Below are 41,690 nucleotides of genomic sequence, written 5' to 3'. Positions count from 1 at the left end.
TCTTCGCGCACAACGTCGAGACCGTGCCCCGGATCTTCAAGCGGATCCGGCCCGCGTTCCGGTACGACCGGTCCCTGGATGTCATCACCCAGGGCCGCAAGCTCGGGATGGTGACCAAGTCCAACCTGATCCTGGGCATGGGCGAGACCCGCGAGGAGATCTCAGAAGCCCTGCGGGACCTGCACGAGGCCGGCTGTGACCTGATCACCATCACCCAATACCTGCGCCCCTCCGAACGGCACCTGCCGGTGGACCGCTGGGTCAAGCCGCAGGAGTTCGTGGACCTCCAGGACGAGGCCAATGAGATCGGCTTCCTCGGGGTCATGAGCGGGCCGCTGGTCCGTTCCTCCTACCGGGCCGGCCGGCTCTGGGCCACCGCGATGCGCAAGAAGGGCTGGGAAATCCCCGCCGAACTCGCGCACATCGAGTCCTCCGGCAGCACCCGCCAGGAAGCAAGCTCACTGCTGGCCGCCCATTCCTAAGCCGTAGTTTGGTATCCCTGAGGGCCGGCGCCGGACATTCTCCGGCGTCCGGCCCTCAGGCATAAATCACGTAGAATTGAGGAACTATGGCGAACTCCCCTGATTCCAGTAACAGCACTCCGGCGGCCTCTGACGCCCCGAAGCGTGGCCTCTTCTCGCGCAAGCCAAAAGAAGCAAAGGTCAAGAAGCCCAGCCGGCTCAAGCAGATCGGCGAAGTCTTTAACATGACCCGCCGCCATGACCCCATGGTCCCGTGGCTGATGCTGCTGGTGTTCCTGGGTGTTGTGGCTGTCAGCTTCCTGGTGGGTTTTTGGCTGGAAAACTGGATCACCGGCCTGCTCATCGGTATTCCGTTGGGCCTCCTCGGCGCCACCCTGATCCTTTCGCGTCGCGCCGAACGTGCCGCATTCGCCCAGATCGAGAACCAGCCCGGAGCCTCAGGCGCGGCACTGGGCACGCTTAAGCGCGGCTGGATCACCGAGGACCAGCCGGTCGCCGTAAACCCGCGCACGCAGGACGCCGTGTTCCGCGCCGTCGGCCGTCCCGGCGTCGTCCTCGTCAGCGAAGGCCCCACCATCCGCGTCAAGCCAATGCTCGACGCCGAGCGTAAGCGCCTTGCGCGCATCCTCCCGAACGTCACGGTCCACATGATCGAAAGCGGCCGCGGCGAGGGCCAGGTTCCCATCAGCCAGGTAGCCAAGAAAATGGGCAAGCTGAAGAATGAACTGACCAAGCTTGAGGTGAATGCGGTATCCAAGCGCATTTCCTCGCTGGGCAACCGCCTCCCGATTCCCAAGGGAATCGACCCCTACAAAGCGCGCCCCAACCGCGGACGCTAAGACCCTTGAACCGCCCTGGTTCCGGCTTGCCGGAACCAGGGCGGTTTTTGTCTGCCGGACGCCGCCGAACAGGCGGGCACATTGATTGGAAGTAGCAACATGACCATTCCCGTTAGAACCCTTGTTATCCGGGCCTTCCGCGTCCTGGCTGTTGCCGAAGCCTTCAGCTGGGCTGCCCTGCTGGCTGGCATGTACTTCAAGTGGGTCGCCAAGACCACCGAACTGGGTGTGGAGATCGCCGGCCCCATCCATGGTGCGCTGTTTGTGGGCTACGGCATCGCCGCCCTCGCCCTGTGGCGTCTCCAGCGGTGGCCCTTCGTTGTGGCCCTGTTCGCGGGACTGTCGGCGGTGTTCCCGTTCGCCACTGTCGCGTTCGAACGCTGGGCCGGAAAGCGCGGCTACCTGACGCCAGGCACGGCCGTTCCTGCCGGGACAAAAGAAACAGCGGGGGTCTGACGGCGCACTGCCCTCTATTCGGGGCTGTCAGGTGTTCGGGGCTGTCAGGTGTTCGGGGCCGTCAGGTGCCGGCGAACCGGCACGGCCGGGTTCCTGATTACTGCTAGCGCCGCACGAGGATGGTATTCATCGCCTTGTCGTGCAGTCCCCGCTGGTCCGGATCGAAAATTACGGCGGGAATCACCAGGCACAGCAGCACTGACCTCACCACGGCAGCCATTGGACCCGCGGGCCCGCCGCCCAGTCGCAGCACCTGGATCCCGGCCACTCGGTGGCCGATGCTGTAACCGAGCGTGCCCACAAGCAGCATCTGTTCCGCGGCGAAAATCGCCAATGTGGCCCAGGAGTCACCGCCGAAGGCAAAATTGCTGATCAGCAGGGCAATCCCCCAGTCAAGGACGATGGCGAGGATGCGCCTGCCCGCCCTGGCGATGGAGCCGGAACCGGATTCGGGCAATCCCAGGCGCTCCCCCGGGTACCTTGAGATGCCGGACGTGTCCGGTCCGCTGAGCCAGGAGCCAATGTCATTGCGATCTACCACCGTCCAAGCTTACCGACTCACCGCCGACCACAGAGTGGAAACCGTTGGACCACACTACGGACACCGGATAGCGTTACCTGATCAGGACAATTCTGTAACCTGAACCGGGCATTCTGTAACCTGCCCGAAACAATGTGGACACTGACGGGAAATGACGTGTCCATAGGCTGATAGCAGTTTCAAGCAATACCTCCCAAGCAGGGAAACTTGGTTTCCCTGCCCTTCGGATTGCGCTGGATCAGTTGGCTTGCCAGCCAGATAATACATATGCGTAAGGAGCATAGATGTTCAAGACTGCGGACGAAGTCCTCAAGTTCATCAAGGACGAAGATATTAAATTCGTCGATATCCGCTTCACCGATCTCCCGGGTGTGCAGCAGCACTTCAACGTACCGGCAAAGAGCGTCGACGCGGATTTCTTCGTCAACGGCCAGCTCTTCGATGGTTCCTCCATCCGCGGATTCCAGGGCATCGCCGAATCCGACATGCAGCTGATCCCGGACGTCACCACCGCATTCCTGGACACCTTCCGCATGGAGAAGACCCTTGCGCTGAACTTCTCCATCGTGAACCCCCGCACCGGAGACCCCTACCACCGCGACCCCCGCGGCGTGGCCGAAAAGGCTGAGGCCTACCTCGCCTCCACGGGCATCGCCGACACCGCGTTCTTCGCTCCGGAAGCCGAATTCTTCGTCTTCGACAACGTCCAGTACCAGTCCTCCCCCGAGGGCAGCTTCTACAAGATCGACTCCGAAGAAGCACACTGGAACACCGGCCGCGAAGAAGACGGCGGAAACCTCGGCTACAAGACCCCCATCAAGGGCGGCTACTTCCCGGTTTCCCCCACCGACAAGCAGGCTGACCTCCGCGACGCCATGTGCATCGCCCTGGATGAGGCCGGCCTCGAGGTCGAGCGCAGCCACCACGAGGTAGGCTCCGCCGGCCAGGCTGAAATCAATTACAAGTTCACCACCCTGACCCACGCCGCAGACGACCTGCAGAAGTTCAAGTACGTCGTCAAGAACACGGCCGACGCCTGGGGCAAGTCCGTGACCTTCATGCCGAAGCCGGTCTTTGGCGACAACGGTTCGGGCATGCACTGCCACCAGTCGCTGTGGACCAACGGCGAGCCGCTGTTCTACGACGAAAAGGGCTACGCCGGCCTGTCCGACATGGCCCGCTGGTACATCGGCGGCCTGCTGAAGCACTCCTCGTCCGTCCTCGCCTTCACCAACCCGACGGTGAACTCCTACCGCCGCCTGGTCAAGGGCTTCGAAGCTCCGGTCAACATGGTGTACTCGCAGGGCAACCGCTCCGCCGGTATCCGTATCCCCATCACGGGTTCCAACCCCAAGGCCAAGCGCATCGAGTTCCGCGCTCCGGACCCCTCGTCCAACCCGTACCTGGCCTTCGCTGCCCAGCTGATGGCCGGCATTGACGGCATCCGCAACCGCATCGAACCGCCGGCTCCGATCGACAAGGACCTCTACGAGCTGCCCGCCGAGGAAGCCAAGGACATCCCGAAGGCTCCGGGCTCGCTGGAAGAGGCACTGGAGGCCCTGCGCGAGGACAACGAGTTCCTCCAGGCCGGTGGCGTGTTCACCCAGGACCTGATCGACACCTGGATCGAGTACAAGTACGAGTACGAGATCCGCCCGCTGTCCCTGCGCCCGAACCCGTACGAGTTCGAGCTCTACTACGGCGTCTAGCCAGATCCGCGGCTGAACCCGTTCAGTCCGCCAAAAAGTCCGCCCGGGCTGCCAGCGTCAACGCTGGAGGCCGGGCGGACTTTTTTGTCCTTAAGGTGGGGGCTGACTCCAGACGTGCTGAGACCAGAAGCCAGCCCCCTGACATGTGCTCCCCGAGACGAAGACTTTTCAAGCCTTCCCCCCAACAAGGTTTGAAGAACACCGCCAATCCACATGATCGATCAATGTGGAGCCGGAGGCAATGCCCGGCCGCCGTGTCTGGACGAATTATCCCGTGAAGCTCCGGTACATGATCCGTTGCGGTCCGGAACTGCCGGCCAGGTACTGCCCCTGATCCACAAAGCCGGCGGTCCTGTACGCGGACAACCCGGCCGGATTGGCTTCGTTGACGGAAAGCACGACGCCGGCCTCGTGGGTTCCGCGCCTGGCGGTCAGTTTCGCGGCCGCCTCCACCGCGGACGTTGCCGCCAGCGGCCCGAGGCCTTGCCCCTGGTGGCGCCTGTCGATCAGGAAACCGCGCAACAGCCAGGCCGAATCCTCGTCCGGCCAGCCGGCCAGGCACGCGGCGCCGGACTGGAGGGTCAGCACGCCCACAGCGTAGCCCGCGGCCTCCACGACATAAGGGAACCGCGAATCCTCCTCCAGTCCCGCCAGGACCATGCGGAGCGGGTCACCAACGAAGCTGCTTTGTCCTGGACCCAGCTCAATGTTTGCCACCTCTCCCAGCTGGATGGCAAGCGCATCCGCACTGAGGTCATCCAGGGCAATGAGCCAGACGGAATCAACCCGGGTTTTCAGGTCGGCTGTCCGTCGGATCCGGCGGGAGCCCCGCCCTCGGCCGATGGGCCGGCAGGGTCCATCCACATAACTTCCCACAGGTGGCCGTCCGGGTCCTGGAAACTGTGGTTGTACATAAAGCCGTAGTCCTGGACTTCCTGGGACGGGGTGCCGCCGGCGGCCAGCGCCTTGCGTACCGTTTCGTCCACGGCTTCCTTGCTGTCCACCGAAAACGCCGTGATGGCCTCGGTGGAACTGGTGGCATCGGCCACGGCCCGGGAGGTGAACGTTTTGAAGAAACCCTCCACGAGGAGCATCACAAACGCGTTGTCGTTGATGATCATGCACGTCGCGTTTTCATCGGTGTAGTCCGGGTTAAAGGAGAAGCCAAGGGCGGTGAAGAAATCGACGGACCGCTTCAGATCCTTCACGGGCAGGTTCAGGTAGATTTGCGTAGCCATGGCCCCCAACCTAGCACCGCACCGCGGCAGCTGTCTGCTGCCTTCCGGGAGAACCCCAGGCAGCCGCTAATGGCCGTAGAAGGCCTTCTCGAACACCGCCCGGGCCCGCCGGCTCAGGCGGAGGTAGTCCTCTTCCAGGGCGGCCGCGTTGCCAGGTTCGTAGCCGCACCAGCGGGCCACCGCCTCAAGGTCCCCGCGGGCGGACGGCAGCGTGTCCGACGCCCTGCCGCTCCAGATGACGTTGGCGGACCGGATCCGGCTGGCGAGCCGCCACGCGTCGGCCAGCAGCTTCGCGTCAGGCCCGCTGAGCAGGTCCAGTGAAGCCGCCGCTTCCAGGGCCTCCACCGTGGACGTGGTCCGCAGTTCCGGGTGCTTGGCCGCGTGCTGGAGCTGAAGGAGCTGCACCAGCCACTCGACGTCGCTCAGTCCTCCGCGGCCAAGCTTCACGTGGCGTGCCGGATCCGCCCCGCGCGGCAACCGCTCCGCTTCCACCCGCGCTTTGACCCTGCGAACCTCCCGGACGTCCTGCTCCGAAATCGACTCCGGGTACCTGATGGGGTCGATGAGGGCCAGGAAGTCCTCGGCCAGGGCATCGTCGCCCGCCATGGGCCGGGCCCGCAGCAGCGCCTGCGCTTCCCAGATCAACGACCACCGGCGGTAATATTCGGCGAACGAATCGAGGGAGCGGACCATGGCCCCGTTTTTGCCCTCGGGCCGCAGATCCGCGTCCATCTGCAGCACCCGCTCGGCCATGATGGCCGGCTTGAGCGGCTGCGTGAGCAGGCTGGAGACTTTGGCGACAATCCGGGCCGCCTGATCCTGCGCTTCCTCGTCCGTATAGCCCGGCAACGCGCGGTGCATGTACATGACGTCGGCGTCGGAGCCGTAGCCGATCTCGCGGCCGCCCTGGCGGCCCATGGCCACCACCAATATCGCGGTCTTGAGCGGTCCCGCAGCAGAGACGATGCCTTCGGCCACGCGCAGCGCGCCCAGCACCGCTGCCCGGTCGGTGTCAGCCAGCGCCGCGCCCACCTGGTCCTGGTTGAGAAGCCCGGCAGAATCGGCGATCGCGATCCGGAGGATCTCCCGGCGCCTAATGAGCCGGATCAGCCTGATGGCGTTTTCCGGGTCCGAGTGGCGCGACATTTTGGACGTGATCTCCTGCCACTGGGCTTCGAAGCCCAGCGGGACGAGGTCTTTGTTGGTGCCCAGCCAGGCTACCGACTCCGGCGAAACCTCCAAAAGATCCGCAATCAGGCGTGAGTTCGAGAGCACGTTGCATAGCCGTTCAGCCGCCGCTGTGGAATCCCGGAGCATGCCCAGATACCAGTGGGTGGTGCCAAGGGCCTCACTGACGCGCCGGAACGCGAGCAGTCCGGCGTCGGGATCAACACCTTCGGCGAGCCAGTCCAGCAGGACGGGCAGCAGCTGGCGTTGCAGGGCTGCCCGCCGACTGACACCGGCGGTGAGTGCCTCGATATGCCGCATGGCGCCCCGCGGGTCACGATAGCCCAGCGCGGCGAGGCGGCCCTGGGCGGCCTCCGGCGTCAGTCTGGCGTCCTCGCTGCTGAGTTTGGCAGCGGTGTTAAGCAGCGGACGGTAGAAAATACGTTCGTGCAGTTCGCGGACAGAGCGTTTGGTCTTCTGCCAGGTGGCCAGCAGCGAAGCCGGCGGCGGCCTGTCATTGGAGAACGGGCTAAGCACTGCCTTTGCGAGGGCGCGCTGTGCCGCTTCGCTGACGGGCATCAGGTGTGTCCGCCGGAGCTGGAACAGCTGGATGCGGTGTTCCAGGAGGCGAAGGTACCGGTACGCGTGATCGAAGGCGGCGGCGTCGGACCTGCCGATGTAGCCTCCGGCTGAGAGTGCCGCTATTGCCGCGGTGGTATCCCTGCGCCGAATGGTTTCGTCGGATTTTCCGTGCACCAGCTGGAGCAGCTGCACGGTGAACTCCACGTCCCGGAGGCCGCCGCGGCCGAGTTTGATCTGCCGCTGTTCCTCCGCCGCCGGGATATGCTCGGTAACCCTTCGGCGCATCGCCTGCACGGACTCCACGAACCCTTCGCGGCCCGCGGAGCTCCAGATCAACGGGGCCACGGCTTTTTCGTAGCGTTCCCCCAGGTCCTTGTCACCGGCGATGGTCCGCGCCTTCAGGAGCGCCTGGAATTCCCAACTCTCTGCCCAGCGGGCGTAGTAGCTTTCGTGTGAGGCCAAGGTTCGGACCAGTGGGCCGGACTTGCCCTCCGGCCGCAGGTTGGCGTCCACTTCCCAGAGGCCGGGTTCACGCGCCACGGAGGAGATCGCCCGGGAAATACCGGTGGCCAAGGCTGTGCCGATAGTACTGGCGCGGGCGTCGTCCAGGTCGCCGGCGTCGATCACGTAGATGACGTCGACGTCGGAAATATAGTTCAGTTCCCGCGCTCCGCATTTGCCCATCCCGATGACGGCCAGTCCAACGGCGGCCACCTCCCCGGCGCTGAACTGCTCGGCAGCCTCGGCACGGGAAACTGCCAGCGCAGCTTCGATCGCGGCCCCTGCCAGGTCAGCGAGTTCAGCTCCGACGGCGGGCATAAAGTCCAGCGGGTCAGCAGCGCACATGTCCTTGACCGCCAGGTCCACCACCCCGCGGCGGTAGGCCGACCGCAGCGCGGCATAGGCGTCGGCTCCGGTCATTCCCGCCACGGGCCGTGCTGACCCGGGTTCCGCGAGGACGGATTTCAGGAGGACAGAGCGGAGGTGTTCCGGGTCTGCCTGAAGTGGCTCGGGACTGGCCGTGACGTCGAAGGCGTCCAGGTGCTCAGGGTGCCGGATGAGGAATTCCCCCAGCGCTTCGGAAGCCCCGAGCACCCGGTAGAGCGGCTCGCTGACCTCCGGATCGGCCGCGGCCAGCTCCCGGAGACCGGGGTGCTTTTCGATCAGCCGCACCAGTGACTGCAGTGCGGTGTCAGGATTGGCGGCCATTTGCAGGCCGGCGAAAATCCTGTCCGGGTCCAGGCCGTCCAGTTCCGGGGCAGCAAGGAAGCGCTCACCCTTCTCCAGGTCACTGAAGCCGGCTGAGATGAGGCGGCGTGCGAGGCTCACCGCCGCCTAGAGAATGCCGAGGTTGCGCTGCAGCTCGTAGGGCGTCACCTGGAGCCGGTAGTCCTGCCATTCGGCACGCTTGTTGCGCAGGAAGTGCTCGAAGACCTGCTCGCCGAGGATCTGGGGCATCAGTTCGGAGTCCTCCATGGACCGGATGGCATCGTGAAGGCTGGCGGGCAGGGGGTCGTGGCCCATGGCACGGCGCTCGGCGGAGCTCAGCGACCAGACGTCGTCCTCTGCTGCGGCGGGCAGGTCGTAGCCTTCTTCGATCCCCTTAAGCCCGGCCCCCAGCAGGACGGCATAGGCAAGGTAGGGGTTCGCTGCCGAATCGATGCCGCGGTATTCGATGCGGGCCGACTGGCCCTTGCCGGGCTTGTACAGCGGGACGCGGACCAGGGCCGAACGGTTGTTATGGCCCCAACTGAGGTAGCTTGGCGCTTCGCCGCCACCCCAGAGCCTCTTGTAGGAGTTTACGAACTGGTTGGTCACAGCCGTGAACTCGGGAGCGTGCTTCAGGATGCCTGCGATGAACTGGCGGGCCGTCTTGGAAAGCTGGAATTCGGCGCCCGCCTCGTAAAAAGCGTTGGTGTCGCCCTCGAACAGCGAGAAGTGCGTGTGCATCCCGGAGCCGGGGTGGTCGGTGAAAGGCTTGGGCATAAACGTGGCGTAGGTTCCCTGCTGGAGGGCCACTTCCTTGATCACCGTGCGGAACGTCATGATGTTGTCCGCGGTCTGCAGGGCGTCCGCGTAGCGCAGGTCGATCTCGTTCTGGCCGGGACCGGCTTCATGGTGGCTGAACTCAACCGAAATGCCCACGGATTCCAGCATGGTTACGGCCGTGCGGCGGAAATCCTGCGCCACGCCGCCGGGAACGTGATCGAAGTAGCCGCCCTCGTCAACGGGTACCGGAGCACCGTCGGGCCCGGGCTGCTGGGACTTGAGGAGGTAGAACTCGATCTCCGGGTGCGTGTAGCACGTAAACCCCATGTCCGCAGCCTTGGCCAGCGTGCGCTTGAGGACATTGCGCGGATCCGCGGCCGACGGTTCGCCGTCCGGAGTCAGGATGTCGCAGAACATACGCGAGGTCTGTTCGGTCTCGCCACGCCACGGCAGGATCTGGAACGTGGACGGATCCGGCTGCGCCAGCATGTCCGATTCGAACACGCGTGCCAGGCCTTCGATGGCTGAGCCGTCGAAACCGAGCCCTTCCTCAAACGCCCCTTCAACCTCTGCCGGGGCAAGTGCCACCGATTTGAGTGAACCTACGACGTCGGTGAACCACAAACGTACGAACCGTACGTCGCGCTCCTCGATTGTGCGCAGGACAAACTCTTGCTGGCGGTCCATGATGGCCTCTTCTCCGGTCAATCGTTCATGCCCCGGGTCCGCGGAAGCGGCAGCCGGCAGCAGTTCACCTTCACTTTACTAAGCAATCGGCTCCAATGCGGGCGACGGCGCCGCACGTAACACAGCGTTTACACAGCAACCATTGACGGCCGCGCCCACAGGTGGCAAAAATGCCCTTGGCGGGCACGTGAATATGACGCGGATCACGGTCCGCCGGCCCGTCTGCGGTGGCTAGGACTGCTGCTGCCGCATTACGCTCTTGCCATGGCCTCAACCAATAGCTCTGAGTCAAGCGCGTCCGCTGAAGTACACGCACCATACGGAAACGGACCTGCACGGGTGCAGCCGCCGTCGTCGGAAGTGAACGCGAAGCCCGCACCCAGGGTGCGTATCCACCACCTGCAGCAGGCCAAACGGGACGGCAAACGCTTCGCCATGCTGACCGCCTACGAGCAGTACAGCGCAGAGATCTTCGACCAGGCTGGCATCGAGGTCCTCCTGGTAGGCGATTCGGCGTCCAACAACGTATTCGGCAACGAGACCAGCCTGCCGGTCACGGTGGATGAACTCCTGCCCCTCTGCCGCGCCGTGGCGCGGTCCGCCAAGCGAGCCCTGGTGGTGGCAGACCTGCCGTTCGGCAGTTATGAAGTCTCGGCGCAGCAGGGTGTGGAAACAGGTGTCCGGTTCCTCAAGGAGGGGCTGGCCCATGCCGTCAAGATCGAGGGCGGAAAATACTATGCGGAAACCGTCCGGGCCATGGTCCAGGCCGGCGTCCCGGTGATGGCCCATATCGGCTTCACCCCCCAGAGTGAACACGCGCTGGGCGGATACCGGGTCCAGGGCCGCGGGGATGACGCACAGCGATTGATTGACGACGCCGTGGCGCTGGTGGAGGCGGGGGCGTTCGCCGTCCTGATGGAAATGGTTCCGGCGGACACTGCGGCCGCCGTTGACGCGGCGGTCAGCGTGCCGACGGTGGGGATCGGCGCCGGCAACGCCACCACGGGGCAGGTGCTGGTGTGGCAGGACATGGCCGGGTTCCGCGGCGGCAAGATGGCGAAGTTCGTCAAACAGTATGCCGACATGCGCACTACCCTCAGTGACGCGGCGAAGGCGTATGGCGACGAGGTCCGTTCAGGCCAGTTCCCCGGACCGGAGCACTCCTTCTAGGCAGGGCAGGCCACGGGCCGGGCCAGGCTACGGCTCAGTCCTCCTCGCCCTTTTCCCAGGCCTCGTTGCGGGCCCGGACTTTTTCGAGGGCGTGTTCGGCCTCTTCCCGCGTTTTGTAGGGGCCGATCAGCTGGCTCCAGTCTGAGAGTGCGTCCTCTTCCACCTCGTGGGTGTTCACGTTGTACCAGTACTCAGTCATCGGTCCTCCTCGTTCCAGCCGGCGGGGGCCCTGCCGTGATCCACGTAACTTAAACGTGGATGCGGACAGCTTGGGGCTTCCAGTTACTTGGCCTAATGCGGTGCCTTATATGATCAATCTATGCCTTCCCTAGCCTCGACTGCACCCACCGGCACCCTTACCCGCGGAACCGTCAGCCCGCAGCTCCCCGTTCCCGCGTCCATCCCGCGCCCGGAATACGTAGGCAAGCCCGGCCCGGCCAAGTTCACCGGCTCCGAGATCAAATCCGCCGAGACCGTTGAGAAAATCCGGATCGCCAGCCGGATCGCCGCACAGGCCATCGTTGAGGTGGGCAACCACATCAGGCCCGGCGTTACCACCGACCAGTTGGACAAGGTGGGTCACGAATTCCTGCTGGACCACAAGGCCTACCCGTCCACGCTTGGCTACCGAGGGTTCCCGAAGTCCCTGTGCTCGTCGCTGAATGAAGTGATCTGCCACGGCATCCCGGACAGCACCGTGGTTCAGGACGGCGACATCCTCAACATCGACATCACCGCTTTTATCAACGGAGTCCACGGCGACACGAACCACACCTTCCTGGTGGGCGACGTCGACGACGAGTCCCGCCTGCTGGTGGAGCGCACCCGGGAATCCCTCAACCGGGCCATCAAAGCCGTGGCTCCCGGCCGGGAGATCAACGTGATCGGCCGGGCCATCCAGTCCTACGCCAAGCGTTTCGGCTACGGCGTGGTGCGGGACTTCACCGGCCACGGCGTGGGCGAAGCGTTCCATACGGGCCTGATTATCCCCCACTACGATGCAGCGCCGGCCTACAACACAGTCATCGAGGCCGGCATGGTGTTCACCATCGAACCCATGCTGACCCTCGGCACCATCGAGTGGGACATGTGGGAGGACGACTGGACAGTTGTCACCCGCGACCACAAGCGGACCGCCCAGTTTGAGCACACACTGCTGGTGACAGAATCCGGCGCCGAAATCCTCACGCTCCCCTGAAATTTTTTCCGGTCAGCCGCCCGGCCGACCTGCCGCCCTGCCACGAACGGAACAACATTGGCCAAGAAGGACGAGAAGTCGCACAAGAACGCCCCGCTGATCGGCATTGACATCGGCGGTACGGGAATCAAGGGCGGCATTGTCGACCTGAAAAAAGGCAAGCTGCTGGGTGAACGGTTCCGCGTGCCTACGCCCCAGCCCGCCACCCCTGCCGCCGTAGCCGACGTCGTGGCGCAGGTGGTTGCCGAGCTTTCAAGCCGCCCCGAGGCTCCGGCCGCGGATTCGCCCGTGGGCGTCACCTTCCCCGGCATCATCCAGCATGGCGTGGTCCATTCGGCGGCCAATGTGGACAAGACCTGGCTCCACACCGACATTGATGCTTTGCTGACCGCACACCTTGGCCGCCCGGTGGAGGTCATTAACGACGCCGACGCCGCCGGGCTGGCGGAGGCCCGTTTTGGTGCGGGTCAGGGGGTGGATGGCACTGTCCTGGTGATCACCCTGGGCACTGGAATTGGCTCAGCATTCATCTTCGATGGCCGCCTCGTCCCCAACGCAGAACTGGGGCACCTGGAGATCGACGGATTTGACGCCGAAAGCAAAGCCTCAGCCGTGGCCCGCGAAAGGGACGGACTGAGCTGGGAGGAATACAGCGTGCTGCTGCAGCGCTACTTCTCGCACGTGGAATTCCTGTTCTCGCCCGAGCTGTTCATCGTGGGAGGTGGCATCTCCAAGCGCGCAGACGAATACCTGCCGCACCTCAAACTGCGCACCCGGATCGTGCCGGCCGAACTCAAGAATGAGGCCGGGATCGTCGGTGCCGCCGTCGAAATTGCCATTAAGCACAAGCTCACAAAATAGCCGGTAGCTGCCCGGCGCCTTGGGGCAGCCGGTGCCGGTGGTGGCGGCGGCTTCCCCTCCGCGGCCACCACCGGAGCTTACAGGGGGCTCTTTTCGGAGCTCTTCGCAGCCGCCGCCGCGGGTTGCGTGCCTTCTTCCACGGACTCGTGGCGGAGCAGGGCAATAGCGGTCTCGAAGTCCTCAAGGGATTCGAAGGCCTGGTACACGCTGGCAAAACGCAGGTAGGCCACCTGGTCAAGCTTCTGCAGCGGACCAAGGATGATCAGGCCGACTTCATGGGCGTCGATCTCGGCAGCGCCCGAGGCACGGATCTGCTCCTCCACCTCCTGGGCAAGGAGCGCCAGGTCGTCTTCGCTGACCGGCCGGCCCTGGCATGCCTTACGCACGCCGTTGATGACCTTGCTGCGGCTGAAGGGTTCGCCCACTCCGGAGCGTTTGATCACCGAAAGGCTCGTGGTTTCCACGGTGGTGAACCTGCGGCCGCATTCCGGGCACTGCCGGCGGCGGCGGATGGCCGAGCCGTCGTCGGCCATCCGGCTGTCCACAACGCGGGAGTCCGGATTGCGGCAAAATGGACAGTACATGGTGTCCCCTCCCTCGATGTCTTCCAGCGCCGATGTTTCCGGCCCCGGCGGACCTCTCCGTCTCTCAGTTTACGACTACATGTAGCGGAATAACAATCCTGTAATTACCACATGTAGTGGTGCCCGCAGCCGGCCCCGCGAGGCCTGCTGCGTCAGCGGGCCTCGCGGAAGCGCGCCGTGACCGCTTCACCGTGCGCCGGCAGGTCCTCGGCACCGGACAGGCTCACAATGTGGCCGCTGACTTCCTGCAGCGCGGCCCGGCTGTAGTTGATGACCTGGATGGCGCGCAGGAAAGTGGTGACGTTCAGTCCGGAGGAAAACGCCGCAGTCCCGCTGGTGGGCAGGACGTGGTTGGAGCCGGCGCAGTAGTCGCCCAGGCTGACAGGACTGTAGTCCCCCACAAAGATCGCCCCGGCGTTCCGGATCCGGGCAGCGACCGCCGGCGCGTCAACGGTCATGATTTCAAGGTGCTCAGCGGCGTAGGCGTCGCAGGCGGCGATGCCCTGCTCCAGGTCCTCCACCAGGACAACTCCCGACTGCGGGCCGGAGAGCGCCTCGCATACACGCGCGGAGTGCTTGGTGCCGGCCGCCTGCCGGTCCAGTTCGGTGCGGACCGCCGCGGCCAGGTCCGCCGAGTCCGTGATGAGCACGGAAGCCGCCTGGGGGTCGTGCTCCGCCTGGCTGATCAGGTCTGCCGCCACCAGGTCAGGTTGCGCCGTTGAATCAGCCAGGATCGCGATTTCGGTGGTCCCCGCCTCGGAATCGATGCCCACCACACCCTTGACCAGGCGCTTCGCCGTAGCCACAAAAATGTTTCCCGGACCCGTGACTACATCAACGGGCTCCAGCGCCGGCCCGGCGTCATGTGCCGGCACTCCGTAAGCGAACGCAGCGATGGCCTGGGCCCCGCCGATGGCGTAGACCTCGTCGATGCCGAGCAGGGCCGCTGCCGCGAGGATGGTGGGGTGCGGGAGGCCGCCGAAGTCCTTCTGCGGCGGCGATGCCAGGGCGATGGACTGCACTCCCGCAGCCAGCGCCGGGACAACATTCATGATGACCGACGACGGATAGACGGCGAGACCGCCGGGGACGTACAAGCCAACCCGCGATACCGGCACCCAGTTCTGGCTCACCAGCGCACCGTCGCCGAGTTCGACGTCGACATCCCGCGGCCGCTGCCCGTCCGCGAAGCGCCGGGCCCGGCTGATGGACTCTTCCAATGCGCTGCGTACCGCCGGATCCAGGTCCGCCAGCGCCCGGGCCAACGAGGCCGCCGGGACGCGGGGGTGGACCTGCTGGACTCCGTCGAAACGGAGTGCCAGGTCGCTGAGGGCCGCGAAGCCGTCCTCGCGGACGGCTTTGATGATATCCAGCACTTTTTGTTCCGCATCCGCCACGGTGTGCTGCCGGGCACGGGGAACAGCGGCGCGCAAACCGGCAAGCGTCAGGCCCCTGCCCCGAAGGTCGACCGTCCGGAAGCTGACAGCGGCGGCAGGCGGGGTGGCAGGAAGTTCAGGAGAAATGGTCACCGGTCCATTTTACGCGCCGTGTTATGTCGCCGGGCGCGTTGCCTTCGGCTACCGGCGTGCCCGCACTCCCGGGCCCGCTCTTGAGCAGGTTTATCAGGCTCAGGACAAACACGGACGTGGCAGTCGCGGCCGGCCACAGGATCAGCACGGACAGGGACCGGAGCGAGAACGCGACGCTGGCATTGACAGATGTATCTGCGGGGCCGCCCCACAGCTGGCCCGCAAGCACGCCGGTCAGCCACGCGATCAGGGCTCCGCCCAGTCCGCCGGCCAGGCCCAGGAGGAAGGCCGCCTGCGCATCGCGGCCGCCTTTATCGGTCAGGAAGACGGCCACCAGGCACCCTGCGAACACACAAAGCCCAGCAAGGGTGAGGTCCCTGAGCACCCATACCTCCGGATTGGTCCCGTCGGCCAGGGCGGGGTTGCGCGTGATCAGGTTCATCCCCCCTGGCGCGAGCAGCCACCACAGCAGGCCGACGGGAACGCCACCGGCAGCAGCAGCGGCAAACCATTTCCACGGCAGCCGGGAAGACCGGCGGCTGATGTGTTGTCTCATGAAATAAACCTTAACAAAGGTCGGGTATCGAAGATCAAATGACATGGGCAGTCTTAACAGATGACGTGCCGGGTCCAGCGATTGCTCCCACTCCGACGGGGACTAATACCCTTAAGGAAAAGTCCATTTCAGCCTGCTTTTCAGGGAGCAACTTTCAAGATGACAGACAAAACGCCGTTCGAGGGCACCTTCAAGGAAATGTTCCGGCGGCATGCGGCCGGGGTCGCGATCATCACCGTGAACTACCAGGGCGAGCCCTACGGCTTTACCGCCACGTCCGTGGCGTCACTTTCAGCGCAGCCGCCGCGGTTCACTTTTAACATGGCCCGCAGTTCAAGTTCATGGCCGGCCGTGGCCAATGCCACCTACCTCGGCGTCCACATGCTGGGCCTGGAAAACCAGGCGCTGGCGGACCGTTTCGCCCGCACCAAGGACAGGTTCGGCGGGGACCACTGGGAACTTGGCCCGCACGAGGTCCCGATCCTCAAAGACGTCGCGGGCTGGCTGATCGGCAAGATCCAGATGCGGCTCTCCTTCGAGAACAATGCCGTGGTGGTGGTTGAAGTTGTGGACGGCGAAGTGGGCGACGACGGTTCGCCGCTCCTGTACCACGCCGGCGGCTATGGCCAGCCGGTCCCGCTGGACTACGAGATCTAACTTTCGGGACCTAGTTGTCCAGGCAGGTTGGGCCCAGGAGCACCTTCAGGTCGCCGAACAATGACGGACTGGGGTTGACCCTGAGATGGACGGGGAGGCCCATGACTTCCGTCCGGGTGTCCCCCTGCAGGTGCAGCCGGACTTCAGAGTTCCCCCGGTGGTTCCGCAGGACATCGCCCAGTTCGGTGACAACAGCTTCGGTTGCCTTGTGGGTGGGCATCGAAATCAGCACGGGGCCGTTGGTTCCTTCACTGAGGTCCGGAACGGACAGTTCCATGCAGTTCAGCGTTACGGCACCGTCGTCCCGTCGCTGCAGGCGCCCCTTGACCACCACGATCAGGTCCTCGGCCAGGACCGACGCGATAGGGCCGTAGACCTGGCCGAAGAACATCACCTCCATCGAACCTCCGAGGTCTTCGATTTCGGCACGGGCATAGGCGTTGCCACTCGCCTTCGCGATCCTGCGGCTGAGCGAGGTGATCATGCCGGAGATGGTGATGATGGCGCCGTCGTGCGGCCCGTCTTCGCCGATGATCGAGGTGATGGACTGGTCCGCGTGCTGGCTGAGGAGTCCTTCCAGGCCCTGCAGCGGGTGGTCCGACACATACAGGCCGAGCATGTCCCGCTCAAAGGAGAGCTTGTCCTTCTTTTCCCATTCCGGCAGGTCGGGAATCTCGATGCTCAGCGACGCTTCGGATTCGGCCTCCTCGAAACCGGCGAAGAGATCGAACTGGCCGATCGCTTCGTTTCGTTTGAGGGTGATGACGGAGTCGATGGCCTCTTCATGGATCATCGCCAGCGCACGCCGGTGGTGGTTGAGGGAATCGAAGGCTCCGGCCTTGATCAGGGATTCAATGGTCCGCTTGTTGCAGACCACGGCGGGGACCTTCATGAGGTAGTCCTTGAAGGACGTGTAGGCGCCTTCCTTTTCGCGCGCGGCCACCATCGCTTCGACGGCGTTGACCCCTACGTTGCGGATGGCGCCCATGCCGAAGCGGATGTCGGTGCCTACCGGGGTGAAGTTCAGCGCGGATTCGTTCACATCCGGCGGCAGCACGGTGATTCCCATGCGCCGGCATTCGTTGAGGTAAATTGCCGATTTGTCCTTGTCGTCACCGACCGACGTCAGCAGCGCAGCCATGTATTCCGGCGCAAAGTGCGCCTTCAGGTAGGCGGTCCAGTAGGAGATCACGCCATAGGCGGCGGAGTGGGCCTTGTTGAAGGCGTAGTCGGAGAACGGCAGCAGGATATCCCACAGGGTCTTGACGGCGGCCATGGAATAGCCGTTGTCCTGCATGCCCTGGGAGAATCCGGCGAACTGCTTGTCCAGCTCGGATTTCTTCTTTTTACCCATGGCGCGCCGCAGGATATCTGCCTGCCCGAGGGAATAGCCCGCGAGCTTCTGGGCTACGGCCATCACCTGCTCCTGATAGACGATCAGGCCGTAGGTTCCGCCTAGGATTTCAGCAAGGGGTTCCTTGAGTTCGGGGTGGATCGGAATGACTTCCTGGATCCCGTTTTTGCGCAGCGCGTAGTCGGTGTGCGCGTTGGCGCCCATGGGACCTGGCCGGTAGAGCGCGAGCACCGCGGAGATGTCTTCGAAGTTGTCAGGCTTCATCAGTTTCAGCAGTGAGCGCATGGGGCCGCCATCAAGCTGGAACACGCCCAGGGTGTCGCCCCGGGCCAGCAGTTCATAGGAGGCCACGTCATCCAGGGCCAGGCTGTCCAGGTCCAGGTCCAGGCCGCGGTTGAGCTTGATGTTCTCCAGGGCGTCGGAAATGATGGTCAGGTTCCGCAGGCCGAGGAAGTCCATCTTGATCAGGCCCAGGCCCTCACAGGTGGGGTAGTCGAACTGCGTGATCACCTGGCCATCCTGGATGCGCCGCATGACCGGGATGACATCGATGATGGGGTCCGAGGACATAATGACGCCGGCGGCGTGCACGCCCCACTGGCGTTTCAGCCCCTCAATGCCGAGAGCCGTCTCGAAGACCTTGGCGGCCTCGGGATCAGTGGCGATCAGCTGGCGGAAGTCACCCGCCTCGCTGTAGCGCTTTGAGTCCTTGTTCTGGATGTCGGCGAGCGGGATGTCCTTGGCCATCACGGCCGGCGGGAGCGCCTTGGTCAGCTGCTCGCCCATGCTGAACGGGTAACCCAGCACACGGGAGGAGTCCTTCAGCGCCTGCTTGGTCTTGATGGTGCCGTACGTGACAATCATGGCCACGCGCTCGTCGCCGTATTTCCGGGTCACATAGTCGATGACCTCGGACCGCCGACGGTCATCGAAGTCAACGTCGAAGTCAGGCATGGACACACGGTCCGGGTTGAGGAACCGTTCAAAGATCAGCCCGTGCAGGAGCGGATCCAGGTCCGTGATGCGCATGGCGTACGCCACCATGGAGCCGGCTCCGGAGCCACGGCCCGGACCGACGCGGATGCCGTTTTTCTTCGCCCAGTTGATGAAGTCGGCCACCACCAGGAAGTAACCCGGGAACCCCATGGAGGTGATGACTTCGAGCTCGTAGTCAGCCTGGGTGCGGACTTTGTCCGGGACACCGCCCGGGTACCGGTATTCCAGTCCCGTGGCAACTTCCTTGACCAGCCAGGATGTCTCGTCCTCGCCCGGCGGGCACGGGAACCGCGGCATGTAGTTAGCACCGGTGTTGAACGAGACATCGCAGCGCTCGGCGATCAGCAGGGTGTTGTCGCACGCATCCGGGTGGTCCCTGAACAGCTCCCGCATCTCCTGCGGGGATTTGAGGTAGTAGCCGCTGCCGGAGAACGCGAAGCGGGAACCGCCGTTGTCATACGATGGCTCCAGCAGCGTGGAACCCGACTGGATGGCAAGCAGGGCCTCGTGCGCCTTGGCGTCGTGTTCGTGCGTGTAATGCAGGTCGTTGGTGGCCACCAGCGGCAGGTTCAGGTCCTTGGCCAGCCGCAGCAGGTCCCCCGTGACCCGGCGTTCAATGTCCAGGCCGTGGTCCATCAGTTCGCAGAAATAGTTCTCCGCACCGAAAATGTCCCGGAATTCCGAGGCGGCTTCCATGGCCTCGCGGTACTGGCCCAGCCGCAGCCGGGTCTGGACCTCGCCCGAAGGGCAGCCAGTAGTGGCGATCAGGCCTTCGGAGTATGTGTTCAGGAGCTCACGGTCCAAACGAGGCCACTTGCCGAAGACCGCGTCCAGCGAGCCAATGGACGAGGCCCGGAAGAGGTTGCGCATGCCGACGTTGTTATAGCTCAGCAGCGTCATGTGGGTGTAGGAGCCACCGCCGGAGATGTCGTCCTTGCGCTGGTGTTCCTCGCCCCAGCGGACACGGCTTTTGTCCGTCCGTGCGGTGCCGGGGGTGACGTAGGCTTCGACGCCGATAATCGGCTTGATCCCCTGGTCCGTGGCGCGCTTCCAGAAATCGAAAGCCCCGAAAAGGTAACCGTGGTCGGTGGTGGCCAGGGCCGGCATCCCGAGGCGTTCAGTCTCGTTGAAGAGCTCACCCAGGCGGGCTGCGCCATCCAACATGGAGTATTCGGTGTGGTTGTGGAGATGGACGAACGAGGCATTGCTGGAAGTCACCGCACCATTCTAAGCGCTGGCGGACCGCCAAGGACCCAGCGACCCAGCCGCTAGGCCTCCCCGGACTCCAGGACTTCGAGGGCAAAGGCCAGGTCCTGCGGGTATTCGCTGGTAACGGTCACGCGCTCCCCCGTTACCGGGTGGTCGAAGCCGAGCTGCCGGGCATGGAGCCATTGCCGGGTCAGGCCCAGGTTGGCGGCGAGCCGAGGATCCGCCCCGTAGGTAAGATCCCCGGCGCATGGGTGCCGCAACGCTGAAAAGTGGACCCGGATCTGGTGTGTACGCCCGGTCTCAAGGTGCACCTCCACCAGCGTGGCCTTACCAAAAGCCTCCAGCACCTCATAGTGCGTGATCGACGGCCGGCCGTCTTCGATCACGGCAAAGCGCCAGTCGTGTCCGGGGTGGCGACCGATTGGTGCGTCGATAGTGCCCTCCAGCGGATCCGGGAGCCCCTGGACCACCGCGTGGTACACCTTCTCCACGGTGCGCTCCTTGAAGGCCCGCTTCAGGGCCGTATAGGCGCGCTCCGTTTTGGCCACCACCATCACCCCGGACGTGCCGACGTCGAGCCGGTGCACGATTCCCACCCGCTCGGGGGAACCCGACGTCGAGATCCGGAAGCCGGCTCCGGCGAGACCGCCGACTACCGTGGGCCCTACCCAGCCGGGCGACGGATGCGCGGCAACGCCCACCGGCTTGTCCACAACGACAAATTCGTCGTCGTCCAGCAGGATTTTCAGGCCTTCCACAACTTCCTCCACTACTTCGAGCGGGTCCCGTCGTTCAGGCACCGTCACTTCCAGGACATCTCCGGCAACCAACCGCGCGGACTTTCCGAGTTTCTTGCCGCGGCTCACCACGTTGCCTTCAGCAATGAGGGTCGCGGCCATTGACCGGGAAATCCCCATCAGCTTGGCGAGCCCTGCGTCCGCCCGCGTTCCGCCGAATTCGTCGGCGACCACCACACGCTCAGACACCGTCCGTGTCCTTCGGCTGTGCCGCCTCTTTCCGTGGCACCGCGACATGCCGTGAACCGTCAAGGGCGATCCCCTTCAGCGTGAGGATACAGATGATGGCCACCGCTGAGACCACCGCGGAGTCGGCGATGTTAAAGATCGCAAAATTGGGCAGCTGGATGAAATCCACCACGTGCCCCATGCCGAACGAGGGCTCCCGGAAGAGCCTGTCCGTCAGGTTGCCCAGGGCCCCGCCCAGGAGCAGACCCAGTGCCAGCGACCACCAGGCCGAGCCCAGCTTACGCACCTGGAGCAGGATGGCGATGGAGACGCCGGCCATGATGATGGAGAACACCCACGTGACATTTTCCCCGATCGAAAATGCGGCGCCGGAATTGCGGATGAAGTACCAGTGCAGGAGCGGCGGAAGCACCGGAATGCGTTCACCCTCCACCATCGAGGACGTCACCCAGAGTTTTGTCAGCTGGTCCAGGACGTACGCAAAGACCGCAAAACCGGCGAAGAGCGAGAGCAGGAGTGCCCGCCGGGGGCGGGCCGATGAAGGAGAAGGGTTTGCGGCGTCAGCGGCGAGGTGGTCAGTCATAGTGCTTTCATTTTGTAAAACAAATGTTAAATCCCAAAAACCGGCGGTCGAGGAATCCTCAGCCACCGGTTCTCAGAATACGTGCTTGACGAACTAGTTCGCTTCAACCTCAGGTGCCGCCACGGAACCGCGGGCGTCAAGGTCGCGCAACTGGCCTTCAATGTAGGCCTTCAGGCGTGAGCGGTAGTCGCGTTCGAAGCCGCGGAGTTGCTCCACCTTGCGTTCCAGGACGGATCTCTGCTGCTCGAGGGCACCGAGGATCTTCCGGGACTTCTCCTGGGCATCGTTGACCAGGCTGCTGGCCTCGATCTGGGCCTCTGCGATGATCTTGTCCTTCTGGGACTGACCGTCGGCGACGTGACGGTCGTGCATCTGCTGCGCCATGGCGAGCAGGCCGGCAGCGGACTCGGCTGAAACCGTGCTTCCGTTGGCTGCGGTGGGCGCAGCAGCCGGGACGGCCGCAACAGGTGCTACCGGCTCGGCTTCCTTCTTCTTGGCGGCGTCGAGAGCTTTCGCCTCGACCTCGGCCTTAGCCGGGGACTCAACCTTGTCAGCCTTGACGGGTGCGGGAACCTTCTCCACCACCGGGGCGGACGCAGCGGAGCTGGCCGGCACACCGGAACCTGCTTCTGCAAGCTTCTTGCGGAGCTCATCGTTCTCCTGGTTCAGGCGCCTGAGTTCCACAACGATCTCGTCCAGGAAGTCATCAACTTCATCCTGGTCGTAGCCTTCGCGGAACTTGGTCGGCTGAAAGCGCTTGTTGACAACGTCTTCTGGCGTCAAAGCCATCTGGTCACCTCATTGGTCTAGTTAGTCAGTAGGCCTTCCGGCCGTCAAAACTACGGTACCTAAATATTGTCTGGTTCCTCTAATTCAACACTGGGTGTCAAACCGGAGATTTCTTCGCGGCTCAGAGGGAGTTCCAATTCCAGGAACTTCGCCTGCGCCGCTAGGTCTTGTCGAAGATTACGCGAAACCCCTGGTGACCGCCATCGCGATGCTGACGGCGATGAACAGGACCAGAAACCCGAGGTCCAAAGTCACCCCGCCGAGCCTCAACGGCGGGATCAGCCTCCGGAGCCCCTTGAGGGGCGGATCGGTGATCGAGTACACCGTGTGGGCCACCACGAGGGCAACACCACGCGGACGCCATTCCCTGGCAAACATCTGGACCCAGTCAAAGACCAGCCGGATGATCAGCGCCACGAAGAACAGCAAAAGGGCGATATAGACAAGTCCGAAAACAATTCCCATGACTTAACTCATATCTCCATGTCCATTCCGGATACCGCGGTGCCCTGCCAATGTTTCTTGTCTATTTCAGCACAGATGCCAGACAGGTGTACCTGTCTGGCATCCGGAATAAGCTCAGGGCTAACTTTGATTGAAGAAGCTGGCCTGGGTCTCGCTGACCTTCTTGTCATCGCCAATGACCTCAATGTACGACGGTGACAGCAGGAAAACCTTGTTCGTGACGCGTTCGATGCTGCCCCGGAGACCAAAAACCAGCCCTGCCGAGAAGTCAACGAGACGCTTGGCGTCCGCTTCGCCCATGTCGGTGACGTTCATGATGACGGGGATGCCGTCCCGGAAACTCTCACCGATGAGCTTGGCGTCATTGTAGGACCGCGGGTGGATCGTGGTGATCTGCCGAAGCCCGGACGGTTCTTCGCGGCTTGAGGCCGCACGCTTGATGGGGGTCACTGGTGCGCGGTATTCCTCTTCGGGGGCGTGTGATGACTCGCGGCTGACGTCGCGGACGGGTGCCGGTGCACGGCGTTCCTCGCGGTCAACTTCCATCGAATCGTCCTCGTCCTTACGTGTTGTGGTGTGCTCGGACTCGTAGTGTTCATCGCCATCGGCGAGCCCAAGATAGATCATTGTCTTGCGCAGAGCGCCGGCCATGGTCGACTCCTAATCGTGTCCGTAGGCGGGCCGCCCAATGACTTGACAGCCTTGAATCCCCCGCCATTCACTTCCTATGGGTTCGACGCTACCCCACGTCAGGACGCGATCCGAGAATATCGGAACCGATTCGCAGGTGTGTCGCACCGAAACGGATGGCCGCTTCCAGGTCCTGGCTCATGCCCGCCGAGATGGCGGTTGCGCCGGGATGCTCCGCTACCAAGGCCGCCGAGATGGCCGCCAGCTTTTCAAACGCCGCCTCAGGACTGGTGCCCAACGGGGCGACAGCCATAACGCCGGCCAGTTCCAGTCCTGCCGCAGCCGCCAGCCGCTCGGCCAGGAGTGGTACCTCCGCGGCGGCCACGCCGCCGCGATGCGCGCCGGCGTCGTCGTCGTCGAGGCTGACCTGAATGAAGCAGTCCAGGGCTCCCCGGCCCGTACGCTCCTGTTCCGCGGCGATGGCACGCTCAAGGCCATCAACCAGGGCCAGCCGGTCCACGGAATGGAGCGCATGGGCATACTTCACCACGGATTTCGATTTTTTGCTCTGCAGCTGCCCGACGAAGTGCCAGTTGAGTCCGAGGCCTGCCAGTTCGGCCGCCTTCGAGGAGGCTTCCTGGTCCCTGTTCTCGCCGACGTCGCGGACGCCGAGGGCAGCCAGGCGCCTGATGTCGGCGGCCGGATGGAACTTGGTGACCACAATCAGCGTGGGCAGGTCCCCCGCCCGGCCTGCATCCTGGACGGCCGCATCAATACGACGCTGCACGGCGGCGAGGCGCTCCGCCAGATCAGCCATCCGTTCGGCGTTGTCCTCCACAGTGCCCTCATTCATGCGACCACACCAGTCCCGCGAAGCGCCCGGTGGTGTTGGACCTGCGGTAAGAGAAAAGCTCTTCGTTTTCAAGCGTGCACGGACCCGCATATTCGATGACGACGCCGGCAGCTTCAAGTTGGCTCTTCGCCCCTGCTGGGAGATCCAGTGCGGGCGTGCCCCAGGACGTGGCAGCCCACGTCGCCGGCACCTGGGCAGCTACTTGGGCGCGCAGTTCGGCGGGCACCTCATAGCAACGCCCGCAGATTGACGGGCCCAGCCAGGCACGGATGGCGGTAGCCCCGGCTGAGCGCATCCGCTCCACTGTCGCCGGGAGAATGCCGTTTTCTATCCCCGGGCGGCCTGCGTGCACGGCGGCGAGGACCGGACCGTCAGGTCCTTCCCCTACGAGTACTGCCGCGATGCAGTCGGCCACCATCACCGCAAGCGGCAGCCCCCGCGACACCATGGCATCGGCGGTCGGCGCTGGCGTGGCCGGCTCCATCATTTCCACCGCAGTGCCGTGGACCTGCTCCATGAACCGGAGGGAACCACGGGTTAGGCCGGCAGCGTTCTCCAGCGCCTCCCGGCGCTGGAGAACATCAGCGGCGTTGTCCCCGACGTGCAGGGCAAGATTGCCGGCCTGGGTGTCTGAGAACGCCACACTCACACCAGCAGACACTTCGGCCCGCCAATAGAACAACCCGGGCCCTACTTCAGGAAGTCGGGGACATCCAGGTCATCGGCGCGGTTGCCCGAGAGGTCCGGCTCCACTACCGAGGGCAGGTCGACGTCGAAGCCTGAATCGGCGGGGACCGACGACGGGCGCTGTTGGCCCCAGTTGCTCAGGCCTGACGCGCCGACTCCGGCGTGGACCGGCTGGACGTTGTGCTGGTGGCTGCCACCCGAAGTGGGGGCCTGAGCCGGCGCGGGTGCCGCTGCGGGCCGCTGCGGCGCAACCTGCGGCTGCGACTGGTCCATGGAGGGAGAGGTGGCCTTGACGTCGTCGAAACCGGCGGCAATGACCGTGACACGGGCCTCGTCACCGAGTGCGTCGTCGATCACGGCACCGAAGATGATGTTGGCTTCGGGGTGGGCCACTTCCTGGACCAGGCGGGCAGCTTCATTGATTTCGAACAGGCCAAGATCGGAACCGCCCTGGATGGAGAGCAGGACACCATGGGCGCCGTCGATGGAGGCTTCCAGCAGCGGCGATGCAATGGCGAGCTCGGCAGCCTTCACCGCACGGTCTTCACCGCGGGCGGAGCCGATGCCCATCAGCGCGGAGCCTGCGCCCTGCATCACGGACTTGACGTCCGCGAAGTCGAGGTTGATCAGGCCGGGGGTGGTGATGAGGTCCGTGATGCCCTGGACACCGGACAGCAGGACCTGGTCAGCGGAACGGAAAGCGTCCAGGACGGAGACGTTGCGGTCGCTGATGGACAGAAGCCTGTCGTTCGGGATGACGATCAGCGTGTCCACTTCGTCGCGGAGGGCGTCGATGCCCGCCTCTGCAGAACCCGCACGACGGCGGCCCTCGAACGTGAACGGGCGGGTCACCACACCGATGGTCAGCGCTCCGAGAGACCGGGCGATGCGTGCCACCACAGGGGCGCCGCCGGTGCCCGTGCCGCCACCTTCGCCGGCGGTCACAAACACCATGTCCGCGCCGCGGATGACCTCTTCGATTTCGTCGGCGTGGTCCTCCGCAGCCTGCTTGCCCACCTCGGGGTTGGCGCCTGCACCGAGCCCGCGGGTCAGCTCACGTCCGATGTCGAGCTTGACGTCTGCATCGCTCATCAACAATGCCTGTGCATCGGTGTTGACCGCGATGAATTCGACGCCGCGAAGACCGACCTCGATCATGCGGTTGACTGCGTTCACGCCACCGCCGCCGATGCCGACGACCTTGATGACGGCCAAGTAATTCTGCGGAGCTGCCACGTTACGTGTCCCTTGTTCGTGTCCTATTGCGAAAACTGTGGAGTCGGGCTTGAAGCTTCGAACCTTAACCTTCGAGTTGAAGGTTATAGTTATGTCAAGTAACTCATGTCTGGAACGCTATTTCCTATGGTTCGGACATTCAATAACCGGAGCCGCGTGTCGCGGGAATACCGGGTAAATAAAGCGTTCAGCGCGTCACCGGATGCCGGGGCGCGCTCACATCGTACACACGGACGGGGTTCTTCGGGTCCGCGGGAACTTTGAGCAAGGCTTCAAGCACCTTGGCCTTGAGCTCCTTCTCCCCCGCATTCCCCCAAATGATGGTCTGACCGTCCACCAGTTTGAGCTCAACGGCGTCCACTGACTGGGCGGACGCGTTGGACAGCTTCGACAGCACGTCCAGCGGGAGTGCACCGAGGACCGCTGCGGTGGCCTGGAAGAGGTCCTTGCCGATGGTTCCGGCGCCGCCGTCGATCACGGGCAGGGCAACTGCGGCCGGGTCCGCAGGGCTGGCCAGGACCACGCCGTCCACATCCACCAACTGGTACTGCTCCCCCTGCTTGACCAGGGCCACCGGGACCCGCTCCAAAACCTGGACCATCAACCCGGACGGCGGGCGTGCCTGGGTTGAGACGGACTTGATCTGGACGAGCGGCGCCAGGAGGCGGCTGACCTCCTCATCGCTGATCTGGGGCAGGGGTTTGCCCTTCAGGGGCTCCAGTGCGGCCTGCACCTGTTCCGTGGTGACGAGCCGGGTCCCGGACACCGTGACGGTGCCTACGGCGAGTGCCGGCGAAAAGATTGCGGCGGCCAGCAGCGCGCAGACCAACGCCAGGACAGTGCCCAGGGTCACCAGGATGTTCCGCTTAAGGCGTTTTCCGGGCGGCTCCGGGAAGGCCAGCACATTGTCGGTGCCCGCCGGCGCCTTGCTTGCCGGCGCCTTGCCTGCTGGTGCCTTGTCTGACGGCGGGTTCCGGTCCGCGAACTTCGCATTCTTGCGGTCGGGCAAAGACGGGGTGTCCGCCTCGGGGGCGCGTTTGGAGGCCGAGATGACCTCCGGTTCCGCTGGCGCGGGTGGCTGCCGCCTGCCCGGTGAAGCGTAGGTGGGCCGGCGCGGTCTACCCACTGAGAGCCTGCACGATCTGCGGTCCGAAAGCCGTGACATCCCCTGCCCCGACGGTCAGGATGATGTCGCCGGGCCCGGCGGCGTCCGTAAGGGCAGCAACCGCCCCGCCCGGCTCCACCAGGCGTCCGCCGGGCGACAGGTGCTCGGCGATGAGCTGGCTGCTGACTCCGGGGATGGGATCTTCGCGCGCGGGGTATATGTCCAGGACCAGGGCCGTGTCTGCCAGGTTCAGCGCATCTGCGAACTCCCTGGCAAACTCCCTGGTGCGGGAGAACAGGTGCGGCTGGAACAAAACATGGACGCGGTGCCCGCCGGCCACTGACCGTGCAGCCGTCAGGGCGGCCCGGACTTCGGTGGGGTGGTGGGCGTAGTCGTCATAGACGCGCACGCCGCGCGCCTCCCCTTTCAGTTCAAAGCGCCGCGAAGCGCCCGCGAAGTGCGCCAGGGCACGCGCGGCAGCGTCGGCGTCGACCCCCAGCTCCAGCGCGACGGCGACGGCGGCGGCGGCGTTCAGCGCGTTGTGCCTACCCGGGACCTGCAGGTCCAGGGCGAACCGCCCGGCCGGTGAGGAAACCGCCACGTCCCCCGGGCCGCCGTCGTGCAGCACCAGGTCCGACCCGTCCGAGGTGCCGTACAGCACCACCCTGGTGTTGCCGCGGGCGAGCGTGCGCTCTGCCAGGGCTGCGGCGCCGGCGTCGTCAGCGCAGGTAATCAGGACGCCGTCGGCCGGAAGCAGCGCCGTAAAGCGGTCGAAGGACTCGTAGACGGCCTCTGCGGTGCCGTAGTGGTCCAGGTGATCGGGTTCGACGTTGGTGACCACGGCAATCTTTGGCCGGTAGTTCAGGAAGGAGCCGTCGGACTCGTCCGCTTCGGCCACAAAGACCCCTGACGTGCCGTGGGCGGCATTGACGCCGAGCGCAGGCACGTTGGCGCCGATCGCAAACGACGGATCCATCCCGGCGCCCTGGAGCAGGACGGTGATCATGGAGGTGGTGGTGGACTTGCCGTGAGTGCCTGCCACGGTCACTACGAGGTCGTCCCCCATGGTGGCCGCCAGCGCCTCCGAGCGGTGCAGCACGGGCAGGCCCGCCGCACGCGCGGCCACCAGTTCGGGGTTGTCCGCACGGATCGCCGAGCCGGCCACCACGGTCTGGGCATTGCCCAGGTTGGCTGCGGCGTATCCGGCGGCGATCCTCGCGCCGGCGGCAGCCAGCTCCGCCATCACCGGAAGGTCCTTGGCATCCGATCCGCTGACGGCGACGCCGCGGGCCACCATGATGCGGGCCACGGCGGACATTCCCACCCCGCCGATGCCGATGAAATGTACTCGGCCCAGGGACTCCTGGCTGCGGATGTTTGTGGGGATCATGCGGATACCGCTTCCAGGACAAGGTCAGCCATGCGCTGATCGGCGTTTCTGATGCCAAGGCGGCGCGAGCTGGCGGCCATGGTGGCCAGGCGGCCGGGGTCGGTGACCAGGGGGATAAGCATACCGGCCACCCACTGCGCGGTGAAGTCCTTATCCTGGACCAGGAGTGCGCCACCGGCGTTCACGAGCCCCGCCGCGTTGAGCGCCTGCTCGCCGTTGCCGATGGGCAGCGGGACAAACACTGCCGGCACTCCCACGGCGGCCACTTCGCAGACCGTGGCCGCTCCGGACCGCGCCAGCAGCACGTCCGCGGCTGCGTACACCCGTTCCATGCCGTCCACGTACTCCAGCTGCCGGTAGCCCGGCGCGGCGAGCGGGCCGCCGTCGGGCCCCAAAACCGTCTTGCCGCGGCCGGTGATGTGGAGTGTCTGGATCCCCGCCGCGCCAAGGTCCTGGACGGCGGCAGCGACCGCGCGGTTGATGCTCTGGGCGCCGGAGGAACCGCCGGTCACAATCAGCGTGGGCGAGGTGGGATCCAGGCCCAGTTCTTCGCGGGCGGCGGCGCGGGCAGTGTCCCGGTCCAGGCTGGAGATTTCGGTCCGCATGGGCATGCCCACATGGCGGGCGTGACGCAGGCGCGTGGTGTCGAAGGCGGTGGCGACGTGATGGGTCAGGAACGATCCCACCCGGTTGGCCAGGCCGGGCCTGGTATTGGCCTCATGGATCACGATGGGGATTCCCCGGCGCCGGGCGGCGAGGTACAGGGGTGTGCAGACATAGCCGCCGACGCCCACCAGGACGTCGGCCGAGGCGTCGTCGAGGATGCGTCCGGACTGCCTGACCGCCCCGGCCAGCCGTGCGGGCAGCTTGAGGAGGTCAATGGAAGGTTCCCGCGGAAACGGCACCCGGTCGATGGTGGCCAGTTCAAGGCCGGCGGCGGGCACCAGCCGGGTTTCCATGCCGGCGGGCGTGCCGACGGCGAGCAGCCTGGCGCCGGGCACGGCGGCACGCAGGGCGGCCGCGATGGCCAGAAGTGGGCTGATGTGGCCGGCGGTTCCGCCGCCCGCCAGGACAATGGACAGGTTCTGGGAAGTCATCTGGTGCTACGTACGCTTTCTTGCGGTTGTTGTGGGGCTGGCGGTTTTGCGGGCAGCGGTTGTCGTGCCGGCGGTTTTCCGGCCAGCAGGTTTGCGGCCAGCCGATCCCCCGGCCTTCTTGGCGCCGAATTTGAGCAGTTTCTTCGGCCTGAGGGCAGGCGCCATCTGTTCGCGGGCAAGCGAGAGCACCACCCCCACGGCGCAGAGCGACATCAGCAGTGCCGAACCGCCGTAGGAAATGAACGGCAGCGGTACGCCGATCACCGGCATCAGCCCCGTCACCACGGCCATGTTGACCGTGGCCTGCCCCAGCAGCCACACCATGATGGTGCCGGCCAGCACCCGGTGGAACATATCCTCCTGCGCCACCACTACGCGGTAGATGGCGGCGCCAAGGATGGCAAAAAGGACAAGCACGACGACGGTGCCCACCAGGCCGAGTTCCTCGCCGATGATGGCGAAGATGAAGTCGTTATGGGCTTCCGGGATCCAGCTGTACTTCTGCCGGCTTTGGCCGAGGCCGACGCCGAACCAGCCGCCGGACGCAAGCCCGTAGAGCCCATTCGTGGCCTGGTAGTTGGCGTCAATGCCGTCGGCACAGGACTGGCCCGTCCACCACGAGGTGATGCGGCACATGCGGTTTGAGCTGGTGATGGCCATGACGGCCGTGCCGGCGGCTGCGGCCAGTGCGGCGAACCCGAACAGGTACAGCGGTACTCCCGCGAAGAAGAGGGCGGCAGCAGTGATCATCATGATGATCATGGCGGTGCCCAGGTCATTGCCCAGCAGGACCAGGCCGATGACCCCGCCCGCCAGCGGCACGGCCGGGATCAGCACGTGGGGCCAGCGCCGCAGCAGCTTCCCTTTCCTGGCCAGGACAGTGGCCATCCACAGCGCCAGAGTCAGCTTGGACGCCTCGGACGGCTGGAAGGTGATGCCGCCCAGGTCGATCCAGTTCTTGTTGCCGTTGACTTCGTCTCCGATCAGCTGCACCAGGACCAGGAGGACAAGGGCCCCGCCCAGCCCCGGCCATGCCAGCCGCTTCAGCCAGACCACGTTGATGCGGGAGAGGACAAACATGGTGAAGATGCCGATGGCGGCGAACATCCCCTGCTTGAGGGCGTCGCCGTAGGGCGACTTTCCCGCAGCGATGGATTCGACGCTGGAGGCCGACAGCACCATCATGATGCCGATGGCGGTCAGGGCCAGCGTGGAACCAAGGATCAGGTAATACGTTGAGCCGTTCTTGGAGGTGCCGGTTCCTTCCAGCGTGGACCAGAAGGCCTGGTACCAGTCCCGGATCCGGTCCGGCAGGGTGATGGTGGACTTTACGGGCGAAGCGGGTTTCCCGGCGCGCGGCCGGGACGCCGGCGACCGGGTGGGCGTGCTGACCATTGTTACTCCTCGCCGGTCTGGGCCTGCCCTTCCACCAGCTCGCGGACAGCTTCAATAAAGGCGTCGCCGCGGTGAGCATAGGAAGAGAACTGATCCATGGAAGCAGCTGCCGGGGCCATCAGCACGGTGTCGCCTGATGCCGCCAGCTGCGCCGCTGACGCAACGGCCCGGGACATCACGGCCGCACCGGAATCCGGCGAGCTGCCCGTGGTGGCCCCGCCCGTTGCGGCAGTCTGCATATTTTCAGTGTCGCCCGGCGGCGTCGTGATCACGGGGACATCCGGCGCGTGTCGCTGCAAGGCGTCCGCCAGCGCGGCGGTGTCCGTACCGATGAGCACAACAGCCTTGAGCCGGGCGGCGTGGTCCCGGACCAGGTGGTCGTAGCTGACGCCCTTGGACAGGCCGCCCGCGATCCAGATGACGTTTTCAAAGGTGGCCAGTGACGCGGCTGCTGCGTGCGGGTTGGTGGCCTTGGAATCGTTAACCCAGAGCACGCCGTTCTGCTTGGCGACCGGCTGGATGCGGTGGTTCCCCGGCACGTAGTCCTGGATGCCCTGGCGCACGGCCTTCGCATCCACACCGTATGCCCGGACCAGGGCTGCAGCCGCAAGGGCGTTCGCCACCATGTGCCTGGGCGCAAACTGCCCCAGGTCGGTCATCGAAGCCAGCTCGGCGGCGCTGTCCCTGCGTTCCTCGATAAACGCGCGGTCCACGAGCAGGCCCTCCACCACGCCGAGCATGCTGATGGCCGGCGTTAGTGTGGTGAAGCCGACGGCCCGGCAGCCCTCCACAACGTCCGCGTCCTCAACCATCCGTTCGGTCTCGATCTGTTCCGCGTTGAAGATGCAGGCCTTCTGGGTCCGCGCATAGACCTTGGCCTTGTCCGCGAGGTAGGAATTGTAGGAACCATGCCAGTCAACGTGGTCCTCAGCCACGTTCAGGCAGACGCTGGCCACCGGCGACAGCGTTTCAGCCCAGTGCAGCTGGAAGCTGGATAGTTCAACCGCGAAGACGTCGTATTCCACGGGGTCGCGGAGGGCGTCCAGGATGGGGGTGCCCACGTTGCCGACCGCGATGGCCTTCAGGCCGGCGGCCTGCAGCATCGACGCTGTCAGGCCCACAGTGGTGGTCTTGCCGTTGGTGCCGGTGATGGTCAGCCAGTCAGCGGTCTTGTGCCCGGCCCGGACCCGCAGGCGCCAGGCAAGCTCGACGTCGCCCCAGACCGGAATGTGGGCGCGCGCAGCGGCCGCCAGGAGCGCCTGGTCAGGCCGCCAACCCGGCGAGGTCACGATGAGGTCGGGGAAGCTGCCTTCGATCTTGGGGATCCTGTTGACGGCTTCCTCGCCCAGGAGCACGTCGACGGCGCCGACGATCTTCAGGGTGTCGGCCTGTGCCTTAGCTGTCTCGGACATGGCGGCATCAACCACCACCACCCGGGCACCGAGTTCGATGAGAGTATCTGCCGCGGCGAACCCGGATACTCCGACGCCGGTGACTGCAACGCGCAGCCCTTCCCAGTCAGAATCCCAACTGACCAGGTCTTGCAGGCGGGGAGAAACAGTCACAGGAGCACAACCCATTCAGCGTAGAAGACACCCAGGCCCACGGCCACGAAGAGCCCGCCCAGGATCCAGAACCGGACCACCACCGTGACTTCTGCCCAGCCCTTGAGTTCGAAGTGGTGCTGCAGCGGTGCCATCTTGAAGACGCGTTTACCGCCGGTGGCCTTGAAGTAGCCCACCTGGATGATCACGGACAGGGTAATCAGGACGAACAGGCCGCCGATGATTCCCAGCAGCAGTTCCGTCCGCGACAGGATGGCGAAGCCGGCGACCGCGCCGCCGATGGCCAATGACCCGGTGTCACCCATAAAGATCTTGGCCGGGGAGGTATTCCACCAGAGGAATCCCACGAGGGCGGCGCTCAGGATGGCTGCCAGGAGCGCCAGGTCCAGGGGGTCGCGGACGGAATAGCAGCCGCTGCCGGCTTCCCTCGGTGACCCGCAGGCCTGGTTGTTCTGCCAGATGCCCATCAGCGTGTAGGCACCGAAGACCATGACCGAGGCACCGGCAGCGAGACCGTCCAGGCCGTCCGTCAGGTTCACGCCGTTGGTCGCCGCCGTGACGATCAGGTTGGACCAGAGGACAAAGAGGATTGCGCCGACCACCGTGCCCGCGAAGGCCAGGTCCAGCCAGGGAATGTCGCGGACCAGGGAGATTTTGGTCGAGGCCGGCGTAAGGCCGTCCGGGTCGGGAAAGTTCAGGGCCAGGATGGCGAAGGCTATGCCTACCGCGGCCTGGAGGATGAGCTTGGCCTTCGCGTCCAGGCCAAGGCTCCGCTGGCGGGAGATTTTGATGAAATCGTCCAGGAAGCCCACCAGCCCCATGCCGACCATCAGGAAGAGCAGGATCAGTGCCGAGGCGGAGGGGCCTGACGAGTCCGGGTTCATCATCCACATAATCAGGTGGGTCAGCCCGTAGCTGAGCAGGACCGCACCCACCACCACGGTGCCGCCCATGGTGGGCGTACCGCGTTTGGTGTGGTGGGACGTGGGTCCGTCATCACGGATGAATTGGCCGTAGCTCTTGCGGACAAGCAAGCGGATAAACAGCGGCGTTCCCACCAAGGCAAATAGCAGGGCAAGTCCTGCGCCGATCAGTAGTGCAATCACAGCAGCTCGCTCCCTTCATCGGTGGGTTCCGTGGATCGTGGGGGTAATGCTATCCGATCGCCCAGGTGCCGCAGTCCAACGCTGTTGGACGACTTGAAAAGCACCAGGTCGCCGGGCTCAAGCTCGGCGTTGAGGAGCACATAGGCGTCCTCGGCGGTTTCGGCAAAGACGCATTCGTCGCCCCAGGAACCCTCCTGGACGGCGGAAACGTAAAGTGCGCGGGCTTCGCGGCCGACGACGACCAGCCGGGAAATGTTCAGGCGGACCACCTGGGTGCCCACGACGGTGTGTTCACGGATTGAATCGGGTCCCAGTTCCAGCATCGCGCCCAGGACGGCCCAGGTGCGCCGTCCGCGGCCAAGGTCGGCCAGCGTGCGCAGGGCCGCCCGCATGGACTCCGGGTTGGCGTTGTAGGCGTCGTTGATGATGGTCACGCCGTCAGCACGTTCAGTGCGTTCCATCCGCCAACGGCTGGCTGCTGACTGTGTGCTCAGCGATACGGCGATGTCCTTGCCGGACACTCCGGCCGCGTGCGCGGCCGCTGCTGCGGCGAGGAGGTTGCCGGTGTGGTGGGCGCCGATGAGGCGGCTGCTGACGTGCAGGCCTGTTTCGGCGCCGGGCAGGACGAGCTCGAATTCCGGGTTGCCCTCAGCGTTTGTGTCCGGATTCTCGGCCCGAACGGTCGCGTCAGGGCGTCCTTCGGCCGAGAAGCCCAGCACGGTGGCGGCGGTGCGGCTGCGCATGGCAGCGACGCGGTCGTCGTCGAGGTTGATGACGGCGGTGCCGCCGGCGGCGAGGGCCTCCACCAGTTCGCCCTTGGCCTGGGCAATGTTGTCCACACCGCCGAACTCCCCGGCGTGGGCAGTGCCGATGCCGAGGACGACGCCGATGTCAGGCCTCACCATGTCGGCCAGGTAGCGAATGTGCCCGATGCCTGTGGCGCCCATCTCGATCACCAGGTACCGCGTTTGGGTGTCGGCGAGGAAGACGGTGAGCGGTACGCCCACCTCGCCGTTGTAGGACCCCTGCGGGGCAACGGTCGCGCCCTGCTGGGTGAGGATGCCGGCGAGGAGGTCCTTCGTGGTGGTCTTCCCGGCGGAACCGGTGATCCCGATGACGGTCAGGGGGTCGCCTGCGGCAGAACGGGCCAGGCGGATCCGACGGACCGCTTCGGCGGCCAGCGCGCCCATGGCCAGCACGGCATCCTCTACCAGGACGGCCGGATAGTTGACGCCGTCCGGGCCCGTTACGGGGCGCTCGGCGAGGACCAGCACCGCACCCCGGCTGAAGGCGGCGGCAACGAAGTCGTGGCCATCAGCGTGCTCGCCAGGTTTCGCCACGTATAGCGACCCGGCGGCAGACTCGCGCGAATCGGTGACCACCGAAAGGGGCGTGATCCCCGGATCGGCGTTCAGGCGTCCGTGTGTGATATCGGCGATTTCCGCCGCAGTAAGTGCAATCATCTCGGTCTAGGACTCTATCCGGTCGTCTCGGAGAACGGTGAATCCCCTGGCTGTCAAGGCGTTCCGCAGTTCCACACGGTCGTCCAGTGCAAGATTGACGCCCTTGACTTCCTGCCAGACCTCATGGCCGCGGCCGGCCACAAGAATGGTGTCGGCCGGACCGGCCAGTTCCACGGCGCGCCGGATGGCGGCGTCGCGGGGATAAACCTCTTCGATGACACACTCCGGAGATTCCTGTTCGCGCGCCGACCGTGCGCCCGCCAGCACATCTGCCCTGATGGCTGCAGGGTCTTCGTCGTGGGGGTCGTCATCCGTGACGATGACGATGTCGGCCATCTTTGCTGCGACGGCGCCCATGGCGGGACGCTTGCCCTGGTCGCGCTGTCCGGTGGCTCCGAAAACCACGATCACCCGGGAGCCGGGCAGCGGTGACCTGACCGCTTCCAGTGCGCGTGCCAGGGCATCAGTGTTGTGGGCGAAGTCCACTACAGCCGCCGGTTCTTCGGATACGAGCTGCATGCGTCCCGGTACCGCCACGGTGAACGGGTCGTGGTGGTCCAGGGCGGCCTGCACGGTGGCGGCGTCCATTCCGCTGGCCAAGACCATTACGGTGGCCAGTGCGGCGTTGGCGACGTTGAAAGCGCCAGGCAGGCCGGTGTGGACATTCAGTGTAACGCCGTCGGGTCCCTGCAGGCTGAAGTCGGTACCCAGCCCACGCGCGGCGGTGGCCGTTACGGTCCAGTCGGTGGGAGCTCCGCCGGGTGTCATCGAGAGGGTGGTGACCGGGGTCCGTGCCGTGGCCGCAAGCCTGCGGCCCCATTCGTCGTCGACCGTCACCACAGCCCTGCGGGCACGGCCCGGCGTGAACAGTTCCGCCTTTGTGGCGAAGTAGTCCTCCATGGTGCCGTGCAGATCCAGATGGTCCTGCGTCAGGTTCGTGAAACCGGCAACGTCGAAGTGCACACCGTCCACCCGCTGAAAGGACACGGCGTGGGAGGAGACTTCCATGGACGCGGCGTCCAGTCCCCGTTCCCGCATGAGGGCGAGCAAGCCGTGGAGATCCGGTGACTCAGGCGTGGTCAGGAGGCTGGGAACCGGTTCTCCGCCGGCCAGGATTTCGATGGTTCCGATCAGGCCGGTCTGCTGCCCGAGCGCACGGAGCAAGGCGTTGATGAAGTACGTGGTGGTGGTCTTGCCGTTGGTTCCCGTTACACCATACAAGCGCGGCGTCCGCCCAACTGCTGGCTGGCTCTGGTAGATCATGGCGGACAGCGGCCCCACCACGTTGCGCGGTCCGTCCACCACCAGGACGGGGACGGCGGTATCCGCTGACAGCGCGAGAAGGCGTGCACCGGCGTCGTCGGTCAGGACTGCCACCGCTCCCCTGCCGACCGCCTGCGACACGAAGTCTGCGCCATGGCGGGAAGCACCCGGCAGCGCCACATACAGGTCGCCCTGTTCCACGGCTCGCGAGTTCAGTGAAATTCCCGTGACGCTGACGGCAGCGGAGGCGCCCGGGACCTGCACACCGATCGCGTCGCCGATCGTGTCCAGGCGGACCGCAGCAACTGCCGTAGGCCTGAACCGAGCGGGGGCCGGTGCCCCTGCCGGCCCCGCGTTGCTGGCTGATGCGTTCTGCTCTGACAAGGGAATCTCCGATGGTGGTACTAGTGGATCATGCCCGCGGGAGACTGCTTCCGCTGCGGGCAATAAGGGAACTGCTGCCTGGCTTGATGCTACTTGGCGTACTGCGGCAGCCTGGCCGGTTCGCCCGCGGACGGCTGGACGTTGTAGGTGCGCAGTGCCTGGCTCATAACCGAGCGGAACACCGGCCCCTGCGTAATGCCGTAGATATTGCCCTTGGGACGCTGCAGTACCACCTCAACAATAAACCGGGGATCATCCATCGGTGCCATCCCCACAATGGAAGCGGTGTAGCCGCAGAACCCTGACTTCCCGTCGTCGCACGGCGATTCAGAGGTTCCGGTTTTTGCCCCCACCCGGTATCCGTCGATTGCGGCGTCCTTGATCTGGCCTTCGGTCACCGCGCTTTCCAGGATGTCCTGGACCTGCTGCGCGGTGCCGTCCGACACCACCTGGCGGGAAGGCTGCGGGGCGACTTTCTCCTCTGTTCCGTCCGGTGAAACGTACGCGTCAATCAGGCGCGGCTGGAGCATCACACCGTTGTTGGCGATCGTCTGGAAGGCTCGGACTGTCTGCAGGGTGGACTGCGATACGCCCTGGCCGAACAGCACCGTGTATTCCTGGCGGCCGTCCCACTGGTCAGCCGGTGTGAGAATGCCGGAGGCCGTAGCCGGCAATCCAATGTCCGGGGCTTCGCCGATGCCGAATTTCTTAAGCCAGTCGTACCGTTGTTCCTTGGTCAGCCGCGACCCGGCCGCCACGGTGCCGGTGTTCATTGACCAACCCAGGATGCCGGCGAGCGTGCGCTCTTCGGTGCCATGGGTAAAGGCGTCTGTGAAGGTCTGGCCGTCCACGGTGTACGACGGTCCGAGAGTGAACGTATCCAGGGGGCTGGATTTTCCTTCTTCAATCAAGGCGGCGGCCGTGATCATCTTCTGTACCGAGCCGGGCTCATACGCTGCGGTAACGGAGCGCACGCCGCGGTCCTTGGCAGCCACCCGTCCGGGATCGTTCGGATCCGGGGCATTAGTGTCCGCCATCGCGACAATGTCACCGGTCTTGGCGTCCATCACCGTGATGACACCCCACTCGGCGCCCTGTTTGTCTGACTGGCTCTGAATGGCCTGCTGGGCGAAATACTGGAGATCGGAATTGAGCGTGAGCTTGACGTCCTTGCCGTCCTCCGGCGGTGTCAGGTCATCCACGCCGACCGGAATCCGGAGACCGTCGGCACCGATCTCGAAGAGCCGCTTGCCGTCCTTCCCGCGCAGCAGCCCATCCTGGGTCTGCTCGATCCCCGCCTGGCCGGTGTTGCCGTCCTGGAGGAAGCCGATAATACCGCCGGCCACGGAACCGTTCGGATACACGCGTTTGCTGACGCCCTCAGTGACGATGCCGGGAATACTGAGATCCGAGACCCTGAGCTCGACATCCGGCTTCAGGTCCTTGGCGACGATGTGGTACTTCGATTCGCCCGTCACGGCGTTCCTGAGTTCGTCAGCGTCCATGCCCAGGACAGCCGCGAGTTCGCTGATGCCCTGCTCCCGGCTGACTTCAACAAGTTTGTCCACGCCCTCCTCCAGGCGCCAGAACTTCTCTGTCTTCGTGTTGGTGGTTTGGTCAACCACAACGTTGTAGCGGATCACACTGTTGGCCAGGACCGTCCCGTTGGCGCCAAGGATGCTGCCGCGTTCGGCGGGGAGGGAAGTCTCGCGCATCCGGTAATCGAGCGCAGCTGCGGCCATCCCGCCGACGTCGAGCCCCTGGACGAAAAAGAGCTTGCCGCCCACCACTAATAGCAGCGTCAGCATAATGCCCAGGCCGAGGCGCAGCCGCTTGGTGGCGTTAGGGGCCTTGCCGCTTTTTGCCCTGCCCGTCCTCTGCGCCACCGTGATTCCCTTGCTGCTCGCCTTGTTGCCTGTTTATTACCTGACTGGTTGTCCTTCAGCGGCTACCGGTTAGACCCGGGCACCTTCTGTTCGGGTGCTGGAACCGAACCGCCGTGGAGCTCCACGGCACGTGCCGGTGGTGCGGGCGCTTCAGCCGGCTGTGCTGCAGCGGCAGGTGCCGCTGCCCGGGCCGATGCAGGGGCCGCAGCAGGGGCCGGTTCCTCGGCAGCCGGTTTACGGTTCGTCAGCGGCTCCCACTTCGTCGCCGGGGGAACCACGGTGAGCACTCCCTCTACAGCTGGAGCAGGGATAACCGATCCAGCCGCGCCACCCTTCACCGCCGGAGTTGCCTTGCCCGTGACGGCAAGGGTGGAGAGGTCGATCTGGCCTTTGACGGTCGAAGCCACCATGCCCAGGTCTGAGGCCTTTGCCGCCAGGTTCTGGGGCGCCTCGAAGTTCTGGACCTGCTGTGTCAGGTCCTGGTTCTGCTTGGTCAGCGTGCTTTGCTTACCCCTCAGTTCCACCAGCTGGTACTGGGAGGTAGAGACTGAGATGTTCAGGACCAGCACGGCTACGAGCGCAACAGCGAGCAAGGCGAAACACATCACCACAAACGGCGCACGGCGCTTCTTGGGGGCGGAACGCACCACAGACAGGGGTGTGCGTTCCCTGCGGCCGGTGCCAGAAGGAAGCGACCTGATCGCCGGGGCGCTGCTGCCGGAAACGACCGGGAAGTTCTTGACGGCGGCAGTGCTCATGCTTCTCTCCTGGCTCTGATACGTTCCACGGCCCGCAGCCTGGCGGAGGCTGCGCGCGGATTTTCTGCAATCTCGACGGCGGTGGGTACCTCGGTGCCCTTGGTCAGGGTTTTGAGGAAGGCCTTGTGTTCCTCAAGCTCCACCGGAAATCCGAGCGGCGCGGAGGATTTGGAGCCAGCCTGGAAAACTGATTTGACGATTTTGTCCTCGAGGGAGTGGTAAGACATCACCACGATGCGTCCGCCCAGGGCCGTTGCTGCCACGGCGGCAGGAACAGCGCGCTCCAGCACGTCGAGTTCCTCGTTCACTTCAATGCGCAGTGCCTGGAACGTCCGTTTGGCCGGGTGGCCGCCCGATTTGGCGGCTGCCGCCGGCACCACGGAGCGGATCTGTTCCACGAGTTCCCCGGTGGTGGCGAAAGACTTAACTGTCCTCGCCGCGACAATCCTGTTGGCGATCCTGCCGGCGAACTTCTCCTCGCCCCACTTCCGGATGATCCTGACGAGATCCTCTTCGCTGTAGTTGTTAACCACATCTGCTGCGGTCTGCCCGCGGCTGGTGTCCATCCGCATGTCCAGCGGAGCGTCAAAGGAATAGGCGAAGCCACGCTCACGCTGGTCCAGCTGCAGGGATGAAACGCCCAGGTCCATCAGGATGCCATGAACCTGTGCCACGCCCAGGTCTTCGAGGACTTCGGCGATTTCGTCGTAGACGGCGTGGACCAGGTCGGTCCGGGAAGCGAAAGGCGCCAGCCGCTCCCCTGCCAGTGCCAGGGCTTCCTCATCACGGTCGATGCCGATCAGGTGCAGATCCGGGAAACGCTCCAGCATGGCTTCAGAGTGGCCGCCCATGCCGAGGGTCGCATCAATCGCGATGGGGGTCTCACCTCGGAGGCGGGCAGCTTCGAAGCCGGGGGCCAACAAATTGATGCACCGGTCCTTGAGGACCGGCACATGGCGTTCGGACGTTGGCTTCGGGTGATCGTTCATGCCTTCGTCCTTTCCTGCCGTGGGTGTTGGTAGTGCTGCTTCTTGGGCCAGATCCCCATCCGCGCCTATCGTCCTGCCGGCCTGGCTCCGGGGAAGTGAGCCAGGTTGACTGTCCGATGGGCGGCTGGAGATCTCGTTCAAGAAGCGTCCGCCGGGCCGTTCAGGTGATCACAGGATCCCCGGAATGGCGTCGTCGGTTTCGGAGAAGGCGGTTTCCTTCTCCGCGAGGTACTCGTTCCAGGCCTGGGCATCCCAGATCTCGGCCCGGGTTCCTGCACCGATGACGGCCAGTTCCCTGCCGAGGCCTGCGTACTCCCGGAGCGCGGCCGGAATGGTGATGCGCCCCTGCTTGTCAGGTACCTCGTCCGAGGCTCCAGAGAGAAAGACGCGGATGTAGTCCCGGGCCTGCTTGGAGGAAATGGGCGCCTCCCGCATTTGCTCGTGGACACGTGCAAATTCCTGCTCACTGAAGACGTAGATGCACCGTTCCTGTCCCCTGGTGAGAACAAGCCCGCTGGCAAGCTCCTCACGGAACTTCGCAGGGAGGATAATTCGGCCCTTTTCGTCCAGACGTGGCGAGTGTGTGCCCAGAAACACTGGCCCACCGCCTGTCTGCCGTCAGGAACTGCACATCCCCTGTGTTGCAACTACCCTCTTATGTCCTCCACATTACTCCACTTTCCACCACAGTCAACGCAAATCAAGCCAATATTCCCCCATTTCAGGCCTTCGTCCCCCAAATGGCGCGGGAGCAGGCGGTGGATGGAAGTGGAGGGCCCGGCGCCGTTTCGGTGCGAACCATATCTGCCCGACGGCGGTGCCAGGCCGACGTCGGGCTTTCATCTGACGCTGACGGCGGATCCGCGGGCGTCCGGCCGCTCATCCGGGCCGCAGTAGGGGTCGTTTCCAGCGCGCAAAAGGGCACCGGCCGCTACCTGTTGCGGGTTAAACGCAGAAGACCCGCCGTGGCGGGTCTTCTGCTGCGGTCATCCTGACCGTGGGGAGCGAAATGGAGGGCAGGCCTGAACCTATGGCCATTGCACCGGACTTGCAGGCGCTGCCTTAGGATTCGTCGCGGCGGCGCTCGTCCCAGCGCTCTTCCAGGCTGGACATAAATGAACTCCTGGGCTTTCCGGACTTACCTGTGCCAGGTGCGGAGCGCTGCTTGCCGCCTGCAGCGTTGCGCATTGTGGCGAAGTACACACCGCCGCCCATAACCACAAAGCCCAGGACACCGACAAAGATGTTCGGGACTG

At 64.8% G+C, this 41,690-nt stretch carries 39 protein-coding genes (1 of these 39 cut by a window edge); 8 read left to right on the top strand and 31 right to left on the bottom strand.

Translation table 11 applies throughout. The annotated features are described in order from the left end of the window. The 3 genes from ACX80M_RS14725 to ACX80M_RS14715 form a co-directional block, all read left to right on the top strand. Window positions 1-482: lipoyl synthase (locus tag ACX80M_RS14725; protein ID WP_459309898.1), on the top strand; the 482-nt coding region annotated here is incomplete at its 5' end. Between the two features lie 86 nt (window positions 483-568). Continuing rightward, window positions 569-1,321, top strand: a complete 753-nt coding sequence (locus tag ACX80M_RS14720) for a DUF4191 domain-containing protein (protein WP_141140114.1) — start codon at window positions 569-571, stop codon at window positions 1,319-1,321. Window positions 1,322-1,420: 99 nt separating this feature from the next. Further along, window positions 1,421-1,777, top strand: a complete 357-nt coding sequence (locus ACX80M_RS14715) for a DUF3817 domain-containing protein (RefSeq protein WP_252600798.1) — start codon at window positions 1,421-1,423, stop codon at window positions 1,775-1,777. 103 nt (window positions 1,778-1,880) lie between these two features. Here ACX80M_RS14715 and ACX80M_RS14710 read toward each other — a convergent pair whose 3' ends face one another. Further along, a complete protein-coding gene (locus ACX80M_RS14710) occupies window positions 1,881-2,318 on the bottom strand; it encodes an RDD family protein (RefSeq protein ID WP_252600795.1) in 438 nt (145 codons plus the stop codon). Window positions 2,319-2,602: 284 nt separating this feature from the next. Here ACX80M_RS14710 and glnA (ACX80M_RS14705) point away from each other — a divergent pair, with 284 nt between their 5' ends. Beyond that, complete coding sequence (glnA, locus tag ACX80M_RS14705; RefSeq protein ID WP_056342177.1) at window positions 2,603-4,027, top strand: type I glutamate--ammonia ligase; 1,425 nt, start codon at window positions 2,603-2,605, stop codon at window positions 4,025-4,027. A gap of 267 nt (window positions 4,028-4,294) precedes the next feature. Here glnA (ACX80M_RS14705) and ACX80M_RS14700 read toward each other — a convergent pair whose 3' ends face one another. From ACX80M_RS14700 to glnA (ACX80M_RS14685), 4 genes are all read right to left on the bottom strand, one after another. Beyond that, a complete protein-coding gene (locus ACX80M_RS14700) occupies window positions 4,295-4,843 on the bottom strand; it encodes a GNAT family N-acetyltransferase (RefSeq protein WP_252600808.1) in 549 nt (182 codons plus the stop codon). Beyond that, the gene (locus ACX80M_RS14695) at window positions 4,822-5,265 is read right to left on the bottom strand and encodes a VOC family protein (RefSeq protein ID WP_252600793.1); all 444 of its coding nucleotides are present in this window, start codon (window positions 5,263-5,265) and stop codon (window positions 4,822-4,824) included. Before ACX80M_RS14695 ends, ACX80M_RS14700 begins: the two co-directional genes overlap by 22 nt. A gap of 66 nt (window positions 5,266-5,331) precedes the next feature. Continuing rightward, window positions 5,332-8,343 carry a bifunctional [glutamine synthetase] adenylyltransferase/[glutamine synthetase]-adenylyl-L-tyrosine phosphorylase gene (locus ACX80M_RS14690; protein WP_252609144.1) on the bottom strand — a complete coding sequence of 1,004 codons (3,012 nt, stop codon included), beginning with the start codon at window positions 8,341-8,343 and terminating at the stop codon, window positions 5,332-5,334. A 6-nt stretch (window positions 8,344-8,349) separates the two neighbouring features. Continuing rightward, complete coding sequence (gene glnA, locus ACX80M_RS14685) at window positions 8,350-9,690, bottom strand: type I glutamate--ammonia ligase (protein WP_056342417.1); 1,341 nt, start codon at window positions 9,688-9,690, stop codon at window positions 8,350-8,352. 264 nt (window positions 9,691-9,954) lie between these two features. Between glnA (ACX80M_RS14685) and panB the strand changes: the two genes are divergently transcribed. After that, window positions 9,955-10,860 carry a 3-methyl-2-oxobutanoate hydroxymethyltransferase gene (gene panB / locus ACX80M_RS14680; RefSeq protein WP_459309897.1) on the top strand — a complete coding sequence of 302 codons (906 nt, stop codon included), beginning with the start codon at window positions 9,955-9,957 and terminating at the stop codon, window positions 10,858-10,860. 34 nt (window positions 10,861-10,894) lie between these two features. On the opposite strand, the gene ACX80M_RS14675 is transcribed toward panB, so the two are convergent. Further along, window positions 10,895-11,059: an SPOR domain-containing protein gene (locus ACX80M_RS14675; protein ID WP_252569270.1), complete on the bottom strand. Its 165-nt coding sequence runs from the start codon at window positions 11,057-11,059 to the stop codon at window positions 10,895-10,897. A 120-nt stretch (window positions 11,060-11,179) separates the two neighbouring features. Between ACX80M_RS14675 and map the strand changes: the two genes are divergently transcribed. Continuing rightward, entirely contained in the window at window positions 11,180-12,058 is an 879-nt protein-coding gene (gene map / locus ACX80M_RS14670) for a type I methionyl aminopeptidase (protein ID WP_056342187.1), read from the top strand. 57 nt (window positions 12,059-12,115) lie between these two features. Beyond that, window positions 12,116-12,919, top strand: a complete 804-nt coding sequence (ppgK, locus tag ACX80M_RS14665) for a polyphosphate--glucose phosphotransferase (protein ID WP_252600787.1) — start codon at window positions 12,116-12,118, stop codon at window positions 12,917-12,919. A gap of 77 nt (window positions 12,920-12,996) precedes the next feature. On the opposite strand, the gene nrdR is transcribed toward ppgK, so the two are convergent. From nrdR to ACX80M_RS14650, 3 genes are all read right to left on the bottom strand, one after another. Then, window positions 12,997-13,503 (bottom strand): transcriptional regulator NrdR, encoded by a 507-nt coding sequence (gene nrdR, locus ACX80M_RS14660; RefSeq protein ID WP_252600785.1) that lies wholly within the window; start codon window positions 13,501-13,503, stop codon window positions 12,997-12,999. A gap of 152 nt (window positions 13,504-13,655) precedes the next feature. Next, window positions 13,656-15,032, bottom strand: a complete 1,377-nt coding sequence (gene hisD / locus ACX80M_RS14655; protein WP_459309896.1) for a histidinol dehydrogenase — start codon at window positions 15,030-15,032, stop codon at window positions 13,656-13,658. Next, on the bottom strand, window positions 15,016-15,588 hold the full coding sequence (locus ACX80M_RS14650) for a hypothetical protein (RefSeq protein ID WP_459309895.1): 573 nt from the start codon (window positions 15,586-15,588) through the stop codon (window positions 15,016-15,018). Before ACX80M_RS14650 ends, hisD begins: the two co-directional genes overlap by 17 nt. A 159-nt stretch (window positions 15,589-15,747) precedes the next feature. Here ACX80M_RS14650 and ACX80M_RS14645 point away from each other — a divergent pair, with 159 nt between their 5' ends. Further along, window positions 15,748-16,245: a flavin reductase family protein gene (locus ACX80M_RS14645; RefSeq protein ID WP_104063547.1), complete on the top strand. Its 498-nt coding sequence runs from the start codon at window positions 15,748-15,750 to the stop codon at window positions 16,243-16,245. 10 nt (window positions 16,246-16,255) lie between these two features. Here ACX80M_RS14645 and dnaE read toward each other — a convergent pair whose 3' ends face one another. From dnaE to ACX80M_RS14535, 22 genes are all read right to left on the bottom strand, one after another. After that, entirely contained in the window at window positions 16,256-19,813 is a 3,558-nt protein-coding gene (gene dnaE / locus ACX80M_RS14640; RefSeq protein WP_252600778.1) for a DNA polymerase III subunit alpha, read from the bottom strand. Between the two features lie 50 nt (window positions 19,814-19,863). Beyond that, the gene (locus ACX80M_RS14635) at window positions 19,864-20,790 is read right to left on the bottom strand and encodes an RluA family pseudouridine synthase (RefSeq protein ID WP_252600775.1); all 927 of its coding nucleotides are present in this window, start codon (window positions 20,788-20,790) and stop codon (window positions 19,864-19,866) included. Beyond that, a complete protein-coding gene (lspA, locus tag ACX80M_RS14630; protein WP_252609134.1) occupies window positions 20,783-21,373 on the bottom strand; it encodes a signal peptidase II in 591 nt (196 codons plus the stop codon). Before lspA ends, ACX80M_RS14635 begins: the two co-directional genes overlap by 8 nt. Before the next feature lie 93 nt (window positions 21,374-21,466). Further along, window positions 21,467-22,162 (bottom strand): DivIVA domain-containing protein, encoded by a 696-nt coding sequence (locus tag ACX80M_RS14625; protein ID WP_252600771.1) that lies wholly within the window; start codon window positions 22,160-22,162, stop codon window positions 21,467-21,469. Between the two features lie 177 nt (window positions 22,163-22,339). Next, the gene (locus ACX80M_RS14620) at window positions 22,340-22,627 is read right to left on the bottom strand and encodes a YggT family protein (protein WP_056342216.1); all 288 of its coding nucleotides are present in this window, start codon (window positions 22,625-22,627) and stop codon (window positions 22,340-22,342) included. Between the two features lie 120 nt (window positions 22,628-22,747). After that, on the bottom strand, window positions 22,748-23,278 hold the full coding sequence (locus ACX80M_RS14615) for a cell division protein SepF (protein WP_056342219.1): 531 nt from the start codon (window positions 23,276-23,278) through the stop codon (window positions 22,748-22,750). Window positions 23,279-23,366: 88 nt separating this feature from the next. After that, window positions 23,367-24,110 carry a YggS family pyridoxal phosphate-dependent enzyme gene (locus ACX80M_RS14610; RefSeq protein WP_252609133.1) on the bottom strand — a complete coding sequence of 248 codons (744 nt, stop codon included), beginning with the start codon at window positions 24,108-24,110 and terminating at the stop codon, window positions 23,367-23,369. After that, complete coding sequence (locus ACX80M_RS14605; RefSeq protein ID WP_252600763.1) at window positions 24,103-24,792, bottom strand: polyphenol oxidase family protein; 690 nt, start codon at window positions 24,790-24,792, stop codon at window positions 24,103-24,105. Before ACX80M_RS14605 ends, ACX80M_RS14610 begins: the two co-directional genes overlap by 8 nt. An 8-nt stretch (window positions 24,793-24,800) precedes the next feature. Next, window positions 24,801-26,033 (bottom strand): cell division protein FtsZ, encoded by a 1,233-nt coding sequence (ftsZ, locus tag ACX80M_RS14600; RefSeq protein ID WP_252600760.1) that lies wholly within the window; start codon window positions 26,031-26,033, stop codon window positions 24,801-24,803. A 187-nt stretch (window positions 26,034-26,220) separates the two neighbouring features. Further along, complete coding sequence (locus ACX80M_RS14595) at window positions 26,221-27,159, bottom strand: cell division protein FtsQ/DivIB (RefSeq protein ID WP_252600758.1); 939 nt, start codon at window positions 27,157-27,159, stop codon at window positions 26,221-26,223. After that, window positions 27,152-28,528, bottom strand: a complete 1,377-nt coding sequence (murC, locus tag ACX80M_RS14590) for a UDP-N-acetylmuramate--L-alanine ligase (protein ID WP_252600755.1) — start codon at window positions 28,526-28,528, stop codon at window positions 27,152-27,154. Before murC ends, ACX80M_RS14595 begins: the two co-directional genes overlap by 8 nt. After that, a complete protein-coding gene (gene murG, locus ACX80M_RS14585; RefSeq protein WP_252600752.1) occupies window positions 28,525-29,625 on the bottom strand; it encodes an undecaprenyldiphospho-muramoylpentapeptide beta-N-acetylglucosaminyltransferase in 1,101 nt (366 codons plus the stop codon). Before murG ends, murC begins: the two co-directional genes overlap by 4 nt. Window positions 29,626-29,631: 6 nt before the next feature. Continuing rightward, window positions 29,632-31,020, bottom strand: a complete 1,389-nt coding sequence (gene ftsW / locus ACX80M_RS14580; RefSeq protein WP_252600750.1) for a putative lipid II flippase FtsW — start codon at window positions 31,018-31,020, stop codon at window positions 29,632-29,634. Window positions 31,021-31,022: 2 nt separating this feature from the next. Beyond that, on the bottom strand, window positions 31,023-32,600 hold the full coding sequence (murD, locus tag ACX80M_RS14575) for a UDP-N-acetylmuramoyl-L-alanine--D-glutamate ligase (protein ID WP_459309894.1): 1,578 nt from the start codon (window positions 32,598-32,600) through the stop codon (window positions 31,023-31,025). Continuing rightward, entirely contained in the window at window positions 32,582-33,691 is a 1,110-nt protein-coding gene (gene mraY / locus ACX80M_RS14570; RefSeq protein ID WP_252600745.1) for a phospho-N-acetylmuramoyl-pentapeptide-transferase, read from the bottom strand. The genes murD and mraY overlap by 19 nt, the downstream gene beginning before the upstream one ends. Then, the gene (locus ACX80M_RS14565; RefSeq protein ID WP_459309893.1) at window positions 33,688-35,154 is read right to left on the bottom strand and encodes a UDP-N-acetylmuramoyl-tripeptide--D-alanyl-D-alanine ligase; all 1,467 of its coding nucleotides are present in this window, start codon (window positions 35,152-35,154) and stop codon (window positions 33,688-33,690) included. Before ACX80M_RS14565 ends, mraY begins: the two co-directional genes overlap by 4 nt. 6 nt (window positions 35,155-35,160) lie before the next feature. Then, complete coding sequence (locus ACX80M_RS14560; RefSeq protein WP_252600743.1) at window positions 35,161-36,801, bottom strand: UDP-N-acetylmuramoyl-L-alanyl-D-glutamate--2,6-diaminopimelate ligase; 1,641 nt, start codon at window positions 36,799-36,801, stop codon at window positions 35,161-35,163. Between the two features lie 89 nt (window positions 36,802-36,890). Beyond that, window positions 36,891-38,687: a peptidoglycan D,D-transpeptidase FtsI family protein gene (locus tag ACX80M_RS14555; protein ID WP_252609131.1), complete on the bottom strand. Its 1,797-nt coding sequence runs from the start codon at window positions 38,685-38,687 to the stop codon at window positions 36,891-36,893. Window positions 38,688-38,749: 62 nt separating this feature from the next. Further along, complete coding sequence (locus tag ACX80M_RS14550; RefSeq protein WP_252614029.1) at window positions 38,750-39,445, bottom strand: hypothetical protein; 696 nt, start codon at window positions 39,443-39,445, stop codon at window positions 38,750-38,752. After that, complete coding sequence (rsmH, locus tag ACX80M_RS14545) at window positions 39,442-40,434, bottom strand: 16S rRNA (cytosine(1402)-N(4))-methyltransferase RsmH (RefSeq protein ID WP_252600736.1); 993 nt, start codon at window positions 40,432-40,434, stop codon at window positions 39,442-39,444. Before rsmH ends, ACX80M_RS14550 begins: the two co-directional genes overlap by 4 nt. A 168-nt stretch (window positions 40,435-40,602) precedes the next feature. Then, window positions 40,603-41,031: a division/cell wall cluster transcriptional repressor MraZ gene (mraZ, locus tag ACX80M_RS14540; RefSeq protein WP_058929387.1), complete on the bottom strand. Its 429-nt coding sequence runs from the start codon at window positions 41,029-41,031 to the stop codon at window positions 40,603-40,605. Between the two features lie 465 nt (window positions 41,032-41,496). Beyond that, on the bottom strand, window positions 41,497-41,690 hold the 3' portion of the coding sequence (locus ACX80M_RS14535) for a DUF3040 domain-containing protein (RefSeq protein WP_252600732.1). Its footprint extends 181 nt past the window's final position; 194 of the gene's 375 nt are visible here — the last part of the coding sequence; its start codon lies off the right edge, out of view; the stop codon is at window positions 41,497-41,499.

This window comes from Pseudarthrobacter sp. MDT1-22 (genome assembly GCF_054511035.1).
This window is presented reverse-complemented; position numbering and strand designations above follow the sequence as displayed.

Bases quoted from the DNA above. Each gene is read 5' to 3' on its own strand.
- ftsW (WP_252600750.1), bottom strand. From the start codon at position 31,020: ATGGTCAGCACGCCCACCCGGTCGCCGGCGTCCCGGCCGCGCGCCGGG.
- rsmH (WP_252600736.1), bottom strand. From the start codon at position 40,434: ATGAACGATCACCCGAAGCCAACGTCCGAACGCCATGTGCCGGTCCTC.
- ACX80M_RS14695 (WP_252600793.1), bottom strand. From the start codon at position 5,265: ATGGCTACGCAAATCTACCTGAACCTGCCCGTGAAGGATCTGAAGCGG.
- panB (WP_459309897.1), top strand. From the start codon at position 9,955: ATGGCCTCAACCAATAGCTCTGAGTCAAGCGCGTCCGCTGAAGTACAC.
- ACX80M_RS14715 (WP_252600798.1), top strand. From the start codon at position 1,421: ATGACCATTCCCGTTAGAACCCTTGTTATCCGGGCCTTCCGCGTCCTG.
- ACX80M_RS14650 (WP_459309895.1), bottom strand. From the start codon at position 15,588: ATGAGACAACACATCAGCCGCCGGTCTTCCCGGCTGCCGTGGAAATGG.
- glnA (WP_056342177.1), top strand. From the start codon at position 2,603: ATGTTCAAGACTGCGGACGAAGTCCTCAAGTTCATCAAGGACGAAGAT.
- ACX80M_RS14620 (WP_056342216.1), bottom strand. From the start codon at position 22,627: ATGGGAATTGTTTTCGGACTTGTCTATATCGCCCTTTTGCTGTTCTTC.
- murD (WP_459309894.1), bottom strand. From the start codon at position 32,600: ATGGGTTGTGCTCCTGTGACTGTTTCTCCCCGCCTGCAAGACCTGGTC.
- ACX80M_RS14550 (WP_252614029.1), bottom strand. From the start codon at position 39,445: ATGAGCACTGCCGCCGTCAAGAACTTCCCGGTCGTTTCCGGCAGCAGC.
- murG (WP_252600752.1), bottom strand. From the start codon at position 29,625: ATGACTTCCCAGAACCTGTCCATTGTCCTGGCGGGCGGCGGAACCGCC.
- lspA (WP_252609134.1), bottom strand. From the start codon at position 21,373: ATGACTGACCACCTCGCCGCTGACGCCGCAAACCCTTCTCCTTCATCG.
- ACX80M_RS14565 (WP_459309893.1), bottom strand. From the start codon at position 35,154: ATGATTGCACTTACTGCGGCGGAAATCGCCGATATCACACACGGACGC.
- nrdR (WP_252600785.1), bottom strand. From the start codon at position 13,503: ATGTACTGTCCATTTTGCCGCAATCCGGACTCCCGCGTTGTGGACAGC.
- glnA (WP_056342417.1), bottom strand. From the start codon at position 9,690: ATGGACCGCCAGCAAGAGTTTGTCCTGCGCACAATCGAGGAGCGCGAC.
- ACX80M_RS14615 (WP_056342219.1), bottom strand. From the start codon at position 23,278: ATGGCCGGCGCTCTGCGCAAGACAATGATCTATCTTGGGCTCGCCGAT.
- ACX80M_RS14625 (WP_252600771.1), bottom strand. From the start codon at position 22,162: ATGGCTTTGACGCCAGAAGACGTTGTCAACAAGCGCTTTCAGCCGACC.
- ACX80M_RS14610 (WP_252609133.1), bottom strand. From the start codon at position 24,110: ATGAATGAGGGCACTGTGGAGGACAACGCCGAACGGATGGCTGATCTG.
- murC (WP_252600755.1), bottom strand. From the start codon at position 28,528: ATGATCCCCACAAACATCCGCAGCCAGGAGTCCCTGGGCCGAGTACAT.
- ACX80M_RS14675 (WP_252569270.1), bottom strand. From the start codon at position 11,059: ATGACTGAGTACTGGTACAACGTGAACACCCACGAGGTGGAAGAGGAC.
- ACX80M_RS14720 (WP_141140114.1), top strand. From the start codon at position 569: ATGGCGAACTCCCCTGATTCCAGTAACAGCACTCCGGCGGCCTCTGAC.
- map (WP_056342187.1), top strand. From the start codon at position 11,180: ATGCCTTCCCTAGCCTCGACTGCACCCACCGGCACCCTTACCCGCGGA.
- ACX80M_RS14645 (WP_104063547.1), top strand. From the start codon at position 15,748: ATGACAGACAAAACGCCGTTCGAGGGCACCTTCAAGGAAATGTTCCGG.